The organism is Sulfuricurvum sp. (genome assembly GCF_023229695.1).
Lineage (GTDB): Bacteria > Campylobacterota > Campylobacteria > Campylobacterales > Sulfurimonadaceae > Sulfuricurvum.
The window spans coordinates 1-54,846 of sequence record NZ_JALNYS010000012.1; the positions used below are offsets into that span (position 1 = coordinate 1).

Consider the following 54,846-nt stretch of genomic DNA (forward strand, 5'->3'; position numbering starts at 1 on the left):
TGCTCGATTTCATCACTGCTTTGGAGCGCACTTTTCGCTGCGCTCAAACGGCTATTATCATCCGCACCCGCTAACGAAAGGGTAAATAGAAAAAGAATCAGGAAAAAGAGACGACTCAGCACTCGATCAATCACTCCCCTTGAATTAATTTTTCCATCAACTCTTTGACGGAGATGATTTTATCAATACGATACCCGTTGGTGCCTGAAAAGAAAAGGCCCAGTTCCAGATTTCCCGCATACGCATCGCTAAGACGGTCTGCGATACAGAAACCAACCTCTTTGGCTTCAACCCCGCGATTACACGGAGCAACGCAGTTGGAGATACATTTGATGGCCGGGCCGGTACGGGTATCGACCAAATTGCGCAAATTGGTACGTACGCCGCGTGCAGGATAACCGACCGGAGATTTCATCAGGGTGATATCTTCCTCTTTGGCATCGATCAAAACCTGTTTGAAATTTTCGTGGGCGTCACATTCGAATGTACCGATAAAACGGGTCCCCATTTGTACCCCTGACGCACCCAGTTCGATCATCTGGTCGATATCGTTTTTATCCCAAACTCCTCCGGCGGCTATTACCGGAATATTTCCCCAGAGCGCCGCTTCTTCAACAACCGGTTTGACAAGATTTTCAAGCTGATACTCTTCCATTTCGCATTGTTCATAGGTAAATCCCTGGTGCCCGCCGCTTTTCGGCCCCTCAAGGATCACGGCGTCAGGAAGCCGATTGTAGCGCTTTTGCCACCGTTTGCAAATAATCGAAAGGGCTTTGGGCGACGATACGATCGGAACCAATGCCACATCCGGATAATCGGCGGTGAATTCGGGCATGTTGGTCGGCAGACCCGCTCCGGTAATGATGATATCAATTCCCGCTTCACATGCATCGTGAACGACGCGCCCGTAATCGTTGATCGCATAAAGGACGTTACACGCCAACGGAGCGTCACCGCAAATTTTACGGGCATTTTTGACAATGGCGTCAAGCCCTTTTTTCGAATAAAAATTTTCGGCATCCAAAGGGCGATCCGCAACCAGTTTGTTAACATGGACTTTATCTTCGTAATATCCGGTTCCAACCGAGCTGACTACTCCCAGTCCGCCTTCCGACGAAACAGTTCCTGCCAATTTGTCCCAGCTGATACCGACACCCATTCCCCCCTGTACAATGGGGTGCTTTATCAGATGCTTACCGATTTGAAGTGGTTTAAAGCTCATAAGGTTACCTTTATTCGCGCAAATTTTCGTTTTCCAACCTGTACCACGTACTCACCCGCTTCCAGTTGGAACTGTTCGTCGCTCACTTTATGTTGATCGATTTTAACAGAGCCTTGCTTAATCTCCCGACGAGATTGTGAAGTGGAGGGGCTTAAAGCACAATCCACAAGAGCTTTCGCAATCCAAACGGGCCCTTCTATGGTAAACTCCTCCATTTCGGTCGGAATTTCACTTTGTGCGTGTACCCGCTCAAATTCAGCCTGTGCGCCATAGGCCGCATCCTCCGAATGAAACCGTGCCGTAATTTCAATCGCCAATGCCTCTTTGACCTTTTTAGGGTGCAGCGAACCGTTTTCGACACCCGATTTCAGCGCTTCGATCGCATCCAGACTTTGAACACTAAGCAACTCATAATAGCGCCACATCAACGTATCGCTGATACTGAGAATTTTTCCGAACATCTCACCCGGCGTATCGGCAACGGCGATATAGTTTCCGAGACTTTTGGACATCTTCTGGACCCCGTCAAGCCCCTCTAAAATAGGCATCATTAAAACAGACTGCTCTTTCCCGATTTCATAAGCGCGCTGCAAATGACGCCCCATAAGGAGGTTGAATTTCTGATCGGTCCCGCCGATCTCGACATCGCTTTTAAGATGTACGCTGTCATACCCCTGAAGGAGCGGATACAAAAATTCGCTGATGGAGATGGAGATCCCCCCCTTGTAACGCTTATCGAAATCATCGCGTTCCAGCATCCGTGCGACATTGAAGGTCGTGGTCAGTTCCAGCATACCGGCGGCTCCGAGGGGGTTAATCCAGTCGGCATTAAAGACAACCGTCGTTTTTTCAGGATCCAGTATTTTGAACACCTGATCTTTATAGCTCTGGGCATTTTGCTCAATTTGAGCGGGCAGAAGCTTTTTACGCGTTTCGCTTTTCCCGGTAGGATCGCCGATCTGTGCCGTAAAATCTCCGATCAAAAATTGGATATGTCCACCGAATTTTTGAAAGGTAGCCAATTTTTGGAGTAAAACGGTATGACCTAAATGCAAATCGGGCGCGGTAGGATCAAATCCCGCTTTGACCGTATAGCTCTCCCCTTTTTCAAAATAATTTTTCAACAGTATCTCAAGTCGCGCTTCATCAATGATTTCGGCACTCCCTCGTCTAATTTCTCGTAATGCTTCGTTTAACATGTTTTATCCTTGACTTCGGTACGCATCATCGGTCCGAAAAAATTGTATGATTTTCCCTTTTTTTTCAAGCTTTGAACGAAGCTTGCTCGTATCACGTTCCAGGGTCTGAAACTCCATTTCGCAATATTGGGTATGTTCCGAACGCTCTTTCCCCAGTTCGATGCTGTTGATATCAGCCCCCATCTTGGCCATATAGGTGAGAAGGTCGGCCAAAGAGCCTTGCGCATTTTGCATACTGATAATAAGATGAAAGCGAAAATAATCCTGCCGCTTCCATCGGACGAACAGCATCGGCTCGTGTCGATCGATCAATGCGGCGGCATTTTTACACATCTTATGGTGGACATGCGCTTTGCCGTCTTGCAAAAAGGCGACGATCTCGTCGCCGTTTTTCGGATGGCAGCAATAATCAAATACCGCATCGGAGATGTTTTGAACCGATGAAATTTCCAATGAGGAAAACAGATACGGCTTGAGCTTGAACCGGTTACGGGTCCAGAACGCACTAAAGCGGCTGTTCTCGCGCAGCTCCTCTCCGAGGCGGTTAATCGACTCTTTTAAAAAATCAAGATCGCGCGGCAGGCGATGCATCTGATCTTCAAAATGGACCCGCGTAAAGAGCTCGACGATTTTCTCTTCCTTCAACCGAAATACGTTGGTCAGGATATTCAAACCGCTCTGAATATCAATCGCACGTATCCGCTGGTTACAGTTTGCGCGCATGCTTGCTTTTGCACGGGAAGTTTTTACTGTATCAATCCAGCTGCAGCGGGTGATTTTTTTATTCCCCGGGGTCGTTATGATTTTAACCATATCCCCGTTATGAAGTTCGCTGAGCAGACTCGCTTTCTCTTTGTTAACCAGACACCCCTCGGCACTGTCCCCCACTTCCGTATGGACCGCATAGGCAAAATCCAATGCCACCGCGCCGCGCGGGAGAGTAAAAGGTTTCCCCTTAGGAGAAAAAACGCTGATATCTTCACTGTAGAGATCGTTTTTGATCAGCTCATAAAAGGCTTCCACCGATTCGTTCTGGTACTGTAGATTGTGTAGCCAATCCAGACTGATCGCGTTATTTCCCCCGCTTTTGTATTTCCAATGGGCCGCAACACCCAGTTCGGCCGTTGCGTGCATCTCATAGGTGCGGATCTGCACTTCAAAAATGGCACTCTCGTCAAATACCGTCGTATGCAGCGTCTGATAGCCGTTCTCTTTCGGAATCGCAATGTAATCTTTAAACCGGGCGCTGATCGGTTGAAAATTGAGATGAACCATACCGAAAACACGATAACAGTCAATCGGTTTTTTAACCAGAATCCGTACCGCCAGCAAGTCCAGAATTTCGTCGATGCTGATCCCTTTGCGCTGCATTTTGAGATACACCGAATAGTGGTGTTTGACACGGCTGAGGATCTCGAAATCTTCCTGACAGAAACCGTTTTCAAGCATCATTTTGGTCAGTTTCTCGCAAAAATCGTTTAAGCGGACCGAAATAGATCGATAATTTTCTTCCAGATACAGATCAATGAAACGTTTATCTTCGGCAAAAAGATACTGGAAACTCAAATCTTCCAATAAGTTTTTCAGAAAAGAGATCCCTAAACGATGGGCGATCGGAGCATATACGACCAGCGTCTCTTCCGCGATCCGATGTTGTTTAATCTCGCTTAAGGCCCCCAGCGTCAACATATTATGAAGCCGATCGCACAGCTTGACGACCAATACGCGAACATCTTCGATCGAGGCGATCAGCATCTTTCGAAACGAGAGGGCCGAAACAACCAGTTTTTCATCCGAATTCGACGGGATAAGCTCCGCATCGCGGATCGTATCGATTTTAGTCAACCCTTCAACCAGATGGGCTACGTCATTTCCGTAGTCACGGGCGGCGTCTTCAATCGTGATGTGGGTATCTTCGACGACATCATGCAACAATGCGGCAATGACCATCGCCTCATCTCCGGTAATGGAAGCGACCAAAGAAGCGACCAAAACGGGATGGACGATATAAGGTTCGCCGCTTTTGCGAAACTGCTCACGATGAGCCGCCTGAGCAAAGTTTAAGGCGGTTTCAATGGGATTGGAAGGGTGGATGAGGGAGTAAAGGTGCGCTACGGCACCTTCCGTATCATTGATGCGGGTGATTTTATCGATATCGACGGTGTTCAATGATAAGGCTCTAGCAGTACGTTATGCTTTATCTACAAAACCTTTGATGGTAATGTACCCTTCGGCAATCTCCATCAAAGCGACATCGGCCGGTTTAACTTTTTTCATGTCTACATTCATTTTTGTCGGTGCGCCGTTTTGGAGCTCTTCGGAACGTTTGGCAACGGCCAACGCCAATTGGTAACGATCGATATTCGCAGTATCAAGTGCTTTTGAGGTCAGTTGTTCAAGTCTCATTAAATGTCCTTTTAGATTTATTTCACAATTGAGCAACGCTCAAGATTTCCCTGAATGATTTCAAGCAAATTACCCGGTCTAAACATGTCACACACGATGATCGGAAGCTTGTTCTCTTTGGCCAGGGCGATTGAAGTGTCATCCATTACTTTGATATGGTCACTAAGGGCTTGTTCGTATCCGAGCTCCGGAAGTTTGACCGCATCGGCAAATTTATTAGGGTCTTTGTCGTATACACCGTCTACTTTGGTCGCTTTGATAATCACTTCGGCTCCGATTTCAATCGCACGCAAGGTTGCTGCCGTATCGGTAGTAAAGAACGGATTTCCGGTCCCTGCGGCAAATACGACCACCCGTCCCCGCTCCAGATGACGGATTGCACGGCGCACGATAAACGCTTCGGCAATCTGTTCCATTTTGATCGCGCTTTGCACACGGACCAGAATCCCTTCGTGTTCGCACGCCTCTTGCATGGCGATCGCATTGATCACGGTAGCGAGCATCCCCATGTAATCACCCGACGTTCGGCGAATAATGCCGTCTTGCGCTGCCGTGACGCCACGGATAATGTTGCCGCCGCCGATCACGATCCCCACTTCAATCCCTGCATCTATGAGGGTTTTGATCTCTGTCGCAATAAACTTGAGGATTTTTGTATCGATCCCGTGACCGTTCTCACCGGCCAGTGCCTCTCCCGAGAACTTCACCAACACACGTTTATAGCCCATACAATCCCCCTCTATGAAATTACGCGTATTATACTTTATCGTCGCTTTAAGGTTGCTTTGATTACACTACAACCCTATAACAGGCAAGGGATATTTCGGTGAAATGGTTTGATAAAGTTCTCTCATGGCTGCGGCCGAATCCGCCTGAGAAAACCGTTATCTACGGCAGAGGGATACACGCGCTCCCCAATCCACGGGAGAAAGAGCTTTTTGACGAGGCTTCCGATGCCTTCATACGCGGCGATATCCTCCAAGGGTACCACCGTTTTTTAACCTCCCTTCTCCACTCGGAAATTCCCGATTTGCCCCCCCATCTCACCCTCATTTCCGACGAAGAGTCGCTTCGTTTTACTCTGATTCAGGGAAGTGCCATTGTCAAAGGGGTCGTCACCGCCGAATTTCTTGAAGCGCATGTCGACATTGCGAATACGGGAGCGTTGCATGTTGCCATCAAACGCCGTTTTTTAGAGCGTAATTTTCAACTCACCTATTGCCGCTTCAGTGATGAAAAGGGGGTTATCCGACTCTCTCTCCATCTGGAAAATACGACAATTACCCCCCAGAAAATCTTTTTTCCCCTCCGCGAAATCGCCCTCCATGCCGATTTTGAAAAAGAGTTTATCGCCAGTGATTTTGACGAATCGGACTTGCTGGAGTTTGACCATATGATCCCGATCAATTCCGAACGGGCCAGACGACTCTACACGACCATGCAATCGTGGATAGCCCAGACCAAAGCGAGTCTTATCGGGCTCCTCTCCAACGACAACACCGGGATGGCGTCGTTTAGCTATCTCTCTCTTTTGCTTCAAATCGACTATCTTTTCATACCCCGTAAAAAAATGGCCAAAAATTTAAGCGAGAAGATCAACGGCTATTTCCTGGAGGATGAAAAACTGACCGAAGACAAAAATGCCGAGCTTGAAACGTTTCTGGCGGAACTTGAAGCCCTCTCATTCGAAGAGTTTTCAACCCAGTTCTACGATTCGCCCTATACGTTTTCGCCGTATGAGCAGGCAATGCATGACGATATCGCCACGTTTATCGATGAGTCGCTTGTCAAAGTGCGCTGGTACAAGCACAATCACTCCAACTACGTGATCACCGTCATTTATCGCTATATTTCCCTCTATATTCTGTATAACTACGGCCTCCACCCGGCGCTGCGCTCCCTTTTGCATCTGCATGTCGAAGTGTATAACGGGGATTTTTTCGAAGGGGAAGGGGGACAAAGGCTGTACAATCCCCAAAGCGGCACCTTCCAGAAGCGCATCATCGCAGAGCGAATCGCTTCGGCGATTCAACCCTACGGTGAGCGCTATCGGGGGCTTAAAAATTTTGCCGATGAGTTAAACTACACCGATTTGGACCATTTCAGCCAAAGTTTTTATCTTCACATTAAAAATCTTGATTTTACCGAGGCTTAAGAATGACAACCTCTACCCAAAAAATGGTTGAAAAAAGCATCGACAGCATCGTGCAGATCACCACCCCCTACGGGAGCGGGAGCGGCTTTGTCATCGGTACCCTTATTGTGACGAATTCTCACGTCGTCAATGGACTGAAACAGGTTCTCATCAGTACCAAAACGCTCCCAAAAACGATTGGGGATGTCGTGTATGACGACCCTGCCTACGATTTGGCATTTATCCGCCCGCCAAAAACGATCGGGACGCAAACGCCCCTAGAGCTCTCCACCTCGCCCATCAGTGACGGAGACGGCGTTATTGCCATCGGCCACCCCTACGGGCTCAACTATTCCACGACCGAGGGGATCATCTCCCGGGCTTCCCGGATGCAGGGGGAGGTGGAATACATCCAGTTTGACGCCGCAATCAATCCCGGAAACAGCGGCGGGCCGCTGCTGAACGAAGAGGGAGAGGTGATCGGCGTCAACACCTTTATTATCCAAAATTCCAATAATCTCGGGTTCGCTCTCCCCTGCTACACCCTCCAGGAGGCGTTGGAAGAGTTTCTTGCTTTGAACAAAGAGGATATCATCCGCTGTATCTCCTGCAAAAATCTCATTTTCGAACCGACGATTCAAAATGACTATTGCCCCAACTGCGGCGTAAAACTCGATGTCGCCAAACGGCGGCGCGAAGGGTACAAACCCTCCGGCGTCGTCGCCTTGATCGAAAAAATACTGGGGTCCTTGAAAATCAACGTTACCCTCTCACGTCGAAGTCAGCGGAGCTGGCGGTTTGAAACCGATACGACCCGCATCGATGTCAACTACTACGATAACGGGGTGGTCATCGCCGACTCGGCACTCTGCCGGATACCGCAAGAAAACATTGAACCCCTTTACGATTATCTCCTGCGCGAAAATGCCGAACTGGGACGATTGCAGTTTGCAATCAATGAAAACACCGTCTACCTCTCCTATATTATCATCGATTCATCGCTGAGTGAGCACTACGGGACACAGGCGTTACGGCAACTCTACAAACACTCCCCCCGCTACCACAAACTCCTGATCGAAAAGTTCAAAGCGCTGGAGCCGAAATTTGATGAGTTTGAATAATTTACTCACTGATGTTACACACTTTCCGCTCATAGCCCGTAAAGTGGCAGGGACGACCCAGCCGGTACTACGTACAACGGCTTGGGTTCCAAAGCTAAAAAAGCCAAGCAGTTGGCTTTTTTGACGCTTTTCACCCATACAACCCCCTAAAGCTTCCCGTATCTTTCGGATACGGGAGATTAACTCCCCTTGAAGTACCTGTTAAGGCAAGGTGCGTAAGGTCAGTTACTAAAAAAAAGCACCCTCTTCTTTTTTCTCCATCAACGATTGAATCGTTACGAGGATTTTTTCCAGCTCCCCTAATGTTTCGATGATAGTATTGAGAATATTCATCGCGTTTTCTTCATTCTCTTCGTAGTCGTGAGCAATTTCATTCCGAATTTCACGCAGCATAAACCATTCGTCTACATCAACAATATTGAGCTTTTCGAGTTGATGCAAAATATCCAAAAAAGGCTTATCCACATTCTCTCCCTGTGCCAACAAGAAGGCTTTAAAGAGTTTAGCCCCGATCCCGTCTTGCAGTTTTGAAAAGCGATAAATCACCTGATCCGCATACGCAATATTTTGAACATTATCGATAAGCTCTCGGAAGTTTTCAATAGTGATCGGAAACGTGTACTGCTTTGACAACTCATCAAATGCGTTGCGAATTCTCCGCAAATGGATGAAGTTTTCATTCAACGTTTTCAGAAGTTTAGCGTGATAAACTAAAGCCGAATCCCCCATTGTCGAGCCTCCTGTTCGATAAGTCTGCTCTCATCTTCGTTAAAAATCAAGTCTATTTTTTGATCCCCCAAATCACGTTTCACTTTGGATAAAAAGGTAATTTTTCGTTTGAAAAGGTTAGATTTATCCTCTGTTTCGAGATACAGATCAATATCGCCGCCCCGTTTTTTATCATCCGTTCGTGATCCGAAAAGATAGAGATTAGAATGGGGGAAAAGGGCATTGCAATGTTTGGTGAGAATCTGATGCTCGTATTCGCTTAGTCGCATTGCACCTCTCCTTGTACGCTTAATATATGAATTGTATCACGTTTTAGTAATTTGATGAGTTTGAATAAGCCCCGACACTTCCTCTTTTCTCGGGAAATCAGCCCCCATGCTGATGATGAATGAGGATGCTTCCTGAAGCGATAAGGTTGTTTTTTTGATCTTTGTTTCATCAACCAGTACCGTATATCCGCTCGTCGGGTTCGGAGAGGTCGGGATAAATAAGACGCAGATGTTTTCATGGCGATTGAGCAAATAGGCCGGAACCCACAACCCCTCTTTGGGATATTCGACCAATACCACCTCTTTTTTTGTCCCGTCTTCGCCGCCGCTGAGCATTGCCGCGAGTTTTTTCGATACCGAATAGACGGAGCGGATAGCGGGAATTTTCTCAAACGTCGTATCAATTATAGAGATAAAAATAGAACGTCCGTATTTCTCAATCGAAAATCCTAAAAGGGCAAAAACAGCGACAACTCCTGCCATCAGGGCCAGTGTTACTCCGAACGAATTGGTGTAATCATGCAGGGATGAGTACGCACTAACGCCTAGATTTTTAAGATAATTGACCACTACGATCACCAAAATCAATGGAAAAAGGGATAATGCCCCCACAAAGATATACCGAAGTAATAGTTTGATTTTTACACTCATTGGAATAAACCTTTTTAATGTTACGCACTTTCTGGGCGAAGCCCGGAAAGTGGCAGGGGACAATTTGTCCCCTGCACCCCCCTGAAGCTACCCGCATCTTTCGGATACGGGAGAGTAACCCCCCTTGAAGTACCCGTTAAGGTCAGGTGTGTAACATCCGTTAATATGACAAATTGTCGAATTATAGAATACTTTTTGAAACACTTTACTACAATATCGCAACTATAGGAGAGACCATGCACCCTTTTGCCGATTTTAAACTCGATTTAGAGACATTTATACCCGATTTGAATGCCTTGATCGAAATCAATCATAAAACCATTGCCGATTTATTGGCGATTAATGATAAAACCTACGCCAATTTTGTCCGTCCGTTTGATTTTATGGAGGAGGAGATGGAACTCTTGTTCACCCCCCTTTCGCACATCAACGCGGTGAAAAATTCCCCCGACACCCAAAAAGTCTATGCCGACGCCTTGCCGATTTTGACCGACTATTCTACCTTTATCGGGCAGAATCTTGCCATTTATGATGCGTTCAAACGGATCAAAACCAATGAGTACGATCGTCTCAACGGCGAACAGCGCCGTATTCTGGATCTCAATATCCTCCATTTCGAACTCGCCGGAGCCCATCTGGATGATGTCTCGAAAGGGCGTCTGGCCCAGATCAATCAGCGCAAAAGCGTCCTGACCAACGATTTCTCCCAAAACCTCCTCGACGCCACCAATGCGTATGAAAAAATCATCACCGATGAAGCGGATGTCGCGGGAGTGCCGGAAGGGGATTTGGAGGATGCCCGTTTTGAAGACGAAAACGGCGCTATCCGATACCGCTTTACCCTCCAGATGCCCTCATACATCGCCTATATGACCTATGGTCCCAACCGCTCCATCCGCGAAGAGCTCTACCGGGCCTATACAACCCGCGCCCCGCAGAACGCCGCTATTATCGACGAGCTCCTCGCGCTGCGTCAGGAGAGTGCCAAACTCTTGGGATTTGAGAACTACGCCGAATATTCACTCGCGTCCAAAATGGCACCCGATACCCAAAGCGTATTGAAATTTCTCAACGAATTGGCCCGGACCTCCCGTACGCAGGCTGCACGCGAAGTCGAAGAGGTACGGGCGATTGCCGGCGGCATCGATCTGCAAAGCTACGACACCGCTTTTTACGGAGAGATTCTCAAAAAAGCGCAATACGATATCGACGAAGAGGAGTATCGCCCCTATTTCGAACAGCACGGAGTGATGAAAGGGATGTTCGATTTTCTCGGACAGCTCTTCGGTATCCGATTTGAAAAGTGTGAGCTTCCGCTGTGGGATAAAAAAGCAAGCGCCTATGACATCTATGAGGGGGAGAAACTCCTGGCACGGGTCTATTTCGATCTTGAGGCACGTAAAGAGAAACGCGGCGGGGCATGGATGCACAATTTCCAGACCCATTGCGAAGATACCCAAGGGTGTATCCACCACTCCAGCGCCTTTGTCGTCTGCAATTTCCCCCCCTCCTCGGAAACGTCCCCCTCCCTTCTGCGCCACGATGACGTCGTTACCCTTTTTCACGAAATGGGGCATACCCTTCACCATCTGATGAGCCGGGTCCGCGAACACGGGGTCAGCGGTGTCAACGGCGTCGAATGGGATGCGGTCGAATTTCCGTCGCAATTTCTGGAAAATTTCGCGTATGAACCGAAAGTGCTCAAACTTTTTGCCATCCACCACAAAACAAAGGAGACCCTCAGCGATGCAATGATCGAAAAACTGATCCGGGCCAAAAATTTCCAAAGCGCCCTCTTTATGCTCCGTCAGCTGGAGTTCTCTCTCTTTGATTTCATGCTCCATTCACGCCTCTATCAAGGTGAAGAGATTCAAGAGCTTCTCGACTCGATCCGTGAGACGACCGCTTTTATTAAGCCCCCTGCATACAACAAATTTCAAAACGGCTTTTCCCATATCTTCAGCGGAGGGTACAGCGCCGGATATTACAGCTATAAATGGGCGGAAGTACTCAGTGCCGATGCCTATTATGCGATTGTCGACGAGGGGATATTCGGTTCCGAACTCGCCCGAAAATACAAAGAGATTGTTCTAGGACGCGGCGGCAGTCAGAGCATGCAGGAGCTGTTTGTCGAAATGATGGGACGCGAATGCGAAACCAAAAACCTCCTACGGCTCAATGGAATCGAATAATGCGCCTGTTTTGGCTCCTCTTTATCGCCGTCACACTGTTGGGAGGGGCCGAAATGAAAATTGCAACCTATAACGTCGAGAATCTTTTTGATACCCAAGATGACGGAAACGAGTACGAAGAGTACATCCCCAACACCGCGTGGGGTTGGGATGAGACGATGTACCGGACCAAACTGCGCCATAGCGCCCAAGTGATTCGCGATATCGGTGCCGACATCATCGGTTTGGAAGAGATTGAATCCGAAACCGCCCTGAAAGATCTTAAAGCCGAGATCAACCGCCAGGGGCTCTATTACCCCTATTATGCGTATTCGCGTTCCAAAAATACCACGGTTTCGGTCGCCATGCTCAGCCGCTATCCGATTCAAAGCGTGCTGAACCACCCGATCAGCGCCAGCCGGGAATTTCGGGACATTATGGAGGTGAAGGTTACGGTCGAGGGGAAAGCTCTCCGTATTTTTGTCAACCACTGGAAATCCAAAAGCGGTCCGGAGAGTATGCGTATCCAAAGCGCACGGGTACTGGCCAAAAGGATCTCCCTACTCGATTCGTCTGAACCCTTTATCATTCTCGGCGACTTGAATTCCCATTACGAAGAGTACCGTACCTTTCTCAAAAGCCGCCGCCATAACGATACCGACGGTATTACCGGCATCAACCATATCCTCAAAACCGTCGACGAAAATCACAATCCCGCCACGTATCCCTCGCTTCAAAGCAACAGCGGCACCCTCTACAATCTCTGGTACGACCTCCCCGAAGAGGAGCGGTGGAGCCATCAGTACCGACACCACACAGAGGCTCTCGACCATATTATTATCTCACCGGCCCTTGCCGATGGAAAAGGGATTGAATACATAAAGGGGAGCATGCGCCGTTTTGCTCCGGAGTATCTGTTTCAGAACGGGAAAATCTACCGCTGGCAGCAGAGCCGAAAATACCCCAAACACCATCTGGGAGAGGGATATTCGGATCACCTTCCGATTTATGCACAATTCAGGTTATAATTGGGCTATGGAACGTTCACTTCTAACCGAATATCTATCCGATCAGCTCAAGAGCGCACTCGGCTTGCTCCGAAAAATAGAGGGTGACGGTGAGCCCGATGATATCCATCAGTTTCGTGTTTCGATCCGGCGGATCCGTTCGCTGCTGCGCCTTTATGGCGAGGACATCCCCCCTTTTCCCGTCGAAATCAAACAGTTTGTTCAAAAAACCAATTCCGTTCGCGAAATCGATGTTTTGCTCTCCCTGATACGCCCGGACAAATATCCGAAAACCTTTAAACGGCTCCGCAACCTTCGGAAAAAGCAGTACCGCTTATCCTTTGACCCCACGGCTCTCCAAAAGATAACCGTTTTAGTGCAGCACTACGATGAAAAATTATCCCGATCGGATCCGAAATCCGAACCGCTCCGCTGGATAGCGCTGGCGGAAACCAACTATCGCATCGCCCGTATCGGCTACCAATCGTTGTCCAAGAAAACTCCGCAAAAAGAGCTCCATGCACTCCGGATTCGATTTAAAATAGCCCGTTATGCCCTGGAATTTATCGATAAAAGCGGTTTAAAAGGGGAAAACGAAAAAATTGCCGAATGCAAAGTGCTTCAGGAGAGATTGGGGGCGGTTCAGGATACATTTAATCAACTCATCTGGCTTAAAAAAATTTACCGGAAAAAACTGATAGACGAGATCCGCACATTAACCCGGAAACGGGAGAAATCGATAAAAAAACTGAAAAAGCTAGAGTTTCCACTCAATCGGTGAGATTCCCCAACTCTGTAGATACCCATTCGTCCGGCTAAACGGCCTGGAACCGAAAAACCCCCGGTACGACGAGAGGGGTGAGGGGTGAGGGGCTTTTAGGATCAAATGTTTCGTGCCGTCGATCAACGCCGCTTTTTTCCCCGCCGGCCCTCCCCATAAGATAAACACAAGGTGTTCACGCCGGTCGCTTAGGATCCGTATCACCTGATCGGTGAACCGCTCCCATCCCCGATCCTTATGGGAGAAAGGTTCCCCTAAACGGACGCTCAAAAGGGTATTGAGGAGCAATACCCCCTCCGATGCCCAATGACTCAGATCACCGCTGCCGGGATAGGGACATCCGATGTCGTCCACCAGCTCTTTAAAGATATTGTGAAGCGAGGGGGGAATTTTTACCCCGGGGGGGACGGAAAAAGAGAGGCCGTGCGCCTGCCCCGCACCGTGATACGGGTCCTGCCCGAGAATGACCGCTTTTACCGAATCAAAAGGGGTGGAGTTAAACGCATTGAAGATATTGCCCCCCGTCGGAAAAACCGCGTAGTTTTTTTTCTCTTCGACAAGAAAGGCTTTGAGCTCCTCCATATAGGGGTGGAGAAACTCCGCCCGCAACACCTCTTTCCAGCTCTCATCCAAAACAGGGTTCAACGGCATCGGATCACTTTAAAAGATCATCTTCAAAAATAACCATTTCGTAGATGCTCCGTTTGGTTACCAGCGCTTTTTCGGGGGGGACACCCGAACTGTTGCGCATCCGGGAGAGTTCCTGACGCAGCAATGCCAACTCCTCTTCCATCGTCTCCATTTTGTCTTTCAGCCGCATCACGACATCGACACCGGCTAGATTGACCCCCAGTTCACGAGTCAGTCGTAAAATCGTTTTGATCTTTTCGATATCGCGCTGGGAGTACAGACGGATTCGTCCGTCCGAACGGGAAGGGGCAATCAGATTCTCCCTCTCGTACTGCCGAAGGGTCTGAGGATGGATATCGAGGATTTTTGCCACAATGCTGATCATATAGACCGGTTCATCAAAATGGTGCATCGTCTAGTCTCCTTGCGGAAGGGATTTTTTCATCTGCTCGACAAGTTCGGAATCTATTTTATCAACATTCGGCAAAACAATGTTCGCTTTCAGGTAAAGATCACCCCGGACATTACTCTGACGGTTCATGACCCCCATCTCCTTGAGACGGAAGCGCTGGCCGTTTTTCGTATTTTCGGGAACTTTGAGGGTAACCTCTTTGTCCAGTGTCTGGACGCTCACCTTTCCTCCGAAAAGGGCCGCATACAGAGGGACGTTAAAGGTTTTGACCAAATTATCCCCCTCCCGCTCGTAGTCGGGATTGGGGGCGATATTAATTTGCAGGTAAAGGTCCCCGCTCTGAGTCCCCGCACGCTTCCCTTTTCCTCGGACACGAAGTTTCTCCCCGTTTTTGATCCCGGCCGGGATCTTGATGTCAAAACTCTCTCCGCTTAGGCTAATCGTATGTTTTCCCCCCAACACCGCAACATTGAAAGGGACCGTTACATTCGCATCGATATCAAGGTTCATCCCGCCGCCGAAGCCGCCGCCGAAACCTCCCCCTCCAAAGCCGCCGAAACTACCACCGCCGCCGCCGTAGCCGCCCCCTTGACCGAAAATATTGCGGAGAATGTCGTCCAGATCGACATTCCCCCCCTGTCCCCGGGCAAAATCATGAAAATTCTGACCGCCGAACATTGAATCGCCGTATTGATCGTATTTGGCACGCTTCTCTTTGTCACTAAGCACTTCGTACGCGGCATTGATCTCTTTAAACTTCTCTTCCGCTTTGGGATCTTTGTTCACATCCGGATGATATTGGCGTGCAAGTTTCCGGTATGCTTTTTTGATCTCCGCGTCACTTGCGGAGGGGGATACTTCGAGGGTAGTGTATAAACTTTTTGACATAGTGTGTTCCTGTACATATTTACCTATTTTTATTACAAAAAGTATAGCATAAAAGTTGAGCCAAAATCAATCAAGGTTAAAAATGAAAGTTCGTAATACTGGGGAAGAGAGGAAATTAAACCTTGCGCCATAGCGGCGCAAAAGCTCTTAGCTTATGAATATTCGACTTTATCGCGTGGCAGAAAAACTCCCTTGATGCCATTAGGGTTTAGTACCGCTATTTGAATATGATTTTGTTTTTTAAATCCGGCACCATCATAAAGTGGTTCACCTTCCCAAAAAGCGGCACGCACTGAGTCAAAATGTTCTCCTTCATCTTTTGCAAGCTGATGGGCATGCCGAATGACGGCACAATCCAATTCCCGTTTTCTAAAATCAAAATCGTTTTCTGAAAATGAACTGTTTGTGGGAAGAGTTTTATTTTCAATTTCGAGACTCTGTTTTAAATCATTATAGGCAACTGATAGAAAATCGAGATATTTTTGATCGAGAAGATCGAGACAATTACCTAAATCGATAATTGCCCCAAGGACAAACGGTTCTTTTATTTTGGTATGTTTGCGTTTTGAATCTTCAATGGCATACTGAACAGCTCATTCATAATTATTTTCCCAAAAATAGACACCATGACCAAGCCAATCATAATGATTATTACTGTGCTTAAAATCTTTTTCTTGTGTGAGAATTTGGAGAGCAATTTCTTTATCGAGACCATGAAAACCATAAACAAAAGATGGTTTACTGGTATACATCAACTGACTTTTTGTTTTTTAGCTCTATCTTTGGCGACGGTTTCAGCGGAAAAATAACGGGAGTCATAATAACCGTCTTTATCGATTATGTGTGCTTTTCGGAGTAATGTACGACGCTCACTATCGGTGCGCGTTTTAGAAGATGCTTCAATCTTTTGCATCAATTCTGTAATCGACATGAAGAACTCCTTTGATTTGATTTAAAAATTATAGTGGAAATCAGTTAAAACATCAATGAGTTTGAATCATAGACTTAAAATGCACAAATACTTCTTATGTATTTGAAATCAAAAAGTGGGATAAAAAGAAGCTGGATTCCGTGTCAAGCACGGAACCTCAAAGAGGTTCTTGTGCCCTATAAGGTATGATGAGTGAAGAGATTCTAATGTAGAAAGTGGCGGATACCGCTGAAATAAAGTGACATGCCGTACTCATCGGCAGCCGCGATCACCTCGTCATCACGCACCGAACCGCCCGGTTCGATGACCGTTTTGACCCCGGCACCCGCCGCCGCATCGATCGAATCGCGAAACGGGAAAAACGCTTCGGAGGCCAACGCCGAACCGCTGACGTCCAGCCCCATCTCTTCGGCTTTACGCAGTGCACAGCGCGCGGCATCGACACGTGACGTCATCCCCATACCGACCGCTACCATCGCCGAGTTTTTGACGTAGACGACGCAATTGGATTTGGTCAGGGATGCCACTTTATAGGCGATCTCCGCATCTTTGAGTTCCTGCTCGCTTGCCGAGTGCTTGCTCACCTGCTTCGCGTTTTTCACCTCATCCGCACCGACACGGTCGGCATCTTGAAACACGAATCCGCCGTCGATGTGTTTGAAATCGATAGCGTCGTTGCTCAAAGCAATACGATCACTGCCGTATTCGAAGAGTTTGAGCCGTTTTTTCGGCTCGAACACCGCGCGCGCCTCTTCATCAATTCGTCCGGCAATCACCACTTCAAGGAACATTTCGTTCATCTTCTCGGCCAGCTCTTTGGTCACGACGCCGTTCACCGCGACCACACCGCCGAATGCAGAAACCGGATCGCATTTGAGCGCTTCATTGTAGGCATCCAAGAGAGTCTCACGAATCGCAAAACCGCACGGATTGCCGTGTTTGACGATACAGATCGCGTTTTCCTCTCCGAATGCCGCCGCGATTTTCACCGCGCCGCTGATGTCGGTAAGGTTGTTGAAGCTCGCTTCCCCTTTGAGGGTTTTGAAGTTTTGGCTGAAAAACGCATCAAACTCATACAAGCCGCCCTTTTGGTGCGGGTTTTCGCCGTAACGGGTATCCATCACTTTGTTTCCGACAATAAACTGCTTGGCCCCCATGCCGTTGTTGAACCGTTTGTTCATGTAGTTGGCGATCATAGAGTCGTACGCTGCCGTATGCTCGTACGCTTTGATCATCAAATCGCGGCGAAATTCGACGCTGTTTTCACCGTTTGCAATTGCATTAAGCACCAATGAATAATCCGATGGATCGGTAAGGATAATGACGCTATCGAAATTTTTTGCCGCAGAGCGCACCATAGCAGGTCCGCCGATGTCAATGTTTTCGATGATCTCTTCGAAATCGTCGGTTTTCTCAATCGTCGCTTTGAACGGATAGAGATTGACACAGACCAAATCGATCGCTTCAACACCGAGTTCGACCGCTTGGTCAAGGTGCGATTGTTTGTCACGGCGATGGAGAATTCCGCCGTGGATGTAGGGGTTCAATGTCTTGACTCGCCCTTCGAAACACTCGGGGAATTTGGTCACTTCATCGATCTCGATCGCGCTTACACCCGCCTCACGCAACATTTTGTACGTTCCGCCCGTAGAGACGATTTCATAGTCCAAACCGATCAGAGATTTGGCGAATTCAACGATGTTGCTTTTATCGCTGACGCTTAGCAGTGCACGCTTCATGCAGTTCCTTTGAGTTGGGTACCAGACCCATAAATTAATGGCGGAATTGTAACAAAGTGTGGTTTAGGGGAAGGTAAAATGAGGTAAAATCACTCCATGCAACCTTTTTTTCACCCTTTCACCCCTATTCTCGATGAGCGTACCCGCGTCCTCTTTTTGGGCAGTTTCCCCAGCATCGCTTCGTTCGAACACTCATTTTACTACGCCCATCCCCGCAATGCCTTTTGGCCGATCATCGAAGAAATTTTTACCGTCCGATTGGAAACCAATGAGGCAAAAAAAGAATTTTGTCTGGAAAAAGGGATCGGACTGTGGGATGTGATCGCGTCATGTGAGCGAGATAACTCAAGCGATACCAATCTCAAAAACTGCGTCCCCAACGATTTTAAAATACTGTTAGAAGCGTATCCGAATATCAATGCCATCGGCTTTACGGGAAAGAAGAGTTTCGATCTGTTTCAGAAGGTTTACAAGGATGTGAGTGTCGAAAAAGTCCTCCTCCCCTCAACATCCCCCGCCCATGCGGCGATGAAACGGGCTGAAAAAACACAACGCTACAAGGAGTTTATCGATAACGCTCTAGCCGGATAACTAACCTTACACAATTATATAAAACTCTTCATGAAGCCGTCTCTTATTCTGTGCTAGAATTCGTTTAATAGACTTCTTCCATAACCTTGTGATGCAAGAAGTTTTCTGCCTCGAAGAGGCAAGCTTTAGTGCCATAGCGGCCAGCGTAGTGCTTTGGGCTTTGCGCAAAGCACGTTTAAAAGAGAGCTCTGCAAGAACTCTAATAAAAAACCAAGGGGAGGGGATGATGCGCCGATTTCGACACCTGTTTGCACTGCTCTTCATCTTCTCCATTGCGGTCGGTGTGGTGCATGAACTCACCCATCTTCATCCGCACGGAGAGACGTGTGAGGTGTGTATCCTCGCCCACTCCCCGGCATTGGTGGACGCACTACCCGCACTACCGAATATCGATTACACATTTGAGCCGTTTCTCACTCGATATACGGCACACTCCGCCATCCCCGTCATCCCCGGCCGGAGCCGCTCTCCCCCGTTTGCCTGATCCTTTTTCTCTATTTTAACAATGACAACGATCAGGATATCTCTATGAAAAAACTATTATTCTCAACCGCTGCCGCCGTCTCTTTGATGGCAGAGACAACCGAACTGGAAACTCTCAAAACCCAAATGGTGCACATGCAGCAGACGCTGCAGTCGATGCACGAGAAGATCAACGCCCTCGAATCGTCCAATGCTCAGGAAACACCTCCGTCCGAAATTCTCCCTTTGACAGGCCCAAACAACGGCACCCTTTCCAATCTGGACTTCTCCCTTATCCTCGACACCTCCTACGTCAACCGCTCCCAAAAAGAGGAGAGGCTATCGGCCTTAAATACCCCCGGATTTGTTAAAAGTCCCCTCAGTGAATCCCCCTATAACCCCTCCAACGGATTTAACCTCAATTATGCCGAAGTGGCACTCCACTCCGTTGTGGACCCCTATCTGGACGCCGACGTGGTGTTTCATGTTGCCGAGGGGGGCGTGGAGATCGAAGAGGGGTATTTGACCAGCCGCAATCTCCCCTACAATCTCCGCATTCGCGGAGGAAAACTCTTAAGCGAATTCGGGCGGATCAACGCGCAGCATCACCATGCCTGGAACTTTTCCGATTTGCCGCTGGTCTATCGATCGTTCCTCGGACATGAAAAACTCAAAGAGAACGGGGTACAGTTTCAGTGGATCGCCCCGACCGAACCCTATCTGATGTTCGGAATCGAAGCGTTGCAGGGGTCCAATTACGCCTCGTTCGGTACAACCCCCATCACCAATTCCTATGACGGATCGACGCTTGCATCCTCCCCCGCCAAACCCTCCCTCATCGTCGGATATGCCAAAACCTCGATGGATATCGCCGAATCGACCCTCTTGGCCGGTGCAAGCGTCGTCAGAGGGGAGAGCCGGATCGATTTTGCCGATTCCGATCCGGCCTTTAGCGGGAAAAGCACCCTCTACGGGGTCGATTTCACCCTGAAACACTATTTTGACAGCTACAGCTCCCTGAGCTGGCAGAGCGAATGGCTTTACCGCACGATGGAGGGGAGACAATTTAGCGATAACGGGAGTGCCCTCCTCGATGAGCTCTCCGGCAGGAAGCAAGCCGGATTCTACACCGAACTCGTTTACGCACCCGATCAAACCTGGCGTTTCGGGACACGCTACGACTCCATTTATCACAACGCCCTGTCGGTAGAAGGGGTCGATCGCCATCTCCCCGGATCGATGGAACAGATCTCCGCCATGATCGAGTATCACACCAGTGAGTTCGCCCGATACCGCTTCGAGTATGCCCATTCCAATGCCCTTTTCACGACGGCAGGGGAGCGTCAGCCTCTCGATTCCTTTATCTTTTCGGTCAATCTTGCCATCGGCAAGCACACCGCCCACTCATTTTAAGGAACATCCATGCGCCTGCTTTTACTCCTCGCCCTCCTCGTCTCCCTCTCTGAGGCCAAACTCACCGTCGCGGTGAGCTATCCCTATATTGCCTCCATCGCCAAAACGATCGGCGGCGACAAGCTCACCGTCGAGACACTGGCACAGGGGAGCTGGGATCCCCATTTTGTCGTCCCCAAACCCTCCCTCATCGGACGGCTCCGCAGTGCCGACCTCATCATTATCAACGGTGCCGATCTGGAGAGCGGGTGGCTTCCGCCGCTCTTAACCCGCGCATCCAACGGCAATTTGAACAATCCCGCCAATGTACTGGATCTCTCGAAAAAAGTCAAACTAATCGATATACCGACCGATACCGGCCGTGCGGGGGGAGACGTGCATGCGGACGGAAATCCCCATTTTCACCTCGATCCGCACAATATCCCGGTTCTGGCCGAAGCGATCACCCTCTTTCTCTCCCAAAAAGATCCGGCAAATGCCCCACTCTATCGCGGTAACCTCGCCGCGTTTAAATCCCTCTGGAGTACAAATCTCAAGCGGTGGGACAGTACCATGGCTCCGCTGCGGGGTACAAGCGTCATCCAATACCATCCGGTATTCAACTATTTTCTCCGTGCCTACGGTTTGAAATCGCTGGCCACCATCGAACCGCTTGCCGGTATCCCCCCCTCCTCGGGTCATACGATGAAACTCATCGGAATCATTGCTGCCGAAAAACCGCTGTGCATCATGCACGATGTTTACCATTCGACCAAAACCGGAGAGTTCCTGCACGATAAAACCGGGATCAAACTGCTGCTAATGCCTCACGATGTCGGGTCGTTGGAGACGATTGATACGATTAGCGCCCTCTTCGATGCCCTCACCAAGAGGCTTCAATGATCGACATCTTTCTTATCCCTCTGATTCTGGCATTCCTTCTGGTCATCATTCATGCCTGGTTCGGGACCGGTATCCTTCAGCGGGGGATCATTTTCACCGATCTCGCGATCGCCCAGTTCGCCGCTTTGGGTTCATCGATCAGTCTGGGATATTTTCATCAAGAGCACCTCTATCTCATCACCCTCCTATTTGCCCTGATCGCCGCATTTTTCATCGCTTTTGCCTCGTTACGCAATCTCAATCTTGAGGCCTTTATCGGGCTCATCTACGTTCTGGGGGCGAGCGGCATCCTGATGGTCCTCTCCCACAGTGCGGAGGGGATGGAGCATTTTAAATCGCTTCTGGCCAACGATATCCTCTTCACCACCCAAGAGCAGCTGACTCAAGCGCTCCTCCTTTATGGAGCAATCGCGCTGGCGCTGTGGAAGGTTTATCCGAAAACCAAAGGGTTTATCCGTGAACTCCTTTTCTTTTCCCTCCTTGCCCTCACCGTCACCTCATCGGTGCAGCTTGCGGGGGTACTGGTCGTGTTCGTCTTGCTCATCGCCCCGGTTCTGGTTGCTTCGATGCAGCGGCGGTTTCCGCCGTTCCCCTTTGCCCTTTGGTTTGGATGGGGTATCTGCCTGAGTGCGATCTCCCTTGCCTTCTACGCCGATTTACCGACGGGATATACGATCGTATCGATCGGAGCTTTCACCTCGATCGTATCCGTTTTAGCCCTCTCTGCAAAAAAAGAGAGCGTATCGAAGCTGTGACAAAGATATTTCCTAAACTAAAGTCAAGTAAAAATTGAAAATTCTTTGAAAAAGGTTAAATTTTAGTAACCTAAACGTATTTTATCGGAAATTCTCTTTGCTCTGTCTCCGACTTGTTCAGCCCATTTACTTTTCAAAACTTCAATCGATGCTTCTTCGAATTTGCCTTCTTCCATTAATTTTAGGGTTCTTTTAAATCCGAGGACTTTGTCGATACCCATGTTAAATGTCATGTTAATAAGGGCGGATTGTCTGCCGTCGCAAAGTTGATCAAAGAATTTTAGGTTTCTTGAAAGATCATATTTCGCGGCCTTAATGTCAGTTTGTAACATTGTAAATGCTTCAGAACGTGAAATTCCTTTATCATCAAGATTTCTTCCGAAACCTATCGTTAATTTTCCAACTGTGTCTTTATAAGGTTTTGAGCTAAAACCCTCATCGATTATTAGTTGTTCTTCCAATTTAGTCATTGAATGTAGCCTTTCTGTTTGAGGAAAATATAGATTCCTACCGTGATTACTCCAACAAGAGCGTAGAAGCCGTTGACCGTTTTTTTGCCTATATCGCGATATGCACGGTCTGTCATTTCTTTGATTGTCATGTTTACGATTTTTTGAAGCATTTCATCATCTAAAGTGTAGTTACACTCAATGTTGTTTTTTTTGCAATTGTCACACATCGTAAATCCTTATGTAACCGTTTGTTTCGTAGTTATAGGAAGATGAGCCGCTGTAGTAATTACCCAATGTCTCTTTTGTGATGAGAACGCCAACATTATTAAAAATTCCGGCGTTTGCATCATAAAATACCCGCTTTAGTGGGGTTCCCGAAACACGTTTTCGCAATTCCCAAAAAAGCGTTGTTGATGAGCCTGCAACATACGGTTTGTACGCGATGATGAATACTTGACCGCTCATAACTTCTAAGTTAAATGTTGGTATTGCAACTTCGCGATAAGGCAAAAGCGGCATACATGGAGAAGTTAGGAAAGCATTTAACGCGATTGAAGAACCTTTAACACGAGAATAAGCGACCGAATCATTTTTGATTCCGAGGAAATTTGAAGCGTTTGAAATATAATCCACGAAGCTTTGAAGATCAATTGAAAATCGTGCAGGGTCGTAAGATACGCTTTTAATGTACGTTAACCAATCAACCGGAACGATGGGTTTCTCGGGTACGAATTCTTCACTAAATGAATCAAAAAGAGGGAGAAGATCAGTATTTATAATACTTTGGATTGTGTTTAAGAGGCGATGTATTTCAGGATTTGTGATCATGGGAAACCCCCGCTTTACGCGAAGGTTACAGGTTTGAAGCCGATAATAACAACTTCATCGATGAGAATTCCGTTGATGGTCAACCCTTTAAGAGTTGCAACGATTTCATCAGTATTCGTTGTCGATTTTGCGAAGAAGTGCAAGTAATCGCGTTTACCGGTTCCGGTATTGCGGTACTGAACACGAGTTTCGTACACAAGAGTGACAGCAGCATCAGAACCAACGGAAGATGTTTCTTCGAAAACTTTATAAGTCCCTTCAAGAAGATCCGCACAAATTGTTTCCGCGTTTACCGCAGTACAAGGAAGATAAATGTTTTGAGAAACCGGGCCGAGTTGATTTTTAACAAGCGATTTCATTATTTAGCTCCTTGATAGATTTGGTTGATGTGTGTTGCCGGAAGTGCGCTTTTCCAATCTGCATCGAAAAGAGCCATATGGGTGAAAACGTCCGTACTGTGTTTTGTCGGTTTGATGTGTTTGAAAGAAACCGTACAACTCAATTTGTCAGCTTTACGACCGACACCGAATTTCATACCGCGCATTGTTGCCGGAGCTGTTGCAATATCTACACCGCCGCTGCTTTTTTCGGTAAACGTAGAAATAACGCCTTCCATAAGAGTTTCAAGAGTAGCGAGGGCAGCCAAATTAATTACAGCATCAATTGTGGCGAATTTGCCTTTTACGCTTTGCTTAATAAGCATTGTCTATCCTTTTTTTTTATTTTTCTAAAAAATCAAACCCGATTGATTAGATACTGAAAATATAGATAATTTGTGAATTGTCGGGCAATATTGGATTTTGTAAAGTTGATTAAACAAACCGAGAAGGGAAATTTTAAGTAAGTAAAGTCTAATAGTAGTGGAGAGAGTTTTTAAGGAAAGGTTCAAAAAATTTGAAAAAGTTTATTTTTTAGATGCGCCCCTAAATCGCGTTAGGGGGACATAGTCCCCTACACGCGATTTTTAAGGTGAGGGCGAGGGAGTTTAAAAGTGGTGGCGTGAACCGTCCCTTATCCCTAAAATTTTCGCTTTTTGGGCGAATTTTAGGGGGGACTAACAAAAAGGTCGCCCATGGGGAGGGGGAGGGAAGGGGTAAGATAGGGCTATTGTCCAAAAAGCTTAGAGTTTTTTAGAATGAAAGAACGAACCGCGTCACAGTTGAGGCCGTCGATTTCTAAGCACTGTTTGGCCTTCAAAATTACATCATCAGTATTTTTTGTTAATTTCATGTTTTGAAAATAGAATTGTTGAGATTTTCTCGAATCGTCGTTTCCGTAAAAGAATTTGCACAATTGATAATAGGCCATATCATCGATCGGGGGAAGTGTTTCATCGACATATTCTACTTTTAAGATTTCAGAGACTTGCATTGTTGTAAGTGTGTTATAAAAATCCAGAACAGCCGCGACACTTTTTGCTTCAATATGTGCGGTTTTTGTTGTTGAACCTTGTTTTAATTGAACACGGTATTTAGGCATTATGAATCCTTTTGAAGTTTTCTATGTTTTGAGGTTTGTTTAGACTGGTTAAAGAGTTTGGGAAATCAAAGCCAAGAGGTTTAAAAGTATCAAAGAAGTTTTCTGAATCGAAAGGGAAAAAGCTTGTTCTAAACTCTTTTAGTTCTTTCATCACTTTATTATTTAATATGATTGGTGAATCGTAAAGATCGATTTGATTCGGAAAGTTTATAAACGATGGGGCGTTTTTAACTTCGATGATGTTCGATAAATGTAAAAATATCAGAGGATGGCAATATTTAGAATATCGATCATAGTCAAAGTATGAGTCATTACCTTTTTCAAAATATACGTCCAGATCATATTTTTCAGAATAGCAGACGAAAACAAAGTTATCTACTTTAAATTCTCCGGTTTGAACTTGTTCGATAAAGCCGAGTTTACCGAAGAGACCTTCTCTTCCCGGATAGCGATAACCAAAGACTAAGAGATCATTGTGAATCATGATTTTTTCGGGTCAATTGATTTTTTAGGATTTTGGTAACTGATGCCCAAATCCGTCAGTGGATTTATTTCATAAGTAATTGATTTTAGATATTCTGCATTACCGCCAAATAATTTAACCAACTGTTCCATATATATCATGTTGTTATACATCATTTTTTGCTGAGATTCGTAAATCTTTGCAACATCGACGTTTATCATGTCATTTTTCATTTTTTGTCCTTATGGTCGGAAGAATCCGAGAGCGTTTGTAAGATCTGTGAAAGTTCGAGCTATTCCGATTAATTTGCCGTTGCTGTCTTTTGTATAGATAAATTCATGAAGTTTATTTAATTCTGAAATCTCAATAGGTACAGCGTTAAAATTATCACGACCGATAATTTTTTGCAAAATCAATTTATCTGATTCGCTATAAGTTCCCGTTAACGTTTTAATCATTAGAGAATCCGCGAAACTTTTGTTCTGCATCGATGCAAATCTTAGATCATGCCCTTCTCTTCTTATTGCTGTATCCATAGAAGAGTTTGAGGCACTGATAGTGTTTGCTACGTCGTGACCTGTATTACGTCCGTTCAAAATAGTTTGCATAGCTTGGTAAACTTGACCGATAAACGAATTCGTTACGTCGGTTTGGGAATCGAAAAGTTTTAATCTGTTTAATGCTTTAACGCCTTTCATCGATTTGATACGTTTGCCAATACGGTCAAATGCGCCTTTGTTTCTAAGATAAAGAACGCTTATTACTGCTTCACCCGCCGCAAAGACATATTCGACAAATTTTTCTTCTCGTTTGATAACTTCCATCATCGCAGACATGAAAAGAAATGATGCGCCGCCCGCTAGAATCTCTCTCGCATAATTTACACGTACACGTCCGTTTTCATCTTGTGTGTCTGGGTAGAGTTCCGTTAACTTTTCTGTAATCCATGTATTAACAAGAGAATAACCCACCATCATGGTTGCATCTTCAGCCATATTTGTAACGGTTTGTTTTGCGATTACAGACATTGATTACCTTTAAATTTTAAAAGGAAATCTATAATTAATTATGAAAGTCGGGCAATATTGGAAAATGGGGGCTTTATGAATATCGTGAAATAGGAGAGTTTTAAGGTTTTAAAGTCCTCTAATAGAGGACTAAATTTTCGTGAAAGATGGCATGAAAGGATTATCCGTTGGATATTCGAATTTGGTTTCGTCGTTAAAAATGGCTGATCTTCCTACAAAAGGAATGGTCGGGAAGAAGTCGTTGCCGTCACTTTCTGGATTAATATCTTCATCATTAAATTCATCGTTGTTTGTATCAGTATGAAATTTTGCGTTAGCGGCAGATTCAGCAAGTTTTAATTCGTATGGTGAAAGTTCTTTTGCAACTGTTACGCCGTCGAGGTCTTTAATTTCACGCGGTGTCATTTCAATGGTTTTATCCATAGTGATAAGGTCAGCGGCAACCGAAAAGGGAATCGCGAATTCTGTTATTGTCTTATTAATAGCAAATAAAGCCGATGAAATACTAGAAAGATTCGATTCAAGTGTTCCAAAGAGCTTGACTGATAAAGCAGAGTTAGAAGTCAAAACATCGACAATGTTGTCAAGTGCTTCAACTTGATTTTGTTGATTCTTAAGTAGTGGAGAATCCGCGTTTTGTTTCGCTAAATCCTTGTTTCTTGCTTCATTTTTTGCAATTTGGTCTTTTTGAGCTTTGACTAAGTCTTTAGTCTGTACTTTTTGATTTTTAACAACCAAATCTTTAGAACTAACAATTTCTGCTAATAAATCTAAGCTATCGGCGGCCTGTTCCGTTTTTGAATATGGAACAATATCCGTTTTTCGATTATTTGGATGAATTAGAGAAGTATTGTTTTTTGCTAACTTTTGGGTTGGGGAAAGGTAATTTGCTAAAGATTTGAATTGTTTTGATTCAACTAAAGCGACAGTGCCTAAGGTAGCTAAACCAGAAATGATTTCTAATTGTTTAACACCCATGTGAGCAACCTAAAAAACTCCTAAATAGTGGAGAAATTGACCGATAATAAGACCTAGCATTGAGCCGCGCCATAAATGTACTGAATTCCATAATCGTGAGAGCATTTAAACCCCTTTTAACTATTTTAATCATTTTACACCCCCGTATCTTAAACGGGGTTTACTGTTTGTGTAACAGCAATGAGAAAATCTTCAGGAGCCGACAAAGTTCGTCCAGTTGAATCCATAAGATCATAGGAAGTTGTGTATTGATTATCCGCGATAATCATAATGTAGCTTCTTACTACAACGTAAGTGCCTTCACGACCCTTTACCATTACAAATGTGCCGTCAATATGTTCACAGCCTACGCCGTTGAGGCTTGTAAGCGTTGCCGGGATTGTGAGGACAGATTTATCGTACGGGTATTGAATTTTATAGGCTTCGTGTTGTGCTGTGATCGTTGCGATTTGGTCGTTAACCGATGCTTTATAAGTGTCATATTCGGTTTGCAATGCCGTTAAATTTTCGGTGAGTTTTGTTTCGATGAGGGTTGCGTAGTGATCGCTAAATTTAGCATCAGCTTTTGCGGTTGCAGCCTCATCTAATGCAGTTTGAACGGTGACAAGATTATCGGCTAATTGTGTGTTTAGTGAAGCAATAGCAGATTTTACGGCAGTATTTTCAGCATTAACAGCAGAGAGTTCAGCGTTGTATCGGTTTGCATCGGCGATTGCGATGTTTTTGAGGCCGATTTGGTTTGTGATCTCATCTTGCAAAATTGTGTTCATAGATTGAAGATTGCTTATCATTGTATCACTCGTTGATGTGTCACTGTTTGCAAAGAGTGCACTTACATCGATTGCATGTAATGGGCTTGAATCGATTCGGCAATTTTCGTTGATATGAAGGACAGCATCAACATAGCTTCTAAAGTAGCGACCGTTTACCCGAAGGTAATATTTTTCCTCAGTGCTTGAAATATCAAAGACAGTTCCGGCAGGAAGTCCGTACCACTCAACGTCAAAACTTGCCATATCCGTATTTATATCAAATAGTAATTTGATATTTTCGATAACAGCTACATCATTTGCGGCGTTCCAATCGCAAAAGTTTGAATAATTACTATTAAGCAGTGTTCCGTTTTTATAGCACTCAACTATAAAAGGATGGTTTCCGAATTGATCCGTATTAAGTTGCATTGTGTCGTAACGAATACGGAAAGTGTAATTAAAGCCAATCATTCGATTAAACGGTGCGACGGATGGAGCGTTACCGGTTCCGTTAGATATAAAAGATGGGAAAAGATTGTCTGGAATTGGAATGATTTTAGTCCCTGTATTTACAAGTGTGAAGCCGCTTGTTGCGTAGGATGGAACCGGAGTACCGTTAACGTAAATGTATTCAGCATCGAAAGTAAGAACATTTGTTGTTGAGTCTTTTATTTCAATTTGTGTGTAGTGAAATCCAACTATGTCTTTAATATCGACGCTTTTTGTAAAGTCGACAGTAGCTTTTCCGTTAGTGTACGACAACCAAGGAGCTGTAAAATATTTTGATGGAGCGACAGCATAATCTTGTTTTACGTTTGTGTATTCTCTTATTATGAATCCAGTGCCGCTTATTTCAATATAAAATGTGTTCATTTGATTCTCCTATCATTTCGTGTGATGTCACAGCGTTAACCGCTAGTTGATCTACTGTGTTGTTGTTTTTGGGTTGTAAATATGTACAACCAAGTTGGACAACTTGTAAAACTTTGTCGTCTTTTTTAGAATCACTGTTTTTTGTGTACATTTTAATTATCTCGACAGCGAGAGGGACTAGGAGGGTGATAAAGTTCATGTTTTTCCTTTAAAATATGGGTTGGTGGGCGGATTCCGCCACGTATGGGGATACAATTTGACCGATATAAAAATCTAAATTATCTTTTACAGAATCATCAACTTCGATGATGTCTAACCCCAGTTTTCTTTGTTTTTCAATTTTAAGCATGTAATCAGCGGTTTTTTTGTAACCGTTATCGATAAGACCGATTTCGTGATTTTTAAGTGATCTTTCCTCTGCTTGTCGCATTACCATAGCCTGTAATTCAGGTGTGTATTCTCCATAGTGCTTAATAATTGTTGAGATGCAAGCACAAACGGAGTTCATCGCGTAGATTGGAAGTGATTGTTTCACTTGATTAAAACGAAAATAAAAATCTGCTTTCGTTGCGTTATAAAAAGTAATAAGTTTCCAAAAATCGTGTAGATCAGCTTTATTTTTCAATCGTTTAATCGCTGTTTTAGTGTAAGGTTTTGGGATGCCAGATTTTAAGATTCTGTATCCGAGGATTAGACTGATAACAGTTTCTTGATCTAGGTCTTTCATGGAATAGTAAGAGTGACAAAAAGTCCAGATTGAAGGCAAATTGTTTAATAGAACTTCGGTGAATTCAAATGATTCTTTATAAGCATTGAAAAGAGTTTTTAAGATTGGTTTTCTGATTTGAAACTCGATGCGCCAGACCGGATTTTCTTCGTTATAGTCTGGGTTTTTATTCCATAGTAATTGAGAGTGTGCAGAATCCGGATGTATTTTTATCTCTTTTGATTTATTGTAGATACGTAATAAATTGTTTGATGAGCCGAAATACATGGTTTCGAGTTCTTCTGAATTAAAAATCATGTGGCGGCCTAGTTCGCCACCGTCGCCTTCAATGTACTTAGCTTTTGTCGTGTAGTTTTTAAATCGTTTCATATCAAGTAATGTAAAGTTATAACCCTGTGTATCAGCCGCAAGGTGTATTTCTTGAGCTTTTGAAATGTAATCTTTATGAATGTAGGTTTGAACGAATTTTTTAACCGTTTCATATGCGTCTTTGATACCGTATTTGACGAGATACGATGCGCGGTATTCGATTTTTATGGAAGGGTTTTTATCCGTTTTTGTGTCGCCGCGTTTGCGAAATGCTATTGAAATATCTTGATTTTTCATAGTTACGGAATAGCCCGTAATTGACGTTGCCATTACTTGAAATTTGATTCCACCAACCACAAAATTGACAAAGCGTAGATCATTGTTTTGATGATGGATGAATTGTGCTTCTTCTTTGAATTCCATCAAAGCGCAAATAAATTTGTTGTATTCGATGGTGTCGCCTTTGAGGTATAAAGCCTCTTTAAAAGTGTCAACGTGTTGAGAGATGAGAATCATTTTAAATCACCGTTCATAATTGATTGGGTAAATAAGTGTAAAGCAAAACATTCTTCAATGTAAGCGTCTTTATCAATGTAATTTGATTTATCAGAATCACTCATTTTTTCCCAATGATCAGAAGATTCATTATAGACACGCATAAATTGCAAAAATTCTTTAACAGCTTGTAGATAGTTTCTCATTGTTTATCCTGCTTTATTGCGTATAAAGGGAATTGACGAGTAATGCCATCATCACAGTGGCAAGAGTAATAGGATTCATCGATGTAGTGAATGCCATCATCATAGAAAACTTTTCTTACGTGTTTATGAAAAGAGAGAACAACACCTTTCACCGTTGGCACTTTGAAATGAACGAATCGAAGTCCTACCATTTTAAAACCTCGCCATCAAATGTGAAATCTGGAAGGCGGCAATCCCAAGGTACCTTTTTAAAATCAATTCCTTCGTTAATGAAGTCATTGAAAAAATTGCAATATTCACCTTTTAAATGTGTGCAATAGTTGCAAGGCTCTAAAAAGAGATCATCTTCAATAATAGTGATCATTTGACACCATCCATGTATTTATCTTGTAATTGCGCTAAACGTGCTTTTTTGGAATCTGAAAAAGGTACACTTAACCCCCTTGTTAATCCAGCTCGGGAAAACCTTTTTTCGAGTCCAGAAAAGGCCGTATGGTCACCCATTGTGTTAGAAAGGAACGTCAAAGTCGAAAGGTATCTTTTTGAGAGTTCAAAGATTTCTTTCAAAATTGGAGTTATGGAAGGACTGTTAAACTCTTTTTTAAAGTAGCCGGAGTGAGTACGATAGAATGAGCATTTATTCATAGTAAATGATTCGATGATACTGTCACCCCATGAGATTGTACGGGGTGGAAATGATTCAACACCATCATCTAAGCGACCGCCATTAAATGCGATTTGATCAATGTTTTCGATAATCATTGTTATCTGCCTTGTATTTTTGCAAACTAGTTAAGATTCGGCTCCATTCAGCAAGATAGCCGCGTTTAACGCCGTTTGAAAGCTTGTATCTGGAAACGCTAATAGCCCGTTCAATTGTGATATCATCATCAATAAAGAAGCGAAATTGTTTTATGAGTTCTTCAGGCGTGTATCGGTGAAGAGAGATGTTCTCTTTTATAAATTCAATATCAATAAACATCGTGTATCCTTTCCCCCAAAGGGGATTTATTAAGATTCGAAGCGTAAAGGGATAAGGCCGTCCTGTTCTTTTCCGAAAACTTTCACTTTTCCGTGACGTGCAATGAGCAGGTATTCTCCAAATTCTTCAACACTATTAAAAAGGTTTTCATCGTTGATCGGTAATTCTAAGCTTCCGCCTGTATATCCGAAAGTAATTGACATTGGAGGCGTGTAAAACATTGGATTACCATCTTCATCATGTACGGGCATATTGTCTTTCATGCGCGGTTTGGCTTGACCAACATACTTTTTGGTGATTTGACCGAAAATCTTTGTTTCGTTCAAAATACGACGAGCCGCACGTTTGCGGTCTAGTTCTAGATATTGCTCTAAAGTCATTGGAGTTTCGTTTTGTTGTGTTATTTCTTTAGACATTTTGTTTTTCCTTTAATTTTTGATTGTAATTTTTAATAATACGATAAACCTGTGATCTATCGACGCCGCTTTCATTCGCTAATCTGTAACGTGTTATGTGTGTTTCTCCTCCTTCTAAAAGATCAAGTAATGTAATAAGCAATTTATCTGTTTGTGTTGGTTTTTTCATTTTTATAATGCCTTCCTGTGTGTTGTGATAATCGTGATATGATCAATCTTAGAATATGAGTCATGATCGTCACTAGAGCTTTTTTCTTTGGTTTGCCCGTTTCAAGTAGTCTTTGATATTTCAGTTTGATAATTGGATTCCACATCACAGAAGAAACGGCAGACATGTAAAGTGCTTTACGTGCATTTTTATCACCACTGTGTGATATATGTGAACCACGTTTAACAGAAATACCGGATTCGTACGGAACCGGAGAAAGGCCAATGAAAGAGACCGTTTGATTTGGTTTGAACTTATCAAAAGTGTCATAAATAATCGGGAGAAGGTTAAGCAATAAACCATCACCAACGCCTTTGATTTCGTCTTTAATGAGTTTTGCTTCTGGGATAGCGGTGTAAAGTTCTTTAACCGCGTATTTCTCCAATATGTCTTGCATATCCGATAATTTCAAAATCATTTGTTCAAGTTCGAGGATTAGGAAATCATCAGCTTTTCGGACTTTTAGTGAGTGGAGAAGATTTTTAGTTTGTCTGATCTGTTTTTCGTAAAGTTCGAGTGAGGTTGTATAGGGTTTAAAACGATCTAAAGTTGGCTTTTCATAACGTTCATTATCTTCGTTTTTTGAGAGATAAAGGGCGATAGAATAGCTGTCAGATTTGTCCGTTTTACCTTTGGTCTTTTTCGATGATTTGGAAAAATGGAAAACTGATCTTGGAGAAAGTACAAAGGGTTCGAGACCCTCAGCAACTAAGAATTTTTCTAAGTCTTTATGATAAACGCCTGTTGACTCAAAGCCTATTTGGCCACCATTAAGCATTTTATAAACGCTTAGAAAAGATTCATAGCCGTTAAGGGTTTGATCGTACTTATTGTAATGCGGTTTGTTTTCGATTAAAAAGCAAACGTCAAATGTATCTTTGGAAATGTCGATACCTGTGAAGTTAAAAGATTTATCTAATGATTCTATCTTAGCTTTCATGCTACTGTTTCCTATTTAGATTAATTTTGAAGTTCCATATCTTTGGATGAGTTATTTCACTCACATGCGTTATCTGAACTTAACAAAATTATATTTGGAAACATCGAAAAACAAAAAAGAATTAATGTTTTTGATGGATAGAGTGATTATAGAAATGCGTTATAATAGGGGATGCAAAATTCAGCCGTAGCGAGCATCGTTATCCAGCACCAAGAGGAGTATCACCTCTTCGTATGCAGCGGAGATTGGAGTATCGAGACGATTTCTCCCATTGCCGCGAAACTCGAAGCATTCCGTCCGAAAGGGGCGATACGGTGGGATTTAACCGCCATTTCCCAGATCGATTCAGCGGGGATCGCCCTGATAGAGCTCTCCTATCGGCAGTTTGAAGCAAAAGGGTTCCCTTCCGAAATGATCGGGAGCAGTGAAAAGTACCAACGGCTCTTTCAGCTTCTCTATGCCCGTCCCTATACCGAGCCGCTTGCATCGGACCAAAACTCGTGGATTTACCGTATCGGCCGAGAGAGTTACCGTTGGGGAGCGGAGATCTTCCGATTTTTCCATTTTTTCGGTGAGCTGTTCCTCGTTCTTCTCCACAGCCTACGCCACCCCTCGACGATCCGTTACCGTTCCGTCGTTTCACATATTTTCACCTCCGGAATCACGGCCCTCCCCATCATCGCCATCAGCGCTTTTTTAATCGGCGTCGTCGTCGCATTTCAAAGCATCGTCCAGCTCCAAAAATTCGGCGCCGATATTTTTATCGTCGATATGATCGGGATATCGCTCTCTCGGGAGCTGGCTCCGCTGATTACCGCCATCGTCGTCGCAGGGCGCAGCGGATCGGCCTATACCGCCCAAATCGGTGCGATGAAAATGACGCAGGAGATCGACGCGATGAAAACGATGGGGTTTCACCCCTTCCTTTTTTTGGTCTGGCCCCGTATTTTTGCCCTGATGATCGTGATGCCGCTGCTGATCTTTTTTGCCGACATCGTCGGAATTGCGGGAGGGATGGTGATCGCTTCGACGCAGGCAAACCTCTCTTTTATCGAGTTTATCCATCGTCTCCAGATTGCGTTACCGCTCAAACATCTCGTCATCGGTATTATCAAAGGCCCTTTTTTCGCTTTTCTGATTGTCATCGCCAGCAGTTTTCGGGGATTTCAGGTCTCCTCCAACACGGAGAGCATCGGCCGCTATACGACCAAAAGCGTCGTGAACTCCATCTTTCTGGTGATCGCCTGCGATGCCCTTTTCTCCATTATCCTGACGGAGTTCAAACTATGAGCCGGGCGATCATCCGGGTCGAAAACGTGGTGAGCACTTTCGGAGAGGCCCTGATCCACGACCGCATCAGCTGTACGGTGTATGAGCATGAGATATATGCCCTTTTGGGGGGGAGCGGATCGGGAAAATCGACCCTGATGCGGGAGATGATCATGCTCCAAGCTCCCCAAAGCGGAACCATCACCGTAATGGGAGAAAACATTGCCGATCTCAGCCTCGAAGAGGCTCACCGGCTCCGTCAGAAATGGGGAGTCCTGTTCCAGTCGGGAGCCCTTTTCTCCTCTCTCACCGTAGGGGAGAACATCGCCCTCCTGTACAAAGAGTACACCGCATTACCTCCGAAACTGATCCGTGAACTCGTCAAACTCAAAATCGATCTGGTAGGGCTCCCCCTCCATGCGATCCACCTTTATCCAAGCGAACTCAGCGGCGGGATGGTCAAACGGGCGGCTCTGGCACGGGCGTTGGCGCTTGATCCCAAACTGCTGTTTCTGGATGAACCCACTTCGGGACTCGATCCGCTAAGCTCCCGCCAGTTTGACACCCTGATTCGCGAACTCCGGGATCTGCTTGGGCTCACCGTTGTTATGGTGACCCATGATTTGGATACCGTACACCACATTATCGACCGTCTCCTCCTCCTGGGAGAACATAAGGCCATTGCAGAGGGGTCGCTTGAGGAGGTACTGACCATCAACCATCCGATTATCGACTATTTTTTTCAAACCGCACACGCACCATCTCATCGAAAGGGGATCCATGGAATCCAAAGTTAACTATACCGCTGTCGGTCTCTTTGTCATACTCTTTACCACGGCACTCGTTGCATTCGGATTTTGGCTGGGCAAATACAATGGGGATACAAAGGATTACCGTTACTACAAGCTCTTTATCACCGAGTCGGTTGCCGGCCTCTCCCCCGAAGCGGCGGTCAAATTTCGCGGAGTGGATGTCGGAAAAGTGGAAACGATCCTGATCAATCCGAACAACAGCGAAGAGATTGAACTCACGTTGAAAATCAAAAAAGAGACCCCCATCAAAACCGATTCGTATGCGATCTTGAAATTTTACGGCATCACCGGACTCGCCTACATCGAGATCGCCGGAGGGACGAAAGAGAGCCCCCTCCTCGTGAGCGATGAGCACACCGTTGCGACGATCCCCTCCTCCCCTTCGCTGATCAAACGGCTGGATGAATCACTGAGCAACGTTGCCTCAAAACTCTCGACCACCCTAGATAAAGCCGACCGCCTTTTCAATGACCGTAATGTCGAAAATGTCGCCCTGACGCTGGAACATTTGCGCTCCCTGAGCGTTCAGCTCGACGGCTATCAAAATGAGGTCCGAACCCTGATTCAGCAGACCATCGCATTGGAAAACAACGCGACCGGTTCTCTCAACTCCATCCAAGATGCCGCCGACGAGACCAAAAAATCTGCCGCCAATTTTAATAACGTCGTCACCGTAAAAATGGGCAATACTCTCGATTCACTCGAAAAAAGCTCCCGAGAAACACACGCCCTCATCCAGAAAATCGAACAGACGGTCGATCGGGGAGACTATGATCTGCGTTCCGTTGCGGCACCTACCGCTACGGAGTTCAATGAACTCATCGCCCAGACAAAACTCCTCTCCAACGAATTGGAACAAAGCTTGAATCACCTTAAAAACAGCCCTTCCGATTTGCTCTTCAAAACATCCAAACCAACCCCCGGCCCAGGAGAAAAATGATGCGCCCCCCTCTCTTTTTAGTTACTCTCACCCTTCTCATAGCAGGGTGCAGTACCCAGACCCCCCCGATGAACGAATACATCCTCTCCTCTGCGTCACTCGCGCCATCATTCATTGAATCGGCAGCTCCCTACACCCTGAAAATGGCTCCCCCGAAAGCACGCCCATCTCTGATCTCCAAACTCTTTTATTACCGCGAAGGGGAGAATAAAATCGGAAGCTACCTGTACAGCCAATGGGTCGATGCACCCGCCGCCATGCTCGATCGGCTCCTCTACACTTCTCTTCAGCAAAATCGCCTCTTTAGCACCACCCTCTCCTCCGGTTCCAACGCTTCGGGCGATTTGGTACTCGAATCGATGTTGCATGATTTTTCACACCGCATCGATCGTTCAGGCCATAGCATGGGGGAGATCGATATCACCTACACCCTCATCGATACCAAAACCAAAAAAGTGATCGCCTCGAAACGGTTCACCGCTTCATCCCCCACACCCACCGTGGATGCACAAGGAGGGGTTATCGCCCTCGATCATGCCGCCACCCATATCATTGAGCAGTGCAGTGCATGGCTCCATCTTATCTCAAAGGAACCTTCATGGAAAAAATAGCGATTCTCTGCTCCGGAGGCGATGTCTCCGGAATGAACCCGGCACTTAAACGGTTTGTCGAATATGCCTACGTCCAAGGGCTTCAACCCTATTTTGTATTTGACGGCTACGAAGGACTTATCGATAACCGTATCCATGAAGCCCACTACCACGACGTCAGCGGAATCGTCTCCCGTGGCGGGACCAAAATCCGTTCCGCCCGTTCCGCAAGATTCAAAGAGGCATCCTTCCGGGCCATAGCGGCAGAGAATCTCAAAAAACGGGGAATTAGCAAACTGATCGTCCTCGGAGGAGACGGAAGTTTTCGGGGGATGGAACGTTTTCATCACGAAAGCGGAATCGCTTTTTGCGGTATCCCCTCTACGATTGACAACGATATCAACGGGACCGATTACTGTCTGGGGGTCGATACCGCCTTGAACATCATTAAAAATGCGGTTGATGCGCTGCGCGATACCGCATCCTCATTTCGGCGGGCATTCGTGATCGAAACGATGGGGCGAAACTGCGGATATCTGGCACTCGTTTCAGCCATCACTTCAGGAGCGGAGATGTGTCTGGTTCCGGAAATTCCGATCGATTATACCGAGTACAAAGGGTGTTTTGAATCGCAGATACGGAATGGACGCGATTATTTTATCGCCATTGTCTCCGAAGCACTCCAAAATACCAAAGAGGTCTCCGAATGGTTTGAAACGGAACTCGGGTTCGAATCGCGTATCACCTTGCTAGGTCATGTTCAGCGGGGGGGAAATCCCACCGTTTATGATCGTTTGATGGCGTATAAATTTATTACCTATGCGATGAACGGGTTACTGGAGGGGCGGACCAACTCGGTGATCTGTTACAACAAAAGCCATTTTAATTTTAAAACCATTGATGAAGTCGCGCTCAACCCTTACCGTCTCGACGAAGAGCTGGTCAACCTTGGGCGCGAACAATTTGCTCCATCGCGCTGTCAAATGTAGGGTATTTAAAGAGAAATCCCCCCTCTTGCAACACGCGAGGGTAGACCTCCTTGGAATCGAGCATCACGACCGATCCCTCACCGAATATGAGCTTCACCACCCAGGCGGGAAGGGTAAAAAAGGTAGGACGGTGCAGTATCTTTCCCATTATTCTTGTCTGCCCCAGATTGCAGATCGGCTCAGGGGAGGTAAAGTTGACCGCCCCTTCAATCAATTTGTTGTCGATCAAAAAGGCACACGCACGGACCAGATCCTCAAGATGTATCCACGATATCATCTGAAATCCGTCCCCCATTTTTCCCCCGACCCCGAGTTTGAAAGGGGGGAGCATCTTCTCCATCGCTCCCCCTCCCGCGCCGTACACGACGCCAAAACGCATCGTACAAACGCGGGTGTGAGACGAATGTCCCCGCATGGCGGCATTTTCCCAATCGCGTACGAGCAACGCTAAAAAGTCATCGCTGTAATCGCGTGAGTACTCATCATGCTGATGATACTTATCGTAAATTCCGACGGCCGAGGCGTTTAAGAGGGTATGGGGAGGATGGGGGGCCTCGCGTATCGCCCTGACCAGTTTATCGGTAGTCTCCAGACGGCTTTGCCGCAAAAGCTGTTTGTAGCTTCTGCTCCATCGTCCCAGAATACTCGCTCCGGCAAGATTGATGACGACATCCGCGCGATTCACCCTGTTTATAATCGATTCGAGCGAGGAGGAGCTGCGGATACTGAGCCCGACCACCTCATCCCCCTCTTGTTCGAAATGATGTTTCAAAGCACTCCCCACAAATCCGTTCGATCCGCAAATGACTATTTTCATTTCAACCCTTATTTGGAATGGACGTTCATTAGAAAGATTGTAACAAATCGCTTGGATAGGGAGTTTTAAAGATAGAGGCAGAATAATTATTAAAGAAAGGATAAAGGGGATTCACCCTCAAAGAGGGCGAAAAAAGGGAATTAACCGCAAGAAGGGACGTTTCCTGAATCGGAACCGTACTCTTTCGCGAAATCACCGATATCTTGTAGCTTTTCTTTGTTATTCGGGTCAGTCAAAATCGGTTTTGCTGCCGGGAATTTTTCACTGTACTCTTTGATGAATCCAGCTGCGTCGTTAGCAAAAAGTTCAGTCCATTCATCGACCGTATGCTCAGCAGCAAACTTGGTACCGTTCATGTTGAATTTTGCTTTTAACGTTTTAAGATATGCCTTTTGACCGGATTTTGCATCAGCAAAAGCGGCAGTACTCATCATACTTGCAGCAACAACAGCCGCAAGAAAAAATGACGTTGTTTTTGTCATAAAGTTCCCCTTAGATTTAGTTTTAAGTACTTTTGCCTTTGTAAACAGAGGCAAAAATTCTTTGATACTTTTTAATGATAGCTTAGAAAGGATAAACGAACGTTTAACGCGTAGCCCTTACCTCTTTTTTTTAGCTTCAATATATCAAAAATGTATCAAATAGTCTCAACTACTCCTCGTCAGCCTGATCCGGGTTCTCCTCAGAGAGCCCCCCTTTGACTTCGCGACGAATTTTATCCTGACGAATTTTACGATACGCTTTGTATTGCGCTTTCGCCAGCTCTTCCCCTTCCATTCCGACCTCTTTACCGATCTCTTCCGCCGAAAGACCCGCTTCATTCATCATAATCATCCGAAACTCTTTTTTTGTCAAATGGCGTTTTAACGACGCATACAGCTCACGCTCGTCTTCACCGAGTTCTACCGCACTGCACTCATAAATACGGGCCAATACTTCGCGAATTGTTTTATCAGGGTTGTAACGCAACCAGAGAGAATTTTCTAACATACTTTTTTCCTTTTTATACGCGTGCGGAGCAAAGCCCCGCCCGCTACGCTAACGCTAAGTTCTCTTCGGCAGAGAGCCCGCGCACGCTTGCACCTTCTTTGCTTAAACGCCGACGGAGCAAAGCCCCGCCCGCTACGCTAACGCTAAGTTCTCTTCGGCAGAGAGCCCGCGCACGCTTGCGTGCTTTTACGCAAACACCTTCGTAATAATTTGGGTGAGGTCTTTTGTCTCTATGATGACATTCGCCTCTTTTTTGAGAATCTCTTTGGCACAAAAGGCCACGCGGGTCCCGGCGTGAGCAAACATGGAGCGATCATTCGCCCCGTCTCCGACAACCATCGTCTCTTCGGGAGTTATCCCGAAGAGCCCTTGAAGGCGCAGCAGCATATCCCCTTTGGAAAAATCGAACATCATATCTCCGCCGACGAGTCCGGTAAGCTTCCCCTCTTTCTCATGCAGTACGTTGGAGAAATCGGCATCGTATCCCAAAATTGCTTTGGCATGCGACGTTGCACTGCGAAATCCGCCGCTGAAACAGACCACTTTAATACCGCGCTCTTTCAAGGCCGCTATCGTCTCGATCGCTCCGGGCATATAAGGGAGATTATGGCAGATTTTTTCCACTTTGGAAAACTCCAGCCCCTTGAGCAAACCGACCCGTTGTTGCAAGGATTCAAAAAAATCAAGTTCCCCGTTCATCGCCCGTTCGGTAATTTCCGAAACCTGTGCTCCGATCCCAAGCGCCTCGGCAAAAAAATCGATCGTCTCTCCGTCCATTAAGGTCGAATCGAAATCAAATACACATAACTTTATCAAAAGTATCGTCCTCTTTGTTATAATGGCGCAATTATATCTTATTGGTCTTAATGGCATCCCTAAAGGCATCTTTTGTTTGAACTTTTCCTGGAAAAACTCCGTCACGGCACCTACATCACACTCGAAACAACTCCGTCACGCTCGGCACAGTTTGCCCCTACCATCGATAAGATTGAAGCCCTTGGACTTCAGAATCTGGTAGACGGATTCAGCACGACCGACAACCCTCTTGCCAAACTTAAATACAATGCCCTCTTCGCCGCCATGAAGCTCCAAGAGCGTTTCGGCAAACCGGCATTGGCCACAATGAGCATGCGCGACCGTAACCGCATTGCCTTGCAAAGCGATCTTCTCGGTGCCAATGAAGCGAACGTCCGCGCTATCCTCGCCCTCACCGGCGACAGCGCACACAACTCCGATCAACCGCATGCCAAAGGGGTTTTCGAGGGGAACAGCAAACTCCTCCTCGACATCATCGCCACCCTCAACAACGGGACCGATATGGCGGAGCAAAAACTCATCGCCCCCGTCCAAGAGATATACCCCTTCGCCGTCACCGATGCGTATGCCAAAAGTGCGGCGACACTGCAAAAGAAAATGACTAAAAAAGTCGCGCACGGGGCGATCGGTATTATCTCTCAACCCGTTTATGATCTCGAAAATGCAAAAAAATTACTGGAGATGATGGCAGAAGCCAACCTCGAAAACAGTGCTGAGTCTGTATTGGTTTTAGGCTATTTTCCGATCACAAAACTCCGCACCGCCCGATTTTTGGATGAAAACGTTCCGGGGATTTTTGTACCGAGCGCATGGGTCGCAGCACTCGAAAAAGCTTCCCACATCAGCCCGGAGGAAGAGTACAAAGTCGGATTTGAGCTGAGCAAAACCCTCTTCGAAGAGCTCAAAGCGCTCCATCCGAAAATCCACATTATGACCGCCAATCAGTTTGAACTCGCCAAGGCGATTTTGAGCTAAAATCATAAATATGGTATATAATTTTATACATACAAATGAGAGGAGTTTTTGATGGCTTTTAAAATGACAAAAAATGGCAAAGTAGTCAAAACCTACTTTCGCGGAAAGCTTCCTAAATCAGTTATTGTTGCAGTTGAAAACAATCCCAAAGGGGATCAAGCGGTTCAAAAAGCGATCAATGTGATTAAAAATGCCAAGGTGGTGTGGAATTTTTAAGCCTAGAAAATTTGTAGGCTCCAAACTGCCGATCAGCTATTTTAGTCGAACGACGAGCGAACAAGAACGTCAATTCATCAAACAACTCTCATCTTCCTGCGAAAAAAGCTCTATTGTCGTTTATGCGCTTGAAAAAGATAATCTTCTTGCGGGACTTATCGGCTTATCTGCTTCGCGTGTTGACTCCATCTCTACCGTACAAATCGACTATCTTTTTGTCGCCTCAGAATATCGTCGAGTAACATTCGAGGAACTTTCAAACACCAAGATTTCGAGCTACCTCATCGATTTGGCAATCGTCTTATCCAAAAGAATCAGTAATGAAATCGGTATCCGATGGCTAGCACTCGTTCCCGATAATGAAAAACTTGAAATATTTTACACCAATGAGTTTGGATTCAAACCTCATAATGATAGAGATAAACAGCGGTATTTGTTTTTGAAGATATAAGCTTTTATTTTCCCGTTCGTGGTGAGCTCACGTGCCCTTCGAGTATGTCGAACCATGAAGTTAACCTTTTTCAATCTCTTCGATAGAATCCATCAAGCGATCAGCATTATTTTTGGACGATAGCAGATGCATCGTCTCTTTCATCGAAGCGTACTCTTCATACGAGATCAAAACCGCACTTTGGTTATCTTTGGTCGTGATGATATACTCTTCACAGTTGTTACAGACGCTATCAATCATACTTCGCAGGTTATTACGTGCCGCAGAATAAAACATAGCTTGCATCGCAAACTCCTCATTTTTGTCAAGATATTGGCAATTATAAAATTTTATTCCGTTACGCAAACTACCCCGTTTATAAAACAAGTTCCACACCTAATTAACCATAAATTTGCCCCGTATCTTTCTCTAACCCACCAACCTATTTAAACCAATACGGCGTTGCTTTTGCCCACGGGGTATTTTCATACCGCTCGTGTAACAAATCATATGCTTTTTTTGAATATTCACCATGCGAACAATTACTGTCTTTTTCAAGTAGCCAACAAAAATTACAGCCGTAACGTGTTGTTCTGACGGCGCGATACAGATTGCCTGCCCGCTCGTTTTGCTCCTCGGGAGTTGTAGCTATACCCGATTCCACTTCACGTTTGATTACCGCTTCACTCAAATATTTTGGCCCAGAGGGGATGTTTTCCAGTGCTTCGATCTCTTTTTTGTCTATCAATGCTATATAGGGATGGTTGTTCAGCAATTTTCGCTGATTATCGAGATAAGGTTCTAACTCTATTCTTTGGCTTTGATCTTCCGATCTATTTCTAGTGTTATAGGAGAGTATATTGTTGTCATTCGGAACAATCATCATGGCATTAAAAATTCGTTTTTTAAATATTTTATCATCGAATCGGCACCACCAATTGTTATCGTTGTGATTATATACATCGATTGCATCGAGTCTAATCCCTTTTTCCTCCCCTTTACGCTCTGGATCATCCGCGTACTCCAGATAGAGTGCCGGGCGAAATCGAGGCATTTTCAGAAGAAATTCGATGTATTTATCGCGATTATGACCGGCAACGCTCTCTAGTAACGGTTCACGAATCGAAGGGTTGAGCTTGGCGGCCAAAGCTGCGTATTTATCGATCTGATCGTTATCGTATTCGAGTAGTACTGCTCTTGTGAAGAGGGTACGGGATATCAGACCTCTGTACTCACGTTTGATACGATCGTCCGTTGCCATGGTATAGAGTAATTTAAACGGTAAAAGTTCGATCATTTCCCGCCATACTTTATCGTCATTATTATGCTCGTATAATCCATAACGATCATAATCGGTAAGTATCGCGACGCTGATCGCTTCATCGGGCGTTGTCGCTAATAGACTTCTCCACTGATCAAAATTATTAGGAAGCTTTTTTTGTATTCTGTCTAGCAATGAACGTGCTGAATCTGACTTGCCAGTATAAACGAGCCATTGCAGCGTTTGAACCAACGTCCGTTTAAAATCTTCCCTATAATAGCGGTATTTCATGGATTCAGAAAAAGAGAGCAAACCATTTTGATAATAATCCCAATGCCCGAAAATCAGTGAATCGGCTTTATCAATCTCATCTCGTCCCAAACGAATACGCACTGCATTACTCCACAGGTCAAAGAGCCATATTCGATATTCTGGGGTTTCATTTTTCCATGCACTATTCAAATAGGATTCAGCATCGGAGAGAATTTTAGAAGCCAAATCATCCTGTGGATGGACGCGTTGGATAGCAATTTGCAGCCATGCTCCGTCTTTGGTCTTTTTCCATTGTTCGAGTGCATGAATAACGATATTTCGATTTTGTTCCCAATAAGGGTTATTTTGTTGATGTAACGACCAAAGCCAGTCGGAATCGAAAACGTTATATGCCCATTTGGCCTGCATCCAGTCGATGAGAGGATTTTGAGGAGCCAGTGTTTTTACGGCGCGCATTCTAGGTCCCTCCGGTTCGTAGGAAGTCAACCACCAATCGACCGTTTTCACATCCGGTGCATAGAGTGCAAAATAAACATTAAATTGCTCCAATGCATCTTTTTGCTCGGCAAACGCTTTCTCCGGCTGTTCAATATTTTCGGTAGTGAGTCGGACAATCTTTTGAAGCCATTTTAAATGTTCCATTGCCAGTTCAGGGGTAAGCTCCAAATCAAAAGAGCGCATATTACTCATAATGACGAAGCGATAATTTTTGGCAATATCATGGATACTTTGCAAGGAAGGATCGGCGAGGATTTCACCGATTTTGTGATAAGCCTCTTCGGCACGGTTTTGATACGCAAGTGTTCGAACGACCATGTAAGCAGCCATCGGTTGCTGAGGTGAGTCGTTCAATTTTTCGACCTCTTTATAATTTTCTAACGCCGTTGGGTAATCTTTTCGATAAAAATTCCAGCTTCCGAGTTGATAGAGAAAATCCCCTGTTGCTCTTGGGGGGAGTTTTCCAACAGGTTGTACCGGTGTTAAATCGTCCTCTTCTCCCCCTTCGCACGCAGAAAAAACCCGGTTTTGATTAGCAGCCCATAATTTTAAATAGGGTGAATCTTTCCCTAGTTGTGATTGGATTTCCCGTAACGCTACCAATCCGCTCTTATAGTTACATTCACTCCACCGATTTGAATCCATTTGAGGGGAGAAACCGGGAATCTTTAAGCCCAAAAGCGCTTTTGACCAAACCAGCGAATCGCTCGGGGCTTCAGTATAGTATGTGTCTGCATAAAGCGCTTCGGACATCAAACTAGGACGAGTGATTTTTTTTTGATCCGTTGCAAATTGGTATTGCGCTTTATTTTCCAAATATTTAAGTCGAAGATTATAAGAATCATACAAACAATTTAAATCCTTACATTCATTCCGTTCTTTTAACCATACAAACTGTTTATCTTTGAGCTGATTTTTGTCTTTGGTATTTTTTATAGCTTCTTTAAATGCTTTGGATAGATTTTCATCTATAACAGATAATTTTTTATCTGAACAAATCATCTTCTCAACATTTGTTTTCGCTTTCGAACAATCAAAACTCGCTCCAAATAGTGTGACGGTTAGGAGAAGAATAAGAGTTAATAGTTTTTTCATTAGGCTTCCTTAGGTGGAATTGGTTTTAGTCATCACACATACATGATCCATTTTACATCTGTTAGTAATAGTTATATTAGATATTTTAACGTTTGTTATGCAACATATTATACTTTCCAATCTTTAAATTACTTTATTTCTTTCATAACCTTCTTTTGCATTCATAGTGAGCTAGTCGAACCATGAACTTACCCTTCGACATACCCGAAGGGCACGTGAGTTCAGGGCGAACGGGATTATTTAAATATTTATTGCTTTTTACATACAATTGATATACAATTATGAAATAGTATCTTTAGCAAGTGAGGGATCAAATGGTTTTTGATTGGAACGATGAAAAAAACACCCTCCTCAAAGAGAATCGAAATGTCTGTTTTGAAGATGTCGTTACCAGTATTCAAGAAGAGAAACTTCTCGACATCGTCAAAAATCCAAGCGCCAATCATCAGAGCCAATACTGTTTAATTGTCGAGATTATGAATTATGCCTATATCGTTCCGTTCGTAAAAGAGGGAGAAACTTTTTTTCTAAAAACGATCTACCCCAGCCGAAAACAGACCAAAAAATACATCAAGGAGTAACCGATGCGTACCAAAACAATCTATACCGATGAAGAATTAGCCATTGTTGAAGCGGTAGAAAACGGTGAGTATGTTCCTCTCCCGAAAGATGAGCTTGAGAGCCTCAAAAAATCGCTCAAAATCACTGCCGCCGAAACGATCAAACAGCGATCTAAACGCAAAGCGATCAGTATCCGTCTCTTCGAAGATGACATCACAAAACTCAAAGCGATGGCACTCAATGAGGGGATTCCGTATCAAACCTATATCACACATATCATCCATAAAATTACGACGGGACAGGTACGGGTGTCGTAAGTGATTTTGACCTAATTTCAGCCTCTTTTGGCTATAATCAATCCACTTTATAAGCAACAGGATTTGCCTTTATGATCGATGTAAAACTTCTCCAGAAAAATTTTGACGAAACCGCAACGGCGTTGATGCGCAAAAAAGTCTCAGCAGAGATAATCGCTGAACTAAAATCCGCCAATGAAACCCTCAAAACCGCTAAACTCGCCTATGAAACCTTGCAAGCGAAACAAAATGAACTCAGCCGTCTTTTCGGTCAGTACAAAAAAGAGGGAAAAAGCACCGACGAACTGAAAATCGAAGTCGATGCTAACAAAGCAACCTTAAATGATCTCCTTGATACGCAACGTATCGCCGAAGAAGCCCTCGATGCGATCATCATGCGCGTCCCGAATATCCCCGATGCGGACGTACCCGACGGTGAGGATGAAAACGATAATATCGAAATAAAAAAAGTTCTCGCTCCACCCTCTTTTACCTTTACCCCGAAAGAGCACTGGGAACTCGCCGAAGCCAACGGCTGGATCGATTTTGAGCGGGGGGTCAAACTCGCCAAAAGCCGTTTCAGCGTTGTCAGCGGCATGGGGGCGCGGCTGGAGCGGGCTTTGATCAATTTCATGCTCGATTTCAACCGCCAGCGCGGTTTTGAAGAGGTGAGCGTTCCGATGCTCGTCAACCGCCGTGCGCTGGAGGGGACAGGACAGCTTCCGAAATTTGAAGAGGATCTGTTCAAAGTCGAAGAGGAAGAGCTCTATCTCATCCCGACGGCGGAAGTACCGCTCACCAATCTCTACCAAGATGAAATCCTGAACGGTGCCGAGTTGCCGATCAAAATGACGGGATATACCTCATGTTTCCGCAAAGAAGCAGGTTCAGGCGGACGCGACGTACGCGGTATGATCCGTCAGCATCAGTTTCATAAAGTGGAACTGGTCAGCATCACCCGCGCCGACCAAAGCAATGCGGTGTTTGACGAGATGGTGGCGTGTGCCTCCGATCTCCTGAGCGCGCTGGGACTTCCCCACCGTCTCGTCACCCTCTGCACCGGCGATTTGGGATTCGGTGCGGCCCGCACGGTCGATCTGGAAGTGTGGCTTCCGGGGCAAAATGCCTACCGTGAGATCAGCTCGGTCTCCAATACCCGCGACTTCCAAGCACGCCGTGCAAAGATCCGTTACAAAGAAGAGGGGAAAAACATCCTCGCCCATACTCTAAACGGTTCAAGTTTGGCCGTCGGACGGACGATGGTCGCTATCATGGAAAATTTCCAGCAAGAAGACGGGTCGATCAAGATCCCCGATCCGTTGCAGAAATACTTATAACTTCTAAAGTAGCGAGATGGCGCAAGAGCAAGACGAGATAATCATTATCGAAGAGGCCGATGCCGCAGGTGTCGAACAAGCCGATTCACTACAGAGTGAACCGCTCCCTTCAAAACCCCCTCTTTGGAAAAATAAAAAAGTTCAAATCGGGGTCGGCGCACTCCTACTCCTCCTCACGACAGGGAGCGTTACCTTTGCTCTTTTTTCAGGTCATTCCGGTGAAAATGGGTCTCATGCCGAAAAAAAACCGATGAAATCCAAAATATCCCATAGCGATGATTCAATCATCGAACCCAGTGAGCTGGAAAAAATGATCCAATCGGCCAATGCCCTCTACGCCAATGGAAATCAGGCCGATGCACTGAAACTTTTTGAAAAAATCGCCCTTTTTTCCGAAGCCATTTCGCAATACAATTTGGGTGTAGTTCAGCTCCGGGAGGGGGATTACACCGGAGCCCTCGCCAATTTCAAGCGCTCCATTGCCAACAGTGAAAACCGCTGCGTCAGTGCGATTAATGCTGCCGTATGTTCGCTTCATCTGGGGGATGAAAAAAAGTTTAATTATTATATTGATATGGCAGCGGCCTATCTCCCCCAAGAGAGTGCATCTCCCCTCTATTCTTACTACTACGCTCTCATTAATTATTACAAAGGGAATTACCTCGAAGCCCTCAGCGCCCTCAATCACCCTACCAGCGAAGAGTATAAGGGGACCCAGAACAAGCTTAAAGCCGCAATCGATAGCCTGTTCGGCAATTATCAGGAGGCTATTGAGGCGCTGCAAAACCCTTACGAAGAAGATGATGCCTTTACCAGAGGGTTACTCTATGCCAACAGCGGCAATTTGGAACAAGCCCGTGTCCACCTGAATCAGGCCGTTATCCGCAATGCGAAACCGATTCAAGAACAGCTTGCACTTGCTTTCATTAACCTCAAATCCGGTTTTCAGGAAGATGCCGCATCGCGGATCAAGTCGGTCACCGATGCCTATCCCGATCAGGTCTATCTCCCTTATCCGTTGCATGTCTTTTTAAAACCGACCCTCTTTACCCCGGAGAACGGCCAGCAGTTTTTTCGGAGCATGAAAGGGGCAAATCAGGTAAATGTATATCAGACTATTTTTTACTTTTCCCCCTACAAAGCGTTCAACGCCGACCAAACCATCAGCTATATCCGCAAGGGAAATGCCAATATTTTTATCGATGACATCAGCGGTGCCAAAGAGTACCTCCAAAAAAGCAGCCGTGCTTCCGCTGTCGATTACGGTATAGCGCGTGCCGTCCAAAAAGCGATCAATCTGCGTCTGCGCGATGCGAATAAAGATCTTGAACTACTGTTGAAGAACAATCCAGAGCACTCCGTCCTTCACTACGATCTTGCCCTGACCTACGCACAGCTGGGGCAATATTCCGATGCATATGACCATTTTTTACGCTCCTATCATCTGGATGCGGGTAATTACCTCTCCGGAATATTCGCCCTTATGAACGCTGAACTGATTGCCAAACCCAATCCGAAGCTCGCATCGATTTTGAAAGAGAACCTCTCCAAAGAGCCCAATACCGAAGAGTTCAAACTCTATCGGGTCCTTGTCGATATTCTTCAGAATAACTACATGAATGCGCAGAAATGGAGTGACAACCGCTATAAAGAGCGTCCTCTCTACTCTGCGCTTGATTTTTTGATCGCTTCCGAACTCGATTTAAAGGACGAGGCGCAGCGTGCCGCACAACAGCTGATTCACCAGCAGCCCGGTACGTTATTACCCCACCTCATGTTCATTAATTCCCGGTTTAAAAACCAAAAGACCAAAGAGTTTGCGGCCTCGTCCATCAATTATCTCAAAAAACAGTCATTCACCTACAATGACCTCTATTTCGGTCCGCAGATTACCCGAGAAAAAACGATCTTGATGGCAATGATGACCGGACAGTTGGCACCGACGATTCAACGTCTGCAAACGAAGCTCCAAACAACCGCCGACAACAGTGCCGACATAACCGAAGCTCTGGCTCTGGCCCATTTTTACAACCAAAACTTTGAAGAGTCCTATACCCTTTACAACCAGCTGGTCGATGTATACAAGCTCAAAGATGAAAAAACCCTTTTTATGGGGGCATGCGCATCCATCGGCGCGGGGCATTATGAAAATGCGATTGCATTGCTGGAGCTCTCAAAAATTAAAAATACCAACTATGCGGAGAGCCGTTATGCCCTCGGACTCTTGTATCTTCAAGCTCAGAACAATCCCGGAGCGGTGGTACAATTTTCAAAAATGGGGAATAGCGGGTTTGTCTCACGCTATTTTGATTTTAGAATCGATACCGAGAAACTCGCTAACGAGCCCCAGAAATATCACCCTCTATAACCCGTCACCAGCCGCCGAAGTAGATAAAAAGATGCCCGCATGGGGCCGTATAACAAATATCCCGCCCCCAAGAGAGCCATCCCCTCAATCGGATAAATAAAGACGCTCAATGCAATAACGATCACACTGATCAAAAAGCGGATAAAATTAAATACCTTGAAATTTATTTTTTTAAAACTCGGATAGCGAATATTGCTCACCATCAACAAGGCTAATACAACCGCCAATGGAAGCATCAAAACCTTATAGGCATACAATAGAGGATAACGTTCCATGACTAAAATGGCAAGAGAGACCATAATCGCTGCCGTTGGAATCGGCAAGCCGATAAATACACTCGGTTCGATCCGTGAGGTCGTTACATTAAAACGGGCAAGTCGAACCGCTCCGAAAATGATAAAAAGGGCACTCACAACGATTCCGATCCTCCCATACATTTCACCTACGTATAAATAAAGCAAAAGGGCCGGGGCAACGCCGAAAGCGACTATATCGGCAAGCGAATCGAACTCTACACCGAAATGACTTGCCGTATTGGTAAGACGGGCAACACGGCCGTCCAAACCGTCAAAAATAAGAGCCAGAAATATAAACCATGCAGCCGATACGAAATCGTGCTGCAATGCCAGTGAAATCGCATAAAATCCGGTAAAAATGGAAGCAGCGGTAAAAAAGTTGGGGAGGAGATAGGCGATGGGAGGAGGTGGATCTTTTCGCATCGTTTTCCTTTAGCATTTTAAGATTTCTAATGATAACTGACCTTACGCACCTTGTCTAAACAAGTGCGAAAAGGTTAGTAATCTCCCGCATCCGAAAGATGCGGGTAGCTTTAGGGGGTTGTAGGGACTTTAGTCCCTGCCACTTTACGGCTTTGCCCGAAAAGTGCATAACATCAGATGATAAGATATTCTGCTTCACAGAAGCAAGCTTTAGTGCCATAGCGGCTAGCGTAGCGAAAGGGATTTTATTCCTTTCGCGTTCTATTAATTAGGCAGCTAAATAACCGATCAGACTTTCGCCTGCTCTGACGGTCGCACCGACATTGACCGAAACGACCGACCCTTCCGGAAGGTAGAGTGCACTTCGCCCTTTGGCCATAAATCCATAACGCATCCCCTCTTTAAGCATCTGCCCTTTTTCGAGTTCAATACCGATCGGAAAACAATTTTGCTCACTCATATGTTCGATAAACAGTTCATCCCCATTCGCGGAACGAAACGAAATTACCGCTTTTTCATTCAATGCATCGGATAACGGATTGTACAACGGCAAAGAGACGCCGTGGCGTGTTTTGAACCCCTCTACGGTAGCATCGAACGGAGAGCGGAGCATCGAGACGTCCCATAGCGAGTTAAGGACCGTCACCTTGGTCATTTTTTTATCTTCGACCACGGCCTCTTCGATCGAAAGGATGACCCCGTCAATACTGCTGATAATGGCCCCCGCTTCCGTTTTAAGGGTGTTTCGCTCAGGGTTGCGAAAGATGGCCAAAACGGCCAGTAATGCAGCTCCGCTGATAAACTGAAAAAGATGAAGCCCCGTCGAGGTAAAAAATAAAAAAAGGGCAGCAATCACGGTTGCCAGAAGCCAACCCCTTTTGGAGAGGATAAAAGTATCATTTTGAATTGTCATGACCTACGCTCCTTCTAAGCTGTTACGGTTATTCTGAAATCGTTGCTTCCGGTTTAGGCGAACCAAGGACTTTCCGAGGTTCGAGTTTGGTTTCAATCCCATTCTCTTTTTCGTAGGCTTCAATAATTTCGCGGACCTGATCTCCTGAAATATTCTCTTTGGCATACAATAGCTCAACAATTTTTTCAATGGCGTCACGGTACTCTTCAAGACGCTCTTTGACCGCAGCATAACGGTCGTTGAGAGAGCTCTTGATAAACTGATCCATCTCTTCGGACATTCGCTCGCTATACTCTTTCGCCTGCGACATTCCCCCTCCGAGGAAACTGCTGCGCTGACGCTCCAGTACCATTAATCCGGCAACATCGCTCATACCGTACATCTGCACCATAGCCTTGAGGATATCGGTAGTCCGCTCCAAATCATTGGCCGCACCGGTAGAAATTTCACCGATAAAAACCTCTTCCGCCGCACGACCGCCAAGCAATACGTCGATTTCGGCGATCAGTTCATGACGCTGCATCAGATATTTGTTCTCTTCAGGGGTGTTGAGGGTATACCCGAGTGCCGCCAATCCGCGTGGAACGATGGAAACCTTGGAAACTTTTTTCGCCCCCTTGGTGGTCTCTGCGAGAAGGGCATGCCCGCTCTCGTGATAGGCGACAATCTTTTTCTCTTTTTCATCAATACGGCGGCTCTTTTTCGATAGCCCCGCTATAGCCCGCTCAACCGCTTCACGCAAATCGGCCTGACGAACCGTCTTTTGGCTTTTTCGCCCGGCGAGTAATGCCGCTTCATTGATAATATTGGCCAAATCGGCACCGGCTAAACCGGCAGTCAAACGGGCAATCTCATCAATATCGATATCCGCATCGGTTTTCACCCCTTTGACGTGAACATTCAAAATGTCAATACGCCCCTGAAAATCGGGTTTGTCCACCAGCACCTGACGATCGAATCGTCCCGGACGCAATAAAGCCGGATCCAGAATCTCCGGCCGGTTGGTTGCCGCGAGGATAATAATCGGAGTATCGGTACCGAAACCGTCCATCTCGGCAAGGAGCTGATTGAGCGTCTGTTCACGTTCATCGTTCCCCCCCATCACTCCGCCTGCCGCGCGGCTTTTACCGATGGCATCAATCTCATCGATAAAAATAATCGACGGAGCATCTTTTTTTGCCTGTTCGAACAAATCGCGTACCCGTGCGGCACCGACCCCGACAAACATCTCGATAAAACTGGAACCCGATACGGAGAAAAACGGAACTTCCGCCTCTCCGGCTACCGCTTTGGCCAGCAACGTTTTACCGGTACCCGGGCTTCCGACAAGAAGGACCCCTTTGGGGATTTTGGCTCCGAGTTCGACGTAACGGTCCGGATAACGCAAAAAATCGACGATTTCCAGAACTTCTTCTTTTGCCTCTTGAACACCGGCGACGTCATCAAACTTTGTTTTCGGCTTTTCGGAATTGACCAGTTTTTTGGAGTTTCCCATCCCCAAAATTCCGCCACCCATACTTTTTTGCATCCGTCCGGCAAAAAACATCCAGATTGCGATAATAATGAGAAAAGGGAAAAGCCAACCGAACATCTCGGTAAACCAATTGGTCTCGCTAAAACCGTTATAGTTGATTTTTTGCTTGTCCAACAACGGGATCAGGGTAGAATCGGGGCCAACGATACGGGTAGTGTACGCCACTTTCCCGGTACCGTCGTTCCCGATAGCACGGATCATGGTTTGCCCGATCGAAACTTTTTCAACCTCTTTGTTTTCAATCAGCCGTTTGAGATCGGCATAGGTGATCTCTTGGACGCGGGTCACATTTTGCCCGTTTATCTTACCGGCAAGGTCGCTTTCGTCGCCGACAAACGCTTTAAACAAGACGATCATCGCAACGGAGAAAATTGCAAAGGTGATTAAAGGATTTTTGTTAAAAAAATTTCCGTTTTTATCCGGCTTATTCGACTCGGGTTGACTCATATTATATCTTTCCTTTTTCGGTTAAAACCAAACTTACCCACTCATTTTCGACAATACGTTCCGTCAGTTCAAACGTTCGATACGCACGAAGCACTTTTTCTTCGTATTTGTCCATAATACCGGAGAGGATTAAAACACCCCCCTCTTTCAGCCGTTTTTTAAGGTCAGAGGCGATAAATACCAGAACATCGGCGACAATATTGGCCACGATCACGTCGTATTTCTCTTCGCTCTCCTGTATCGGCCCTTCCCATAAACGGCGATAAGCGAGGGAGTTTTGTTCGGCATTGGTGCGGGCATTCTCTACCGAGATGGGATCGGTGTCACAGGCATCGACAATAGCCCCTTTTTTCATCGCTGCGAGTGCCAGAATACCGCTTCCGCAACCGACATCCATAACCTCATCCCCGGCATGAACGGACGATGCAATCGCACGTAGGCACGAAGCTGTCGTAGGATGGTGCCCTGTCCCAAAGGCTAATGCAGGGTCAATGGCGATATTCAACAACCCTGATTTAGGCTCTTCCCACGTCGGGTGTATGTAAAATGGCCCTATTTCAATCGGAGTAATGGCTTGCTGATACTGGGCGATCCAATCGTCATTTTTCTCTTTGGTGAGGATCAGCTCAACATCAACCACTTCACCCAACGCACGCTGAAGTGCTTCACTGAATTGTTCGATTCCCCAACTGATCGTTTCGAGATCTTCTTCACTCCGGATAATAAATCCTTCGTCCGTCTCTTCAAATCCGACCGGGATGGCATCCACTAAAAAATCACTAAAAAGCTCATGATGCGAAGATGGTTTAACCACCAACATGTAATAATAATCTTGCATCAGCCCTCAGTGCCCAATACGGCGGCCAATTTCTCTTTGAGCACCTGCGGGGTAAAAGGTTTGACGATATAGTTATTGACACCGGCTTTAAGGGCGGTAATAACCTCGGTTTTTCCCCCCTCGGTCGTTACCATAATGATCGGAAGGTCAGAAAAACGGGCATCGGCACGAACTTTCTTCACCAATTCCAACCCGTTCATCTCCGGCATATTCCAGTCGGTAATCAACATCCCGATGCCAGGGTTTTCATTCAGTACTGTCCAACCCTGGACTCCGTCTTCACCCTCTAAAACATTTTCGTATCCAAGTCGTGAAAGTGTATTTTTGATAATA

Annotated in this window: 68 protein-coding genes (1 of these 68 only partly in view); 22 read left to right on the forward strand and 46 right to left on the reverse strand. The window is 45.6% G+C overall.

The annotated features are described in order from the left end of the window. Positions 1–130: 130 nt before the first annotated feature. The 5 genes from M0P91_RS09565 to pyrH are packed head-to-tail and all read right to left on the reverse strand — an operon-like array spanning position 131 to position 5,555. Positions 131–1,222 carry a nitronate monooxygenase family protein gene (locus tag M0P91_RS09565; protein ID WP_295066623.1) on the reverse strand — a complete coding sequence of 364 codons (1,092 nt, stop codon included), beginning with the start codon at positions 1,220–1,222 and terminating at the stop codon, positions 131–133. Continuing rightward, the gene (gene tyrS, locus M0P91_RS09570) at positions 1,219–2,421 is read right to left on the reverse strand and encodes a tyrosine--tRNA ligase (RefSeq protein ID WP_295066624.1); all 1,203 of its coding nucleotides are present in this window, start codon (positions 2,419–2,421) and stop codon (positions 1,219–1,221) included. The genes M0P91_RS09565 and tyrS overlap by 4 nt, the downstream gene beginning before the upstream one ends. A 3-nt stretch (positions 2,422–2,424) precedes the next feature. Next, a complete protein-coding gene (locus M0P91_RS09575) occupies positions 2,425–4,590 on the reverse strand; it encodes a RelA/SpoT family protein (protein WP_295066626.1) in 2,166 nt (721 codons plus the stop codon). 21 nt (positions 4,591–4,611) lie between these two features. Beyond that, on the reverse strand, positions 4,612–4,827 hold the full coding sequence (locus tag M0P91_RS09580; RefSeq protein ID WP_295066628.1) for a DNA-directed RNA polymerase subunit omega: 216 nt from the start codon (positions 4,825–4,827) through the stop codon (positions 4,612–4,614). Positions 4,828–4,844: 17 nt separating this feature from the next. Continuing rightward, entirely contained in the window at positions 4,845–5,555 is a 711-nt protein-coding gene (pyrH, locus tag M0P91_RS09585; protein ID WP_295066629.1) for a UMP kinase, read from the reverse strand. Positions 5,556–5,653: 98 nt separating this feature from the next. Here pyrH and M0P91_RS09590 point away from each other — a divergent pair, with 98 nt between their 5' ends. Both M0P91_RS09590 and M0P91_RS09595 read left to right on the forward strand, forming a co-directional pair. Then, positions 5,654–6,982, forward strand: coding sequence for a hypothetical protein (locus M0P91_RS09590; protein WP_295066631.1), 1,329 nt, complete (start codon positions 5,654–5,656; stop codon positions 6,980–6,982). 2 nt (positions 6,983–6,984) lie between these two features. Then, a complete protein-coding gene (locus tag M0P91_RS09595) occupies positions 6,985–8,082 on the forward strand; it encodes a trypsin-like peptidase domain-containing protein (protein WP_295066633.1) in 1,098 nt (365 codons plus the stop codon). Between the two features lie 228 nt (positions 8,083–8,310). Here M0P91_RS09595 and M0P91_RS09600 read toward each other — a convergent pair whose 3' ends face one another. The 3 genes from M0P91_RS09600 to M0P91_RS09610 are packed head-to-tail and all read right to left on the reverse strand — an operon-like array spanning position 8,311 to position 9,731. Further along, complete coding sequence (locus M0P91_RS09600) at positions 8,311–8,811, reverse strand: hypothetical protein (RefSeq protein ID WP_295066635.1); 501 nt, start codon at positions 8,809–8,811, stop codon at positions 8,311–8,313. Beyond that, a complete protein-coding gene (locus M0P91_RS09605) occupies positions 8,793–9,080 on the reverse strand; it encodes a nucleotidyltransferase domain-containing protein (RefSeq protein WP_295066636.1) in 288 nt (95 codons plus the stop codon). The genes M0P91_RS09600 and M0P91_RS09605 overlap by 19 nt, the downstream gene beginning before the upstream one ends. A 36-nt stretch (positions 9,081–9,116) precedes the next feature. Further along, entirely contained in the window at positions 9,117–9,731 is a 615-nt protein-coding gene (locus tag M0P91_RS09610; RefSeq protein WP_295066638.1) for a DUF502 domain-containing protein, read from the reverse strand. 236 nt (positions 9,732–9,967) lie between these two features. Between M0P91_RS09610 and M0P91_RS09615 the strand changes: the two genes are divergently transcribed. From M0P91_RS09615 to M0P91_RS09625, 3 genes are read left to right on the forward strand one after another with little or no spacing between them, the layout of a single operon-like run. Beyond that, positions 9,968–11,923 carry a M3 family metallopeptidase gene (locus M0P91_RS09615; RefSeq protein WP_295066639.1) on the forward strand — a complete coding sequence of 652 codons (1,956 nt, stop codon included), beginning with the start codon at positions 9,968–9,970 and terminating at the stop codon, positions 11,921–11,923. Next, on the forward strand, positions 11,923–12,930 hold the full coding sequence (locus M0P91_RS09620; RefSeq protein ID WP_295066641.1) for an endonuclease/exonuclease/phosphatase family protein: 1,008 nt from the start codon (positions 11,923–11,925) through the stop codon (positions 12,928–12,930). The genes M0P91_RS09615 and M0P91_RS09620 overlap by 1 nt, the downstream gene beginning before the upstream one ends. A 7-nt stretch (positions 12,931–12,937) precedes the next feature. Beyond that, positions 12,938–13,690 carry a CHAD domain-containing protein gene (locus M0P91_RS09625; protein WP_295066642.1) on the forward strand — a complete coding sequence of 251 codons (753 nt, stop codon included), beginning with the start codon at positions 12,938–12,940 and terminating at the stop codon, positions 13,688–13,690. Here the strand turns inward: M0P91_RS09625 and ung are convergent. From ung to purH, 7 genes are all read right to left on the reverse strand, one after another. Further along, positions 13,667–14,341: a uracil-DNA glycosylase gene (ung, locus tag M0P91_RS09630; RefSeq protein ID WP_295066644.1), complete on the reverse strand. Its 675-nt coding sequence runs from the start codon at positions 14,339–14,341 to the stop codon at positions 13,667–13,669. The genes M0P91_RS09625 and ung overlap by 24 nt on opposite strands. A gap of 4 nt (positions 14,342–14,345) precedes the next feature. Continuing rightward, entirely contained in the window at positions 14,346–14,732 is a 387-nt protein-coding gene (locus tag M0P91_RS09635) for a helix-turn-helix transcriptional regulator (RefSeq protein ID WP_295066646.1), read from the reverse strand. Between the two features lie 3 nt (positions 14,733–14,735). Further along, positions 14,736–15,620 (reverse strand): DnaJ C-terminal domain-containing protein, encoded by an 885-nt coding sequence (locus M0P91_RS09640; RefSeq protein ID WP_295066648.1) that lies wholly within the window; start codon positions 15,618–15,620, stop codon positions 14,736–14,738. Between the two features lie 152 nt (positions 15,621–15,772). Then, positions 15,773–15,979 carry a hypothetical protein gene (locus M0P91_RS09645; protein WP_295066650.1) on the reverse strand — a complete coding sequence of 69 codons (207 nt, stop codon included), beginning with the start codon at positions 15,977–15,979 and terminating at the stop codon, positions 15,773–15,775. A 234-nt stretch (positions 15,980–16,213) separates the two neighbouring features. Beyond that, positions 16,214–16,372, reverse strand: a complete 159-nt coding sequence (locus M0P91_RS09650; protein WP_295066651.1) for a hypothetical protein — start codon at positions 16,370–16,372, stop codon at positions 16,214–16,216. Beyond that, positions 16,372–16,551: a hypothetical protein gene (locus M0P91_RS09655; protein WP_295066653.1), complete on the reverse strand. Its 180-nt coding sequence runs from the start codon at positions 16,549–16,551 to the stop codon at positions 16,372–16,374. The genes M0P91_RS09650 and M0P91_RS09655 overlap by 1 nt, the downstream gene beginning before the upstream one ends. 203 nt (positions 16,552–16,754) lie before the next feature. Continuing rightward, positions 16,755–18,290: a bifunctional phosphoribosylaminoimidazolecarboxamide formyltransferase/IMP cyclohydrolase gene (gene purH, locus M0P91_RS09660; protein ID WP_295066655.1), complete on the reverse strand. Its 1,536-nt coding sequence runs from the start codon at positions 18,288–18,290 to the stop codon at positions 16,755–16,757. A gap of 96 nt (positions 18,291–18,386) precedes the next feature. Between purH and M0P91_RS09665 the strand changes: the two genes are divergently transcribed. From M0P91_RS09665 to M0P91_RS09685, 5 genes are all read left to right on the forward strand, one after another. After that, complete coding sequence (locus tag M0P91_RS09665) at positions 18,387–18,881, forward strand: DNA-deoxyinosine glycosylase (protein WP_295066656.1); 495 nt, start codon at positions 18,387–18,389, stop codon at positions 18,879–18,881. A gap of 91 nt (positions 18,882–18,972) precedes the next feature. Next, positions 18,973–19,365, forward strand: coding sequence for a hypothetical protein (locus tag M0P91_RS09670; protein ID WP_295066657.1), 393 nt, complete (start codon positions 18,973–18,975; stop codon positions 19,363–19,365). Positions 19,366–19,409: 44 nt separating this feature from the next. Continuing rightward, positions 19,410–20,756, forward strand: a complete 1,347-nt coding sequence (locus M0P91_RS09675; protein WP_295066658.1) for a hypothetical protein — start codon at positions 19,410–19,412, stop codon at positions 20,754–20,756. Positions 20,757–20,765: 9 nt separating this feature from the next. After that, positions 20,766–21,638 carry a zinc ABC transporter substrate-binding protein gene (locus tag M0P91_RS09680; RefSeq protein ID WP_295066660.1) on the forward strand — a complete coding sequence of 291 codons (873 nt, stop codon included), beginning with the start codon at positions 20,766–20,768 and terminating at the stop codon, positions 21,636–21,638. Then, positions 21,635–22,393, forward strand: coding sequence for a metal ABC transporter permease (locus M0P91_RS09685; protein WP_295066662.1), 759 nt, complete (start codon positions 21,635–21,637; stop codon positions 22,391–22,393). Before M0P91_RS09680 ends, M0P91_RS09685 begins: the two co-directional genes overlap by 4 nt. A gap of 62 nt (positions 22,394–22,455) precedes the next feature. Here the strand turns inward: M0P91_RS09685 and M0P91_RS09690 are convergent, their stop codons facing one another. The 20 genes from M0P91_RS09690 to M0P91_RS09785 form a co-directional block, all read right to left on the reverse strand. Next, positions 22,456–22,863, reverse strand: a complete 408-nt coding sequence (locus M0P91_RS09690; RefSeq protein ID WP_295066663.1) for a glycoside hydrolase family protein — start codon at positions 22,861–22,863, stop codon at positions 22,456–22,458. Then, the gene (locus M0P91_RS09695; protein ID WP_295066665.1) at positions 22,860–22,994 is read right to left on the reverse strand and encodes a hypothetical protein; all 135 of its coding nucleotides are present in this window, start codon (positions 22,992–22,994) and stop codon (positions 22,860–22,862) included. Before M0P91_RS09695 ends, M0P91_RS09690 begins: the two co-directional genes overlap by 4 nt. A gap of 70 nt (positions 22,995–23,064) precedes the next feature. After that, positions 23,065–23,673, reverse strand: coding sequence for a hypothetical protein (locus tag M0P91_RS09700; RefSeq protein WP_295066667.1), 609 nt, complete (start codon positions 23,671–23,673; stop codon positions 23,065–23,067). Between the two features lie 14 nt (positions 23,674–23,687). Continuing rightward, complete coding sequence (locus M0P91_RS09705) at positions 23,688–24,032, reverse strand: hypothetical protein (RefSeq protein WP_295066669.1); 345 nt, start codon at positions 24,030–24,032, stop codon at positions 23,688–23,690. Further along, positions 24,032–24,376, reverse strand: a complete 345-nt coding sequence (locus tag M0P91_RS09710; protein WP_295066670.1) for a hypothetical protein — start codon at positions 24,374–24,376, stop codon at positions 24,032–24,034. The genes M0P91_RS09705 and M0P91_RS09710 overlap by 1 nt, the downstream gene beginning before the upstream one ends. Positions 24,377–24,777: 401 nt before the next feature. Further along, a complete protein-coding gene (locus M0P91_RS09715) occupies positions 24,778–25,152 on the reverse strand; it encodes a hypothetical protein (protein WP_295066672.1) in 375 nt (124 codons plus the stop codon). Further along, entirely contained in the window at positions 25,145–25,636 is a 492-nt protein-coding gene (locus M0P91_RS09720) for a hypothetical protein (protein ID WP_295066673.1), read from the reverse strand. The genes M0P91_RS09715 and M0P91_RS09720 overlap by 8 nt, the downstream gene beginning before the upstream one ends. Then, complete coding sequence (locus M0P91_RS09725; protein ID WP_295066676.1) at positions 25,633–25,848, reverse strand: hypothetical protein; 216 nt, start codon at positions 25,846–25,848, stop codon at positions 25,633–25,635. Before M0P91_RS09725 ends, M0P91_RS09720 begins: the two co-directional genes overlap by 4 nt. 9 nt (positions 25,849–25,857) lie before the next feature. Further along, on the reverse strand, positions 25,858–26,643 hold the full coding sequence (locus M0P91_RS09730) for a hypothetical protein (protein ID WP_295066678.1): 786 nt from the start codon (positions 26,641–26,643) through the stop codon (positions 25,858–25,860). 129 nt (positions 26,644–26,772) lie between these two features. After that, positions 26,773–27,621 carry a hypothetical protein gene (locus M0P91_RS09735; RefSeq protein ID WP_295066680.1) on the reverse strand — a complete coding sequence of 283 codons (849 nt, stop codon included), beginning with the start codon at positions 27,619–27,621 and terminating at the stop codon, positions 26,773–26,775. A gap of 149 nt (positions 27,622–27,770) precedes the next feature. Next, the gene (locus M0P91_RS09740; protein ID WP_295066681.1) at positions 27,771–29,246 is read right to left on the reverse strand and encodes a hypothetical protein; all 1,476 of its coding nucleotides are present in this window, start codon (positions 29,244–29,246) and stop codon (positions 27,771–27,773) included. Beyond that, on the reverse strand, positions 29,227–29,445 hold the full coding sequence (locus M0P91_RS09745; RefSeq protein WP_295066683.1) for a hypothetical protein: 219 nt from the start codon (positions 29,443–29,445) through the stop codon (positions 29,227–29,229). The genes M0P91_RS09740 and M0P91_RS09745 overlap by 20 nt, the downstream gene beginning before the upstream one ends. A 9-nt stretch (positions 29,446–29,454) precedes the next feature. Beyond that, on the reverse strand, positions 29,455–30,798 hold the full coding sequence (locus M0P91_RS09750; RefSeq protein ID WP_295066684.1) for a hypothetical protein: 1,344 nt from the start codon (positions 30,796–30,798) through the stop codon (positions 29,455–29,457). Beyond that, positions 30,795–30,983 carry a hypothetical protein gene (locus tag M0P91_RS09755; protein ID WP_295066686.1) on the reverse strand — a complete coding sequence of 63 codons (189 nt, stop codon included), beginning with the start codon at positions 30,981–30,983 and terminating at the stop codon, positions 30,795–30,797. Before M0P91_RS09755 ends, M0P91_RS09750 begins: the two co-directional genes overlap by 4 nt. Positions 30,984–31,167: 184 nt before the next feature. Beyond that, positions 31,168–31,347 (reverse strand): hypothetical protein, encoded by a 180-nt coding sequence (locus tag M0P91_RS09760; protein WP_295066688.1) that lies wholly within the window; start codon positions 31,345–31,347, stop codon positions 31,168–31,170. Further along, complete coding sequence (locus M0P91_RS09765; protein WP_295066690.1) at positions 31,344–31,745, reverse strand: hypothetical protein; 402 nt, start codon at positions 31,743–31,745, stop codon at positions 31,344–31,346. Before M0P91_RS09765 ends, M0P91_RS09760 begins: the two co-directional genes overlap by 4 nt. Beyond that, the gene (locus M0P91_RS09770) at positions 31,726–31,965 is read right to left on the reverse strand and encodes a hypothetical protein (RefSeq protein ID WP_295066692.1); all 240 of its coding nucleotides are present in this window, start codon (positions 31,963–31,965) and stop codon (positions 31,726–31,728) included. The genes M0P91_RS09765 and M0P91_RS09770 overlap by 20 nt, the downstream gene beginning before the upstream one ends. 29 nt (positions 31,966–31,994) lie before the next feature. Beyond that, positions 31,995–32,381: a hypothetical protein gene (locus tag M0P91_RS09775; RefSeq protein ID WP_295066693.1), complete on the reverse strand. Its 387-nt coding sequence runs from the start codon at positions 32,379–32,381 to the stop codon at positions 31,995–31,997. After that, a complete protein-coding gene (locus M0P91_RS09780; protein WP_295066695.1) occupies positions 32,374–32,550 on the reverse strand; it encodes a hypothetical protein in 177 nt (58 codons plus the stop codon). Before M0P91_RS09780 ends, M0P91_RS09775 begins: the two co-directional genes overlap by 8 nt. Beyond that, positions 32,525–33,529 (reverse strand): transposase, encoded by a 1,005-nt coding sequence (locus M0P91_RS09785; protein WP_295066696.1) that lies wholly within the window; start codon positions 33,527–33,529, stop codon positions 32,525–32,527. The genes M0P91_RS09780 and M0P91_RS09785 overlap by 26 nt, the downstream gene beginning before the upstream one ends. Positions 33,530–33,700: 171 nt before the next feature. Between M0P91_RS09785 and M0P91_RS09790 the strand changes: the two genes are divergently transcribed. The 5 genes from M0P91_RS09790 to M0P91_RS09810 are packed head-to-tail and all read left to right on the forward strand — an operon-like array spanning position 33,701 to position 38,129. Then, positions 33,701–34,819 (forward strand): MlaE family lipid ABC transporter permease subunit, encoded by a 1,119-nt coding sequence (locus M0P91_RS09790; protein ID WP_295066698.1) that lies wholly within the window; start codon positions 33,701–33,703, stop codon positions 34,817–34,819. After that, a complete protein-coding gene (locus M0P91_RS09795) occupies positions 34,816–35,595 on the forward strand; it encodes an ATP-binding cassette domain-containing protein (protein WP_295066699.1) in 780 nt (259 codons plus the stop codon). The genes M0P91_RS09790 and M0P91_RS09795 overlap by 4 nt, the downstream gene beginning before the upstream one ends. Next, on the forward strand, positions 35,579–36,550 hold the full coding sequence (locus tag M0P91_RS09800) for an MlaD family protein (protein ID WP_295066701.1): 972 nt from the start codon (positions 35,579–35,581) through the stop codon (positions 36,548–36,550). The genes M0P91_RS09795 and M0P91_RS09800 overlap by 17 nt, the downstream gene beginning before the upstream one ends. Then, positions 36,547–37,161, forward strand: a complete 615-nt coding sequence (locus M0P91_RS09805) for an ABC-type transport auxiliary lipoprotein family protein (protein WP_295066702.1) — start codon at positions 36,547–36,549, stop codon at positions 37,159–37,161. The genes M0P91_RS09800 and M0P91_RS09805 overlap by 4 nt, the downstream gene beginning before the upstream one ends. Further along, a complete protein-coding gene (locus M0P91_RS09810; RefSeq protein WP_295066704.1) occupies positions 37,149–38,129 on the forward strand; it encodes a 6-phosphofructokinase in 981 nt (326 codons plus the stop codon). The genes M0P91_RS09805 and M0P91_RS09810 overlap by 13 nt, the downstream gene beginning before the upstream one ends. On the opposite strand, the gene M0P91_RS09815 is transcribed toward M0P91_RS09810, so the two are convergent. The 4 genes from M0P91_RS09815 to serB form a co-directional block, all read right to left on the reverse strand. After that, positions 38,083–38,946, reverse strand: coding sequence for a TIGR01777 family oxidoreductase (locus M0P91_RS09815; protein ID WP_295066706.1), 864 nt, complete (start codon positions 38,944–38,946; stop codon positions 38,083–38,085). The genes M0P91_RS09810 and M0P91_RS09815 overlap by 47 nt on opposite strands. A 140-nt stretch (positions 38,947–39,086) precedes the next feature. Continuing rightward, positions 39,087–39,428, reverse strand: a complete 342-nt coding sequence (locus tag M0P91_RS09820) for a hypothetical protein (RefSeq protein WP_295066708.1) — start codon at positions 39,426–39,428, stop codon at positions 39,087–39,089. Positions 39,429–39,597: 169 nt separating this feature from the next. Further along, positions 39,598–39,936, reverse strand: coding sequence for a hypothetical protein (locus tag M0P91_RS09825; RefSeq protein ID WP_295066710.1), 339 nt, complete (start codon positions 39,934–39,936; stop codon positions 39,598–39,600). 186 nt (positions 39,937–40,122) lie between these two features. Beyond that, complete coding sequence (serB, locus tag M0P91_RS09830; RefSeq protein ID WP_295066712.1) at positions 40,123–40,752, reverse strand: phosphoserine phosphatase SerB; 630 nt, start codon at positions 40,750–40,752, stop codon at positions 40,123–40,125. Between the two features lie 72 nt (positions 40,753–40,824). Here serB and M0P91_RS09835 point away from each other — a divergent pair, with 72 nt between their 5' ends. From M0P91_RS09835 to M0P91_RS09845, 3 genes are read left to right on the forward strand one after another with little or no spacing between them, the layout of a single operon-like run. Next, on the forward strand, positions 40,825–41,727 hold the full coding sequence (locus M0P91_RS09835; RefSeq protein ID WP_295066714.1) for a methylenetetrahydrofolate reductase: 903 nt from the start codon (positions 40,825–40,827) through the stop codon (positions 41,725–41,727). 51 nt (positions 41,728–41,778) lie between these two features. After that, complete coding sequence (locus tag M0P91_RS09840; RefSeq protein ID WP_295066715.1) at positions 41,779–41,943, forward strand: hypothetical protein; 165 nt, start codon at positions 41,779–41,781, stop codon at positions 41,941–41,943. Then, positions 41,918–42,394 (forward strand): hypothetical protein, encoded by a 477-nt coding sequence (locus tag M0P91_RS09845; RefSeq protein WP_295066717.1) that lies wholly within the window; start codon positions 41,918–41,920, stop codon positions 42,392–42,394. The genes M0P91_RS09840 and M0P91_RS09845 overlap by 26 nt, the downstream gene beginning before the upstream one ends. Before the next feature lie 60 nt (positions 42,395–42,454). On the opposite strand, the gene M0P91_RS09850 is transcribed toward M0P91_RS09845, so the two are convergent. Together M0P91_RS09850 and M0P91_RS09855 are read right to left on the reverse strand one after the other, a co-directional pair. After that, a complete protein-coding gene (locus M0P91_RS09850; RefSeq protein ID WP_295066718.1) occupies positions 42,455–42,679 on the reverse strand; it encodes a type II toxin-antitoxin system Phd/YefM family antitoxin in 225 nt (74 codons plus the stop codon). A 136-nt stretch (positions 42,680–42,815) separates the two neighbouring features. Continuing rightward, entirely contained in the window at positions 42,816–45,500 is a 2,685-nt protein-coding gene (locus tag M0P91_RS09855) for a hypothetical protein (protein WP_295066720.1), read from the reverse strand. A 314-nt stretch (positions 45,501–45,814) separates the two neighbouring features. Here M0P91_RS09855 and M0P91_RS09860 point away from each other — a divergent pair, with 314 nt between their 5' ends. The 4 genes from M0P91_RS09860 (at position 45,815) to M0P91_RS09875 (ending at position 50,062) form a co-directional block, all read left to right on the forward strand. Next, on the forward strand, positions 45,815–46,081 hold the full coding sequence (locus M0P91_RS09860; protein ID WP_295066722.1) for a toxin: 267 nt from the start codon (positions 45,815–45,817) through the stop codon (positions 46,079–46,081). 3 nt (positions 46,082–46,084) lie between these two features. Next, complete coding sequence (locus M0P91_RS09865; protein ID WP_295066723.1) at positions 46,085–46,378, forward strand: hypothetical protein; 294 nt, start codon at positions 46,085–46,087, stop codon at positions 46,376–46,378. A 71-nt stretch (positions 46,379–46,449) separates the two neighbouring features. Then, entirely contained in the window at positions 46,450–47,694 is a 1,245-nt protein-coding gene (gene serS, locus M0P91_RS09870) for a serine--tRNA ligase (RefSeq protein WP_295066725.1), read from the forward strand. Positions 47,695–47,710: 16 nt separating this feature from the next. After that, the gene (locus M0P91_RS09875; RefSeq protein ID WP_295066727.1) at positions 47,711–50,062 is read left to right on the forward strand and encodes a tetratricopeptide repeat protein; all 2,352 of its coding nucleotides are present in this window, start codon (positions 47,711–47,713) and stop codon (positions 50,060–50,062) included. Here the strand turns inward: M0P91_RS09875 and pssA are convergent. The 5 genes from pssA to M0P91_RS09900 form a co-directional block, all read right to left on the reverse strand. Further along, the gene (gene pssA, locus M0P91_RS09880) at positions 50,050–50,781 is read right to left on the reverse strand and encodes a CDP-diacylglycerol--serine O-phosphatidyltransferase (RefSeq protein ID WP_295066729.1); all 732 of its coding nucleotides are present in this window, start codon (positions 50,779–50,781) and stop codon (positions 50,050–50,052) included. The two genes, M0P91_RS09875 and pssA, sit on opposite strands and share 13 nt — an antisense overlap. A 268-nt stretch (positions 50,782–51,049) precedes the next feature. Then, positions 51,050–51,694: a phosphatidylserine decarboxylase gene (locus M0P91_RS09885; protein WP_295066731.1), complete on the reverse strand. Its 645-nt coding sequence runs from the start codon at positions 51,692–51,694 to the stop codon at positions 51,050–51,052. A 28-nt stretch (positions 51,695–51,722) separates the two neighbouring features. After that, on the reverse strand, positions 51,723–53,675 hold the full coding sequence (gene ftsH / locus M0P91_RS09890) for an ATP-dependent zinc metalloprotease FtsH (RefSeq protein ID WP_295066733.1): 1,953 nt from the start codon (positions 53,673–53,675) through the stop codon (positions 51,723–51,725). Between the two features lies 1 nt (position 53,676). Further along, positions 53,677–54,495 (reverse strand): 50S ribosomal protein L11 methyltransferase, encoded by an 819-nt coding sequence (locus M0P91_RS09895; RefSeq protein WP_295066735.1) that lies wholly within the window; start codon positions 54,493–54,495, stop codon positions 53,677–53,679. A 17-nt stretch (positions 54,496–54,512) separates the two neighbouring features. Next, positions 54,513–54,846, reverse strand: the 3' portion of a protein-coding gene (locus M0P91_RS09900; RefSeq protein WP_295066736.1) for a chemotaxis response regulator CheY. The gene runs 41 nt beyond the window's last position; only the last 334 of its 375 coding nucleotides appear in the window; its start codon lies beyond the right edge, outside the window; the stop codon is at positions 54,513–54,515.

Excerpts from the sequence above, each read along its gene's own strand:
- M0P91_RS09565 (WP_295066623.1), bottom strand. The coding sequence starts at position 1,222 with ATGAGCTTTAAACCACTTCAAATCGGTAAGCATCTGATAAAGCACCCC.
- tyrS (WP_295066624.1), bottom strand. The coding sequence starts at position 2,421 with ATGTTAAACGAAGCATTACGAGAAATTAGACGAGGGAGTGCCGAAATC.
- M0P91_RS09580 (WP_295066628.1), bottom strand. The coding sequence starts at position 4,827 with ATGAGACTTGAACAACTGACCTCAAAAGCACTTGATACTGCGAATATC.
- pyrH (WP_295066629.1), bottom strand. The coding sequence starts at position 5,555 with ATGGGCTATAAACGTGTGTTGGTGAAGTTCTCGGGAGAGGCACTGGCC.
- M0P91_RS09595 (WP_295066633.1), top strand. The coding sequence starts at position 6,985 with ATGACAACCTCTACCCAAAAAATGGTTGAAAAAAGCATCGACAGCATC.
- M0P91_RS09600 (WP_295066635.1), bottom strand. The coding sequence starts at position 8,811 with ATGGGGGATTCGGCTTTAGTTTATCACGCTAAACTTCTGAAAACGTTG.
- M0P91_RS09605 (WP_295066636.1), bottom strand. The coding sequence starts at position 9,080 with ATGCGACTAAGCGAATACGAGCATCAGATTCTCACCAAACATTGCAAT.
- M0P91_RS09610 (WP_295066638.1), bottom strand. The coding sequence starts at position 9,731 with ATGAGTGTAAAAATCAAACTATTACTTCGGTATATCTTTGTGGGGGCA.
- M0P91_RS09615 (WP_295066639.1), top strand. The coding sequence starts at position 9,968 with ATGCACCCTTTTGCCGATTTTAAACTCGATTTAGAGACATTTATACCC.
- M0P91_RS09620 (WP_295066641.1), top strand. The coding sequence starts at position 11,923 with ATGCGCCTGTTTTGGCTCCTCTTTATCGCCGTCACACTGTTGGGAGGG.
- M0P91_RS09625 (WP_295066642.1), top strand. The coding sequence starts at position 12,938 with ATGGAACGTTCACTTCTAACCGAATATCTATCCGATCAGCTCAAGAGC.
- ung (WP_295066644.1), bottom strand. The coding sequence starts at position 14,341 with ATGCCGTTGAACCCTGTTTTGGATGAGAGCTGGAAAGAGGTGTTGCGG.
- M0P91_RS09635 (WP_295066646.1), bottom strand. The coding sequence starts at position 14,732 with ATGCACCATTTTGATGAACCGGTCTATATGATCAGCATTGTGGCAAAA.
- M0P91_RS09640 (WP_295066648.1), bottom strand. The coding sequence starts at position 15,620 with ATGTCAAAAAGTTTATACACTACCCTCGAAGTATCCCCCTCCGCAAGT.
- M0P91_RS09650 (WP_295066651.1), bottom strand. The coding sequence starts at position 16,372 with ATGTATACCAGTAAACCATCTTTTGTTTATGGTTTTCATGGTCTCGAT.
- M0P91_RS09655 (WP_295066653.1), bottom strand. The coding sequence starts at position 16,551 with ATGTCGATTACAGAATTGATGCAAAAGATTGAAGCATCTTCTAAAACG.
- purH (WP_295066655.1), bottom strand. The coding sequence starts at position 18,290 with ATGAAGCGTGCACTGCTAAGCGTCAGCGATAAAAGCAACATCGTTGAA.
- M0P91_RS09665 (WP_295066656.1), top strand. The coding sequence starts at position 18,387 with ATGCAACCTTTTTTTCACCCTTTCACCCCTATTCTCGATGAGCGTACC.
- M0P91_RS09670 (WP_295066657.1), top strand. The coding sequence starts at position 18,973 with ATGCAAGAAGTTTTCTGCCTCGAAGAGGCAAGCTTTAGTGCCATAGCG.
- M0P91_RS09675 (WP_295066658.1), top strand. The coding sequence starts at position 19,410 with ATGAAAAAACTATTATTCTCAACCGCTGCCGCCGTCTCTTTGATGGCA.
- M0P91_RS09680 (WP_295066660.1), top strand. The coding sequence starts at position 20,766 with ATGCGCCTGCTTTTACTCCTCGCCCTCCTCGTCTCCCTCTCTGAGGCC.
- M0P91_RS09685 (WP_295066662.1), top strand. The coding sequence starts at position 21,635 with ATGATCGACATCTTTCTTATCCCTCTGATTCTGGCATTCCTTCTGGTC.
- M0P91_RS09690 (WP_295066663.1), bottom strand. The coding sequence starts at position 22,863 with ATGACTAAATTGGAAGAACAACTAATAATCGATGAGGGTTTTAGCTCA.
- M0P91_RS09695 (WP_295066665.1), bottom strand. The coding sequence starts at position 22,994 with ATGACAATCAAAGAAATGACAGACCGTGCATATCGCGATATAGGCAAA.
- M0P91_RS09700 (WP_295066667.1), bottom strand. The coding sequence starts at position 23,673 with ATGATCACAAATCCTGAAATACATCGCCTCTTAAACACAATCCAAAGT.
- M0P91_RS09705 (WP_295066669.1), bottom strand. The coding sequence starts at position 24,032 with ATGAAATCGCTTGTTAAAAATCAACTCGGCCCGGTTTCTCAAAACATT.
- M0P91_RS09710 (WP_295066670.1), bottom strand. The coding sequence starts at position 24,376 with ATGCTTATTAAGCAAAGCGTAAAAGGCAAATTCGCCACAATTGATGCT.
- M0P91_RS09715 (WP_295066672.1), bottom strand. The coding sequence starts at position 25,152 with ATGCCTAAATACCGTGTTCAATTAAAACAAGGTTCAACAACAAAAACC.
- M0P91_RS09720 (WP_295066673.1), bottom strand. The coding sequence starts at position 25,636 with ATGATTCACAATGATCTCTTAGTCTTTGGTTATCGCTATCCGGGAAGA.
- M0P91_RS09725 (WP_295066676.1), bottom strand. The coding sequence starts at position 25,848 with ATGAAAAATGACATGATAAACGTCGATGTTGCAAAGATTTACGAATCT.
- M0P91_RS09730 (WP_295066678.1), bottom strand. The coding sequence starts at position 26,643 with ATGTCTGTAATCGCAAAACAAACCGTTACAAATATGGCTGAAGATGCA.
- M0P91_RS09735 (WP_295066680.1), bottom strand. The coding sequence starts at position 27,621 with ATGGGTGTTAAACAATTAGAAATCATTTCTGGTTTAGCTACCTTAGGC.
- M0P91_RS09740 (WP_295066681.1), bottom strand. The coding sequence starts at position 29,246 with ATGAACACATTTTATATTGAAATAAGCGGCACTGGATTCATAATAAGA.
- M0P91_RS09745 (WP_295066683.1), bottom strand. The coding sequence starts at position 29,445 with ATGAACTTTATCACCCTCCTAGTCCCTCTCGCTGTCGAGATAATTAAA.
- M0P91_RS09750 (WP_295066684.1), bottom strand. The coding sequence starts at position 30,798 with ATGATTCTCATCTCTCAACACGTTGACACTTTTAAAGAGGCTTTATAC.
- M0P91_RS09755 (WP_295066686.1), bottom strand. The coding sequence starts at position 30,983 with ATGAGAAACTATCTACAAGCTGTTAAAGAATTTTTGCAATTTATGCGT.
- M0P91_RS09760 (WP_295066688.1), bottom strand. The coding sequence starts at position 31,347 with ATGATCACTATTATTGAAGATGATCTCTTTTTAGAGCCTTGCAACTAT.
- M0P91_RS09765 (WP_295066690.1), bottom strand. The coding sequence starts at position 31,745 with ATGATTATCGAAAACATTGATCAAATCGCATTTAATGGCGGTCGCTTA.
- M0P91_RS09770 (WP_295066692.1), bottom strand. The coding sequence starts at position 31,965 with ATGTTTATTGATATTGAATTTATAAAAGAGAACATCTCTCTTCACCGA.
- M0P91_RS09775 (WP_295066693.1), bottom strand. The coding sequence starts at position 32,381 with ATGTCTAAAGAAATAACACAACAAAACGAAACTCCAATGACTTTAGAG.
- M0P91_RS09780 (WP_295066695.1), bottom strand. The coding sequence starts at position 32,550 with ATGAAAAAACCAACACAAACAGATAAATTGCTTATTACATTACTTGAT.
- M0P91_RS09785 (WP_295066696.1), bottom strand. The coding sequence starts at position 33,529 with ATGAAAGCTAAGATAGAATCATTAGATAAATCTTTTAACTTCACAGGT.
- M0P91_RS09790 (WP_295066698.1), top strand. The coding sequence starts at position 33,701 with ATGCAAAATTCAGCCGTAGCGAGCATCGTTATCCAGCACCAAGAGGAG.
- M0P91_RS09795 (WP_295066699.1), top strand. The coding sequence starts at position 34,816 with ATGAGCCGGGCGATCATCCGGGTCGAAAACGTGGTGAGCACTTTCGGA.
- M0P91_RS09800 (WP_295066701.1), top strand. The coding sequence starts at position 35,579 with ATGGAATCCAAAGTTAACTATACCGCTGTCGGTCTCTTTGTCATACTC.
- M0P91_RS09805 (WP_295066702.1), top strand. The coding sequence starts at position 36,547 with ATGATGCGCCCCCCTCTCTTTTTAGTTACTCTCACCCTTCTCATAGCA.
- M0P91_RS09810 (WP_295066704.1), top strand. The coding sequence starts at position 37,149 with ATGGAAAAAATAGCGATTCTCTGCTCCGGAGGCGATGTCTCCGGAATG.
- M0P91_RS09815 (WP_295066706.1), bottom strand. The coding sequence starts at position 38,946 with ATGAAAATAGTCATTTGCGGATCGAACGGATTTGTGGGGAGTGCTTTG.
- M0P91_RS09820 (WP_295066708.1), bottom strand. The coding sequence starts at position 39,428 with ATGACAAAAACAACGTCATTTTTTCTTGCGGCTGTTGTTGCTGCAAGT.
- M0P91_RS09825 (WP_295066710.1), bottom strand. The coding sequence starts at position 39,936 with ATGTTAGAAAATTCTCTCTGGTTGCGTTACAACCCTGATAAAACAATT.
- M0P91_RS09840 (WP_295066715.1), top strand. The coding sequence starts at position 41,779 with ATGGCTTTTAAAATGACAAAAAATGGCAAAGTAGTCAAAACCTACTTT.
- M0P91_RS09845 (WP_295066717.1), top strand. The coding sequence starts at position 41,918 with ATGCCAAGGTGGTGTGGAATTTTTAAGCCTAGAAAATTTGTAGGCTCC.
- M0P91_RS09850 (WP_295066718.1), bottom strand. The coding sequence starts at position 42,679 with ATGCAAGCTATGTTTTATTCTGCGGCACGTAATAACCTGCGAAGTATG.
- M0P91_RS09855 (WP_295066720.1), bottom strand. The coding sequence starts at position 45,500 with ATGAAAAAACTATTAACTCTTATTCTTCTCCTAACCGTCACACTATTT.
- M0P91_RS09860 (WP_295066722.1), top strand. The coding sequence starts at position 45,815 with ATGGTTTTTGATTGGAACGATGAAAAAAACACCCTCCTCAAAGAGAAT.
- M0P91_RS09865 (WP_295066723.1), top strand. The coding sequence starts at position 46,085 with ATGCGTACCAAAACAATCTATACCGATGAAGAATTAGCCATTGTTGAA.
- serS (WP_295066725.1), top strand. The coding sequence starts at position 46,450 with ATGATCGATGTAAAACTTCTCCAGAAAAATTTTGACGAAACCGCAACG.
- M0P91_RS09875 (WP_295066727.1), top strand. The coding sequence starts at position 47,711 with ATGGCGCAAGAGCAAGACGAGATAATCATTATCGAAGAGGCCGATGCC.
- pssA (WP_295066729.1), bottom strand. The coding sequence starts at position 50,781 with ATGCGAAAAGATCCACCTCCTCCCATCGCCTATCTCCTCCCCAACTTT.
- M0P91_RS09885 (WP_295066731.1), bottom strand. The coding sequence starts at position 51,694 with ATGACAATTCAAAATGATACTTTTATCCTCTCCAAAAGGGGTTGGCTT.
- ftsH (WP_295066733.1), bottom strand. The coding sequence starts at position 53,675 with ATGAGTCAACCCGAGTCGAATAAGCCGGATAAAAACGGAAATTTTTTT.
- M0P91_RS09895 (WP_295066735.1), bottom strand. The coding sequence starts at position 54,495 with ATGTTGGTGGTTAAACCATCTTCGCATCATGAGCTTTTTAGTGATTTT.